Here is a 57,671-nt window from a genome sequence, read left to right as displayed (position 1 = left end):
GCAGGGGCTTGGTGCCCTGCACCATCTTGGCCAGCGCGGCCGCCAGCTCGAGGGGGTCGGCGCCGGTCTCGGCGACGTAGTCGCCGACGATGCCGCGGAAGACGTCGAGCGGGTCGCCGCCGGTGACGGTGCCCTCGAGCGTGCCGGTGATGCGCTCGGCGAAGCGACGCTTGCGTACCGCGTTCACCTCGTCGGTGCCCGGCACCGACATCTCCTCGGCCTTCTGCTTGGTGGCCGACTCGATCATGCGCATGGTGCGGATCTGGCCGCGGGTGACGAACGAGATCGCCTCGCCGCTGCGCCCGGCCCGCCCGGTGCGCCCGATGCGGTGCACGTAGGACTCGGAGTCCGGCGGCAGATCGTGGTTGACGACCAGCGAGATCCGGTCGACGTCGAGCCCGCGGGCGGCGACGTCGGTGGCCACGAGGACGTCGATCTCACCGCTGCGCAGACCGTTGATGGTCTTCTCGCGCTGCGGCTGCGACAGGTCGCCGGAGATCGCCACCGCCGAGAAGCCGCGCCGGTTGAGGGCGTCGGTGACGTCGGTGGTGTTCTGGCGGGTGCGCACGAAGACCAGCGCGGCGTCGAAGTCCTCGACCTGCAGGATGCGCGCGAGCGCGTCCGCCTTCTGCCGCTCGGGCAGCACGACGTAGCGCTGACGAGTGTTGATGCCCGTCTGCGTCTTCGACTTGATCGACACCTCGGCCGGCGAGTTCAGGTGCCGGCGCGAGACCTCGCGGATGGCGCCGGGCATGGTCGCCGAGAACAGCGCCACCTGACGGTCGGCGGGCAGCAGCTCGAAGATGGCCTCGACCTCTTCGAGGAAGCCCATCTGCAGCATCTCGTCGGCCTCGTCGAGCACGAAGTGCGCGACGCCGGACAGATCGAGGGTGCGCTTCTCGAGGTGGTCGGCGATGCGACCGGGGGTGCCGACGACGATCTGGCCGCCGCGCCGGAGCCCGTGCAGCTGCGGGCCGTAGGGCGCGCCGCCGTAGAGCTGGACCACGTTGAGCCCGGGGACGCCGGCGCCGAGGCGCTCGATGGCCTCGGCGACCTGGATCGCCAGCTCGCGGGTGGGCGTGAGGACGAGGGCCTGCACGCGCCGCTGCGCGGGGTCGATCGCCGAGAGCATCGGCAGCGCGAACGCGGCGGTCTTGCCGGTGCCGGTCTGCGCGAGGCCGAGCACGTCGCGGCCCGACAGCAGCAGCGGGATGGTCTCGGTCTGGATCGGGGTCGGGGTGTCGAACCCGGACTCGACCAGGGTGGGGAGCAGGCGCTCCGCGACACCGAGCGCGGCGAACCCGGTGGCGGGCTCGTCGGGGGTGGCGTCGACGGTGGCGTCGTCGTCTTCGGTGGTGTCTTCGGACGCGTCGACGGTCGGCTCCTCGGAGCCGGTGGCGTCGGGGGTCTCGGCGACGGGGGCGTCCTCGGCGGACGTCGCGTCCGCGGGGCTCTCGTCGGTGGAGTGGGAGATCACGTCGACGAGCTCGACGTCGTGATCGGACAGGACAGCAGCGTTGGTCACAGATCTCTTTCAGGAAGGGTGCGGCGGACACGTGAGCTGTCCGCGGACCCGGTGACACGCAGGGTCCTTCCCAGGCCGACAGCTCGGCGTTGACAACCAGTCTACGCGAGCGGTTGTTCCCCGCCGATCACCGGCGGCGCCCCACTACTTCTTCTTGGCCTTGTCCACCGCGTTCTGGTCGGTGGACAGGGCCGCGACGAAGGCCTCCTGCGGGACGTCGACACGGCCGATCGTCTTCATCCGCTTCTTGCCCTCCTTCTGCTTCTCGAGCAGCTTGCGCTTGCGGGTGATGTCCCCGCCGTAGCACTTGGAGAGCACGTCCTTGCGGATCGCGCGGATCGTCTCGCGCGCGATGATCTTCGCGCCGATGGCGGCCTGGATCGGCACCTCGAACTGCTGGCGCGGGATGAGCTCGCGCAGCTTCGTGGCCATCGAGTTGCCGTACGCGTAGGCGGCGTCGCGGTGCACGATCGCCGAGAACGCGTCGACCGGCTCGCCCTGCAGCAGGATGTCGACCTTCACGAGGTCGGCGGCCTGCTCGCCGGCGGGCTCGTAGTTCAGCGACGCGTAGCCGCGGGTGCGCGACTTCAGGATGTCGAAGAAGTCGAAGATGATCTCGGCGAGCGGCATCGTGTAGCGCAGCTCGACGCGGCTGTCGGACAGGTAGTCCATGCCCTCGAGCTGGCCGCGCCGCGACTGGCAGAGCTCCATGATCGGGCCGACGAAGTCCGACGGCGCCAGCACCGAGACCTTGGTGATCGGCTCGAAGATCGTCGCGACCTTGCCCTCGGGCCAGTCGGCGGGGTTGGTCACCTCGGCCTCGGAGCCGTCGTCCAGCTCGAGGCGGTAGACGGTGTTGGGCGCGGTGGAGATCAGCTCCAGCCCGTACTCGCGCTCGAGGCGGTCGCGGGTGATCTCCAGGTGCAGCAGGCCGAGGAAGCCGCAGCGGAAGCCGAAGCCCAGCGCCGCCGACGTCTCGGGCTCGTAGGACAGGGCGGCGTCGTTGAGGCGCAGGCGGTCGAGCGCGTCGCGCAGCAGCGGGTAGTCGGTGCCGTCGATGGGATAGAGCCCGGAGTAGACCATCGGCTGCGGGTCGCGGTAGCCGCCGAGCGGTTCCGTGGCGCCCTTGCGCTCCCACGTCACCGTGTCGCCGACACGGGACTGCCGGACGTCCTTCACGCCGGTCATGAGGTAGCCGACCTCGCCGACGCCCAGGCCCTGGCAGGGCTTCTGGTCCGGCGAGATGATCCCGACCTCGAGCAGCTCGTGCACGGCGTTGGTGGACATCATGCGGATGCGCTCGCGCGGGGTGATCTTGCCGTCGACGACGCGGATGTAGGTGACGACGCCGCGGTAGGTGTCGTAGACCGAGTCGAAGATCATTGCGCGGGCCGGCGCGTCGGCGTCGCCCACGGGCGCGGGCACCCGGTGGACTACCGAGTCGAGCACCGCGGGGACGCCGTCACCGGTCTTGGCGCTGATCCGCAGGATGCTGTCGGGGTCGCAGCCGATGAGGTGGGCGATCTCGGCGGCGTAGCGCTCGGGGTCGGCGGCCGGCAGGTCGATCTTGTTGAGCACGGGGATGATCTCGAGGTCGTGCTCCATGGCCAGGTAGAGGTTGGCCAGGGTCTGCGCCTCGATGCCCTGCGCGGCGTCGACCAGCAGGATCGCGCCCTCGCACGCGGCGAGCGAGCGGCTGACCTCGTAGGTGAAGTCGACGTGCCCCGGGGTGTCGATGAGGTGCAGCACGTGGTCGCGCACCTCGCCGTCCGGGCCGGCGGCGCACCAGGGCAGGCGCACGTTCTGCGCCTTGATCGTGATGCCGCGCTCGCGCTCGATGTCCATGCGGTCGAGGTACTGGGCGCGGTAGGCCCGGTCCCCCAGCACGCCGGTCATCTGCAGCATGCGGTCGGCCAGCGTCGACTTGCCGTGGTCGATGTGGGCGATGATGCAGAAGTTGCGGATACGGTCCGGCGGCGTGAACGTCTCGTCGGCGTAGCCCTTCGTGCCCGGCCGTCCGGGGTTGCTCGCGGACTGCTGGGTGGTCTGGGTCAACGGGATCCTCACGTCTCGCACGGTCGGGCTCACCCGCCATCGTCCCACGACGCCGCTCCGGGGCCGGTCGGCGGAGCGTCGAGGTGAGGTTGGTAATCTGGGCGGCACTGCGTGGTGCGGTCGAGCGCCCCCGCGCGCTCCCGTGCACAGAACTCCGACGGACGAAGGTTCGAACACCCCGTGGCGAACATCAAGCAGCAGGTCAAGCGCAACCGCAAGAACGAGGAAGCGCGCCAGAAGAACAAGGCGGTCAAGTCGCGCATCAAGACCGCGATCCGCCGCTACCGCGAGGCCACCGAGGCCGGCGACGTCGACCTCTCCGGCGAGCGCCGCCGCGAGGCCGGCCGGCTGCTCGACAAGGCCGTCAGCAAGGGCGTCATCCACAAGAACCAGGCGGCGAACAAGAAGTCGCGCATGGCCCACCGCGCCGAGCGCTTCACGGTGGACGCCAAGGCGGGCAAGACCCCGGCCTGAGCCACTCCAGCAATCACAACGGCCCGTCCCCGGTTCGCCGGGGACGGGCCCCCATCGGTGTGCTCCTCTTGACCTCGTGGGCGGGCGCGGCACGGGCCCGTGCAAGCCCTGCGTCCACGCTTGCACTGGGTGCCAGGAATGCCGCGTCGATCACGACCGCGCCGGCAGCTCAGCGCCGCGAGCTCCCGCGGGCCGCGAGGACCTGCTCGACGGCGTACTCCAGGGCGTAGGCCGGGTCGGCGGCGGCGCCCTTGACGTTCGCGTTGAGGTCGGCCACCACGCCCATCGCCCGCGTGAGCCCCTCGTCGGCCCAGCCCCGACCCTGGCCCTGGGCCTTGCGCACCTTCCACGGCGGCATCTTGAGCGACGACGCCATGGCGTACGGGTCGCCGCGGCCGGCGGCGTTGACCCGCGCCACGGTGCGCACGGCGTCGGCGAGGGCGTCGGCCAGCAGCACGTGCGGCACCCCGGTCTCCAGCGCCCAGCGCAGCGACTCGAGCGCCGCCGTCCGGTCCCCCGTGATCGCCCGCTCCGCGACCGCGAACCCCGTGACCTCGGCGCGGCCCCGGTGGAAGGCGCGCACGGCGTCGGCGTCGACCTGGCCGCCCGAGTCCGACACGAGCTGCGACGCGGCCGCGGCGAGCTCGCGCAGATCCGAGCCCACGGCGTCCATGAGCAGCCCGAGCGCCTCGCCGGTCATCCGCCCGCCGGCCTGGCGGACCTCGCTGCGCACGAAATCGGCGCGCTGGTCGTCGGAGAGCCCCGCCGCCGAGGCCTCCGTGGCCCCGGCGCTGCGTAGGCCCTCGAGCAGCGCGTCACCCTTCGCGCCGCCCCCCTTGCCGCCCTTGGCAGGCGGCTTGCGCGCCTTGCCCCCCTTGGGCGGGCCGCGGTGCACGACGACGAGCGTCACGCCGTCGCTCGGGGCGCGGGCGTAGTCGAGCAGCAGCGTGGTGACCTCGGCGCTCGCGTCGTGGGCGTTCTCGATCACGACCACCCGCGACTCGGCGAACAGCGACGGGCTGACGAGCTCGCCCAGCACGCCCGCGGTGATCTCGCCGACCGGGAGGTGCGCCACCTCGACCGCGGGATCGGTCTCGCGGGCCGCGGTGACAGCCCGCGCCACCGCCCGCTCGACCAGCAGCGACTCGTCGCCGACGACGAGGTGCAACGGCGCGGTGACCTCGGGCGCGCTCGTGGGGCTCACGGACCGATCGTGTCACGTGGGTCCGACGACCCCGGGGGGCGTGCTGACGTGAGGGGCGCCGTGAGCGACGTCTCGCCTCGGCGCGCTCGGTGGTCGAGGTGTGACCCGTGCCGTAATGTGCTCCGGCGGGCGTCCAGGGGGCGCTCGACAACCGAATACGGCTCATCCAGAGGGGTAGAGGGAACGGCCCGACGACACCCCGGCAACCGGCGCAGCGCGCTCCGCACGCAGCGATCACGGTGCCAATTCCGACCCGTTCGCGGGGAAGATGAGGAAGGATTTTCCTTTCATGACGCTCACCGCCCAGCCGACGACGACGTCGTTCGATCTCGGCCCGGCCACCGCTCTCGCCTGTCGCGCCTGCGGCCACCGCATGGACCTCGCCGCCGAGTTCGCCTGCCCGCAGTGCTTCGGGCCCCTCGAGATCGCCTACGACTTCGGCAGGGTCACCCGCGAGGACATCGAGCGCGGACCCCGCAGCATCTGGCGGTACAGGTCGCTGCTGCCGGTGCCCACCACCGTCGAGTCGCACCCGAACATGGACCCGGGCTGCACCCGCCTGCTGCGCGCCGACCGCCTCGGCGCCGAGCTCGGCATCCGCAACCTGTGGGTCAAGGACGACACCGGCAACCCGACGCACTCCTTCAAGGACCGCGTCGTCGCCGTCGCCCTCGCCGCCGCCCGCGAGCTGGGCTTCACCACGCTCGCGTGCCCGTCGACCGGCAACCTCGCGAACGCCACGGCCGCCGCCGCGGCGCGCGCCGGCTGGGACTCGGTCGTGCTGATCCCCGCGTCGCTCGAGCGCGCCAAGATCCTCATGACCGCGGTCTACGACACCAACCTGCTGGCCTGCGAGGGCACGTACGACGACGTCAACCGCCTGGCCACGGAGCTCGCCTTCGACCAGGAGGACTGGGCGTTCGTCAACGTCAACGTCCGGCCCTACTACGCGGAGGGCTCGAAGACCCTCGGCTACGAGGTCGCCGAGCAGCTGGGCTGGCGCATCCCGGCGCAGACGGTCATCCCGATCGCCTCGGGCTCGCAGCTGACCAAGGTCGACAAGGCCTACGGCGAGCTGATCGCGCTCGGACTCGTCGACGACGCCGAGTACAAGGTGTTCGGCGCCCAGGCCGCCGGCTGCTCGCCGGTGTCCACCGCCTTCCGCGAGGGCACCGACGTCGTCCGTCCGCAGAAGCCGGACACGATCGCCCGGTCGCTGGCCATCGGGAACCCCGCCGACGGGCCGTACGTGCTCGACGCGGTGCGCCGCTGCGGGGGCTCGATCTCCGACGTCACCGACGAGGAGGTCCGCGACGGCATCCGGCTGCTCGCCCGCACCGAGGGCGTGTTCGCCGAGACCGCCGGCGGCGTCACCGTGGCCAACGCCAAGAAGATGGTGGAGTCCGGCGAGCTCGACCCGGACGCCGACACCGTCCTGCTCATCACCGGCGACGGCCTCAAGACCCTCGACGCCATCGAGCACCAGGTGGGCCCGAAGGCGACGATCCCGGCGACGTCGAAGGCGGTCCGCGAGGCGCTGGGGCTGTAGCGGCCCGGCCGCCGAGGCCCTCCCGGGCAGGGCATGCTCCGCACCCTCCCGACGTGGCGGGCGTCCGCCGACGGATGACCCGACGGATGACTCCACGTGGTGGGCGACGCTTCGATTTCCGAAGCGTCACCGGAACCTCGACGCAGGTACCGGCCCTGCGTCGTCCCGCGCTCACCGTCGCCTCGGGTCCGGTCGCGGATCGCCGCGGGCGACGACGGCGGGGCCGGCGCGGGGGTCGGCGCCGACCACCACGGCCAGGTCGCCCGACTCGTCGGTGCGCCGGACGAGGGCGCCGCTGCCGGCGAGCAGGCCCACCACGCCCGGGTTCGGGTGCCCGTAGGTGTTGCCTCGTCCGACGCTGACCAGCGCCAACGAGGCCCGCGCCGCGGTGAGGAAGGTCGGCAGCGACGACCGCGAACCGTGGTGCGGCACCTTCAGGATCTCCGCGTGCAGGTCGCCTGCCGTCCCGAGCAGTGACGACTGGGCCGACCTCTCCGCGTCGCCGGGCAGGAGCACGCGACCGACGGGGGTGTGCGCCCGCAGCACCACCGACGTGTCGTTGACCGCGCTCCCGTCCTCGCCGTCGACGTGGGCGACGGTGCGGACGGGGCCGAGCACCTCGAGCACCAGGCCGGACCAGCGCAGGACGGTCCCGCGCCCGAGGCCGACCAGGGGCGCGCGGGCGATCGCGGTCCGGCGGGTGACCTGCGCCAGGGTGTCGGCGGGCTCGCGCGCCGGCCCGAGCGCGACCCCACCCACCGCCCGGCCCGCGAGCGCGCCGGCGAGGCCGCCGACGTGGTCGGCGTGCAGGTGCGTCAGCACCACGAGGGCCAGCGACCGGACGCCGAGGCGGGCGAGGCAGCCGTCGATCGCGCCCGCGTCGGGGCCGACGTCGACGAGGACCGCTCGGCCGGGCTCACCGGTGGCCAGCACCAGGGCGTCGCCCTGACCGACGTCGCACGCCACCAACGACCACCGCGCGGGCGGCCACCCCGGCGGCACGACCCGGGTCGGCACGAGCACCAGCAGCGCGCCGACCAGCACCGCTGCCACCACTGCCCGCAGCCGGCGCCACCGCAACGCCGCCCCGACGAGCAGCACCACGGCGGCGAGGGCGAGCGCGCCCGGCACCCCGCCCGGCCACGCCAGCGTCGCGCCCTGGACGGCCGCGCACCGCCGGGCCACCCACACCAACCACGACACTCCCGGCCCCGCGAGCCACACGAGCGCCTCGGCGCCCCCGGCCCACCACGGCGCGACCGCGGCGGCGAGCACGCCGAGCACCGTGACCGGCGCGATCACCGGCGCGGCGAGCAGGTTGGCGACGACCGCGACGAGGCTGACCTCGCCGGACAGGCCCGCGATCACCGGCGCGGTGACCACGTGCGCGGCGACGGGCACCGCGAGCGCCTCCGCGATCCCGGGCGGCACCCCGCGGGCCCGCCACCGCGCGACCATCCCCGGCGCGAGCAGCACGAGCGCCCCGGTGGCGAGCACCGACAGCGCGAACCCCGGATCGGTGGCGAGCCCCGGGTCGACGAGCAGCAGGACGATCACGGCCGCGCACAGGGCCGGCACCACCGACCGTCGCCGACCCACCGCGAGCGCGAGCACCGTGACCCCGCCCATCACCGCCGCCCGCAGGACGCTCGGGGACGGCCGGGCGAGGACGACGAAACCGACGAGCGCCAGGGCCGCCAGGGCGGCCGCGGTGCGCGGACCGGCCCGCGCGAGGCGTGCGAGCAACAGCACCGCGCCGCAGATGATCGCGACATTGGTCCCGGACACGGCCGTCAAATGGGTCAGGCCGGCGGTCCGGAAGTCGTCGGCGAGCCCCGGCGAGACGCCCGCCGTGTCGCCGACCACGAGGCCCGGGAGCAGGCCCGCCGGGTCCTCGGCGAGCACGGCGCGGGCGGCGTCGCGGAGCCCGCCCCGCAGGTCGCCCGCGACCCGTTGGACCAGCGGCACCGGCCCGACCTCCCCGGGCGGCCCGCGGACCTGCAGGACCGCGACGGTGAGGTCCGCGCGATCGGGCGGACCGAGCCGGCCCCGAGCGGCGACGACCTGGCCCGGCAGCAGCCCCGCCCAGTCCTCGGCGGGCGCGAGGAGCACCACCCGTCCCCCGGCCCGCCACGGCACGCCCGCCCCGACCTGCCCGCCCACCAGCTCGCCCCGCACCACCACCCGGCCGGGCCCCGGCACCGCCGACCGGACCGGGCGCGGGTCGGCGGTCACCACGACGTCGAGTCGCGCGGACACCCCGTTCCCGGTGGCCGGGCGCAGGGGATGGCTCGCGACGGCGAAGGCGCCGAGCCCGGCCACCAGGCCGACCGCCGCCGCGCACCCGCCGGTCGCGAGGACCACCGCACGCAGCCCGGGCCGGGACCCCGTGCCCGCGGGCCGACGCGCGGCGACCACCGCGGCCGTCGCGCCGGCGAGCACCAGCACCGCCGCGGCACCCCACCCGGCGGTCAGCGCGGCGATCGCGACGCCCCAGGACGCGAGCGCCGCGGGCACCAGGCGCAGGTCGGGCGGCGGCAGCTCCGGGTCCACGAGCGCCGGTGGTGGACGCCGGGCGCTCACACCGCGACCAGGTCGCGCAGGGTCGCGAAGCGGGCGTCGCCGATGCCGCTGACCTCCTGCAGCTGCTCGACGGCCGCGAACCGCCCGTTCTGCGTCCGCCACTCGAGGATCCGCTGGGCGGTGACCGGGCCGACGCCGGGCAGCTGGTCGAGCTGTTCGAGGGTGGCGGTGTTGAGGTCCACCCGCCCGCCGGGTGCGCCGCCCGCTCCCCCCGACCCGCCACCCGACCCCGGCGCGGCCCCGCCCGCGGCGGCTCCCGCCGGCGGCGTGACCGGCGTCGGGACACCGACGACCACCTGCTCGCCGTCGGTGACGCGCGCGGCGAGGTTGAGCCCGGTGAGGTCGGCGTCGGGCGTCGCACCTCCGGCGGCGTCCACGGCGTCGCCCACCCGGCTGCCGGGGGCGAGCCGCACCAGCCCGGGCCGGGCGACGCGCCCGGACACCGAGACCACGAGCGGCCCGGCGTCGGCGGGCGCCGCCACGGGCAGCACCGGACCCGCTGGTGGGGCTCCCGCGACCAGGGGCAACGACGGCACCGGCTCCGGCACCGGGCGCTCCGCCCACACGCCCACGGCGGCGACCACCGCCGCCACGGCCGCGACCGCCGCGAGGGCGAGCGCACCGGTCCGGCCCGGGTCCCAGCGCGCGCCGGCCCAGGAGGCGGGCAGCCACCGGGCCACCCATCGCTGCGCCCGCCGGCCACGCTCCGGCGGGTCCCACGCGCTGGCGCGCGCCGCCCGCGGCGGATCGTCGTCCTCGTCGTCCCACCACTCCGGCTCGGGGTCGGCGGCGGGCCGGGAGCCGCCGACCGGCACCTTGAGCCGCGCCGCTGGCGTCCCCGGCGGCGCGCCCGGCCAGCCGACCCGCACCGGCCCGTCATCGCCAGGACCGCCGGGGTCGGGCTCGCCGACCTCGACGTCCTCCGGCCCGCCCCACCCCGCCGCCGAGGAGGAGCGCCCACGGCCCTCGAGGGAGCGGAGCCGGGTGCGGGCGCCGCCGGTGGCGGGCGCGGACGGGTAGCGCATGCCCGGGACGCTAGGAACGCGCCGGCCACCCGGGACAGCACGCGGGAGCCGCCTGGGGACGACGGGACGGGATGGGGACGGACACCGGTCACGGCGGGCGCGCTCCGCACCCGCCCGGCCCACGGCGCTCGGCCCCTCGGACCGCGGCCCCCTCGCGCACAGGCCTCAGCCCCTGTCGGCCAGGGCCTTCTCCACCGTGCGGCCCACCGCGTCCCCCACGGCCGCGTGTGCCGCCCAGCCCCAGTGGATGCCGTCGGGGTTGCCGTGGCCACGCAGGACGTGGTCGGCCACCAGGGGCACCGGGTCGACGAGCGCGACCCCGCTCCGGGACGCCCACGCGGTGAGCGCGGCGACGTGCCGCTCCCGCCCGGCGTGCACGCCGCCGTAGGCCGGCGCCCGGTGCACCGCGGGCAGCATCCCAACGACGGGCAGGCCAGGGACCAGCGTCGTCACGGCGACGCGCAGGCGCTCGAGGTGCCGCACGGTCTCCCCCGGCGGCAGCGCCACCGGTCCGGCGGCGCCGAGCAGGCGCGCCGCCCGCGGCGTCAGCCACCCGTGCGCGTCGCGGACGGCCCGCCGTAGCGGGGCCGGGCGCAGCGCCGGGATCGTCTCGCGCAGCGCCGTCGGCACCGGCGACGGCAGCGTGTCCATGCCGCCGACGCCGAGGACCACCGCGTCCGCGTGCCGCAGCGACGCCCAGATCCGCGGGTCGCCGACCATCGCGCGCCACGCGTGTCGGGCGGTCCACCCGAGGCCGGCATGCAGCTCGGCCCGTCCGCCGACCACCGACGCGGCGACGTGCGGCCACAGCCGCGGCTCGTCGGCCGGCTCGGCCCGGCCGGGCCCGTGGAACGACAGCGAGTCGGCGATCACCACGAGCACCGGACCGGAGCTCACGTCGCCGCCAGGCCCCAGGCCCGCAGGCGCCACCGGTCGAACCGCTGCTCCAGCACGGCCCACGCGCAGTTGTGCAGCGGCTGCAACGAGTGCCACGCCTGCACCGGCCAGCCGAGCGTCGAGGCCGTCAGCGCGCTGATGGTGCCGCCGTGCGCCACCACCATCGCGGTCTGCCGCTCGTCGGTGTCGGCCAGCTCGTCGTTCAGTTCGGCCAGCACCGGGAGGGCCCGCTCGGCCACCTCGACCCGGGACTCCCCGCCGGGCGGCGCCCACTCCGGGTCGCTCCCCCACGACGCGAGCCCGCCGGGCCAGCCGGCCTCCACCTCGCCGCCGGTCAGACCTTCCCAGTCGCCCAGCGCCGTCTCGCGCAGCCGCCCGTCGGGACGCGGGACGAGGCCGGCCTCCTTGGCGATGGCGTCGGCCGTGCGCCAGGCCCGGACCTGGTCGGACGCCACGAGCAGCACCGGCTCGTACGTCGCGAGCACCGGCGCCGCGGCGAGGGCCTGGGCACGGCCGGTGTCGTCGAGGTCGGGGTCGAGACGACCCTGCATCCTGCTCTCGGCGTTCCAGGTGGTCCGACCGTGCCGGACCAGGACCAGCCGGTGCAGGCTCACTCGCCGGCGGCGGTCTGGTCGCGGGGCGGCCCGTACACCTCGTCCGGCAACGTCAGCGCCGGGCAGTCCTTCCACAGCCTCTCGAGGCCGTAGAACTCGCGCTCGTCGCCGTGGAACACGTGGACGACGACGTCGCCGAAGTCGAGGAGCACCCAGCGGGCCTCCTGCGTGCCCTCGCGGCGCACGGGCTTGGCGTCGAGCGCGCGCAGCTTCTCCTCGACGTTGTCGACCACGGCCTGCACCTGGCGCTCGTTGGGCGCCGAGGCGATGACGAAGCAGTCGGTGAGGGGAAGCCGCTCGGACACGTCGATGGCGACGACGTCGTGGGCGAGCTTGTCGGCAGCGGCGAGTGCGGCGGTCTCGGCCAGACGGCGCGCGCGATCGGTGGCGGGCACGAAACCCTTCGAGGTCAGGGAGCGGGGGCACACCGATCCTACTCGACGCCGCTCGAGGGCTCGTCGCCGTCGCGAGCCGCGCCCCGGCCGGGCTCCGCGCATACTGGGGCGATGCCGGATTTCGGGGACGGGCTGGCCCAGGGAGCCGATCTCGTGGCCGCCGCCGAGGACGCCGTCGCGCAGGCCACCGCTCCGCTGGGGGGTCGGCGACCCGACCTGCTCGCCGTCTTCGTCTGCCATCCCGACCCCGAGGAGATCGGGCGCGCCGGGGCCCGGGCGATGGAGGTGGCGGGCGCCCGCGTGGCCGTCGGCTGCAGCGCCGGTGGCGTGATCGGCGACGGCCGGGGCGTCGAGGCGCGGCCCGCCGTCGCCGTCTGGGCGGCCGCGCTGCCGGACGCGACGCTGACCCCGTTCCGCCTCGACGCGAGCCGCACCGAGACCGGCCTCGTCGTCGGCGGCATGCCCAAGAGCGCCGGCGCCGACGAGGTCGGCCTCCTGCTCGCCGACCCGTACACCTTCCCCATCCAGGGCTTCGTCGAGCAGTCGGCCGACGTCCTGGGCGGCCTGCCCCTCGTCGGCGGCCTCGCGTCCGGCCCTGGGGGTGCGGGCGGCACGCGCCTGTTCCTCGACGGCGTCGTGCACGAGCGCGGCGTCGTCGGCGTGACGATCGGTGGCGACGTGCGGGTCCGCACGCTGGTCAGCCAGGGCTGCCGGCCGATCGGGCCGACGATGACGGTCACCGCCGCCGAGGGCCCGCACCTGATGGGACTCGCGGGCACGCCGGCCTACACGAAGCTCGAGGAGATCGTCCGCGGCCTCGAGGAGGCCGATCAGCAGATGGTCGCGCGGGGCCTGCACCTCGGCATCGCGATGGACGAGTACGCCGACGACCACCGCCAGGGCGACTTCCTCATCCGCGGCGTCGTCGGCGCCGACCCGGAGCAGGGCTCCATCACCGTCGGCGACGTCGTCGAGGTGGGCCGCACCGTGCGGTTCCAGGTGCGCGACGCGACGAGCGCCGACGCCGATCTCGACTGGCTCATGAGCCGCTTCCGCGGCGAGGGCACGACGGCCGGCGCGCTGCTGTTCTCGTGCAACGGGCGGGGACGGGCGATGTTCCCGGACGCCGACCACGACGTCGACGCGGTGCGCCGCGGCCTCGGCCCCGAGGGCGTCGCGGGGTTCTTCGCCGCCGGCGAGATCGGGCCCGTCGCGTCCCGCAACCACCTCCACGCGTTCACCGCGTCGGTGCTCGCCTTCGGGGACTGACGGCGCGGAACCGGGGGCCGCTGCGACGCCGCGGCGGGGCTCTCCTACCGTGGTCGGGCCCGCCACCACCCGCCCGGAGGACCACGAGCGCCCGATGAGCCTCGCGCACCCGCAGGCCGAGCCCCTCCCGGAGGACGTCGTGTCCCTCCTGAGGGGCCCGAACCGTTGCGTGGTCGCGACGGTCATGCCCGACGGGTCGCCGGAGACCACGGAGACCTGGGTGGACACCGACGGCACCCACGTCGTGATCAATTCGGTCGAGGGCTTCCAGAAGGTGGCCAACGTGCGGCGCGACCCGCGCATCTCCGTCGCGGTGGCCGACGCGGGCCGCCCGCAGCGCTACGTCACGCTGCGCGGCCGGGTCGTCGAGGTGACGCCGCAGGGCGCGGCCGAGCACATCGAGGCGCTGTCGCGTCGCTACCTGGGCGGTCCGTACCACTGGAACGACGGCCCGGGGCACGCGCGACGCATCCTGCGCATCGCGCCCACGGCCGTGCACCGCCCGGGCTGAGCACGCCTAGCGGTGCACCGCGGTGCCCTCGCTGCCGCCGCTGCGGGCGAGCCACTTGGCGAAGCAGTCGTCGGCGCCGAAGCCCTGGCGGTCGCACCAGGAGTTGGCCCCGCCCGCCGAGGACGACGGCGTCGCGAGCACCGTGACCCAGTAGTCGTCGCTGCCGAAGACCGGCCAGTCGCCCGACCACAGCAGGCGCGCCCCGGGATGGCGGGCCCGGAGCTGCTCGTGCTCGGCGAGGATCGCCGCCGCGTCGTAGGTGCGTCCCGAGGCCACGGTGCCCGGCCGCTTGGACGACAGCTGCGGCACCCAGCCGTTCTCGACGGCCGCCAGCGCGACCGCGTCGGAGCGGGCGAGGCGTTCCAGCTCCGCCGAGGGGTCGGCGGGCGCGCTCGCGGCGGGCGCGATCTGCGGGGACGTCGTGCCGGTGCCGGGTGCCGCCTCCCCGGACGCCGCGAAGGGCGACCGGGCCGAGAGCCCGAAGAGCTCGGGGCGCACGAGCCCCACGCCGAGCCCGACGAGCAGGACGACGAGCACCGCGACCGCCGCGAGCATCCAGCCGCTCGATCTCCGGCGTTGCGGCGGCGGGCCCATCGAGGGCTCCGGCGGCCACGGACCCCACACCACCGGCGGCGCCGGCCGCGGCGGGAGGGCCGGGAGCGCCGCCTGCGGGACGGTCCGCGGGCCCTCGGCGCCCCACCGGGCGAAGCTCCCGGGAGCGTCGGCCCACTCCCGGCGCACCTCGGCCGGGAGCACGATCCCCGTCCGGGGCGTGATCGGGTCCCGCGCCGGGCCGATGATCGCTCCGGGTGCTCCGTCGAGCCCGCTGAGCGGGTCCGCAGGAGCAGTCGGGGCGATCACGGCTCGTCGGGGGGAGGTGACGATCGTGACCGAGTGCCGGGTGGGCGGGGTCTCTCCAGACGGCGACACCGGCTCCGACGCCGGCCGCTGGTGCGGGACGACGACCGCCGGCGGCAGGGTCAGCGGCCCGGTCGGGGGATCGACGGCGACGTCCGCCGGCGCCTCGTCCTCGGGCTGACGGTGGCGGCTCACGACGAGGTCGAGGTGAGCGTGCAGGCAGGGCTGCTCAGGGACGTCAGCGTCGTGGTCGAGGCGCTCGGCAGGTCGAACGTCGTGCTCCCCGCCGACGTCGTGAGGCTCAGGGTCCCCGCAATGGCGGTGTACGTCCCGGACACGGCGCCGGTGAGCTGACCACCCGAGCCGAAGGCGACGGTCCCCGGGCCGAAGGGGCACTCCGAGCCCGCCGTCCAGCTGGTGCCGGCGAGCGCCGTCCCGGCGCTGGAGGTCGACGGGGTCGTCGTGGTGGTCGACGACTCCGGGCTGGTGGACGTCCCGGGACCGGTCACCCCCGGCGCGACACCCGTCGCCCCCGCGCCCTCCCCGCCGGCGGCCGGAGCGACGACGTCCGGGGCCGGGCCGCCGTTCTCCGCGCCGTCCTGGGTGCCACCGCCGGCCGCCTGGTCGCTCTCCTGCTGCTCCCCGCCCCCGGTGAAGGCCTCGCGCACGTCCCGGTTCTCCCGGTCCCGCTCGCCGTCCGTACCCCGCGGGCGGTCGTGGCCGCGCCCGGTGTGGACGTCGATGATCGTGTAGTTGTTCGTCACGGTCGTCGTCTGGTGGTTGATGATCGTCACCGAGTTCGAGGTGAACGAGGACCAGCGCGGGCCGACGTATGCGACGGTGGTGAACGACTGCGGGGCGGTCAGCGGGTTGCCGCAGAAGCACCGGGTGACGGGGTTGCCGTACTGGTCGACGAGCACGGCCGTGCCGGCCTGGAGCACCGCGGGCCAGGACGTGACGCTGCCGTCGCTCCAGCCGTGGTTGGTGACGTAGGTGTCGGAGCGCAGGACCACCGACGTCAGCCCGTCGACGTAGCTCGAGATCGTCGACGACGACCCGTCGCGCAGGCCGAGGACCGAGGCCCAGCCGGCGGCGCGGTCGGGGTGCGCGCTCAGGTGTCGGGTGAGCTGGGAACGGTCGCACGACGAGTCGTCACCGGTGCCGCCGTAGAGGCCCGGGGTCGTGCCGGAGTGCCGTCCGCCGGTGTTCGCGACGGGCCGGACGTCGGGGACGTCGGTGCCGACGCTGTCCATGAACGGGTTGGCGCCCGCGGTGGCCACGGGCTCGAGGGCGACCTCGGACGGCGCGCTCATCTCGCGGGCGACGATCACGCCGCCGAGGGCGGCCACGAGCATCCCGAGGACGACGATGAGGGCGATCATCCCGCGGGACAGGCCCCGCGCCGGCGGCGGCGGAGCCTGCGGGACGACGGGTTGCGGCGGCGTCAGCACCGAGATCACTCTCCCCCGAGCGGCCGGGCCCCGGACTGGGCGCCGACGTTCGAAAGGATCTCGGAAAGCACACACAGCGCGTTAGTCGGCGCGCACCATCGTCACTCGTTCGAGTGGGATCGACCCCGATCGGCGCAGTCGGCCACTACTCGGAGGACACGTGCTCCGTCGGACCGAGCACCGACCCTTCACCTCGCCGGCGGTACAACCCGCGCTTCGCGATGTACTGCACGACGCCGTCGGGCACGAGGTACCAGACCGGCTCCCCGGCGGCGACGCGCTCGCGGCAGGCCGTCGACGAGATCGCCATGGCCGGCACCTCGAGCAGGCTCACCGAGCCGCTCGGGAGGTGGCCGTCGTCGAGGTCGAACCCGGGCCGCGTGACCCCCACGAAGTGCGCGAGCCGGAACATCTCCTCGGCGCGGTGCCACGACAGGATCTGCTCGAGCGCGTCGGCGCCGGTGATGAAGAAGAGCTCGTCGTCGGGGAAGATCGTCGCGAGGTCCTGGAGGGTGTCGACGGTGTAGGTCGGCCCGTCCCGGTCGACGTCGACGCGGCTGACGGTGAAGCGCGGGTTCGAGGCCGTGGCGACGACGGTCATGAGGTAGCGGTCCTCGGCGGCACTGACCGACTCGCCCTCCTTGCGGTAGGGCTGACCGGTCGGCACGAACACGACCTCGTCGAGCGCGAACCGGACCTGGGCCTCGCTGGCCGCCACCAGGTGCCCGTGGTGCACGGGGTCGAAGGTGCCGCCCATGACCCCGATCCGGCGTTGTCCCACCCGGTCAGCCTAGTGATCTCGACTAGACCGGCAGGAGCCCGCTGACGACCCCCGCGAGCTGGGCCGCCGTCCGGCACTCGTGCATCGGCACGACCTGGCCGTACCGGCGGGCCGCGGAGTCGCCGGTACCCCACTGCGCCTGCGGCTCGGGGTTGAGCCAGTGCACGTGACGGGACCGCTCGGCGAGGTCGCCCAGGACCGCGAGGTTCGGGTCGCGGTAGTTGGTGCGGCCGTCGCCCAGCAGCAGCAGCGACGTGCGCGGGCCGACCACGTCCGGCCAGCCCTCGCGGAAGCGCCCGAGCGCCGAGCCGTAGTCGCTGTGCCCGTCGAAGGCGATGAGGCCCGGGCGCGCGGTGATCTCGGCCATCACGCCGCCGAGGTCCGACCCCGGGCCGAACAGGTCGGTGACCTCGACGCACCCGTCGACGAAGCAGAAGATCCTGATGCGGGAGAACTGCTCGCGCAGGGCCTGGACCAGCATCATCGTGAAGTGGCTGAACCCCGCCACCGACCCCGAGACGTCGCAGAACAGCACCAGCTCGGGACGCCCCGGCCGCGGGCGCCGGTACGCCGGTCGCATCGGCACGCCGCCGGTGGACATCGAGCGGCGCAGGGTGCGGCGCAGGTCGATCGGGCCGCGACGGGCCCGCCGGCGCCGGGCGGCGAGCCGCGACGCGAGGTGCCGGGCGAGCGGGGCGACGCGGCGACGCAGGTCGGCGAGCTGCTCGGAGTTGGCGGTCAGGAAGTCGACGCGGTCGCCCTGCTTCGGGACGCCCGTGCGCGCGGCCGCCTCGCGTCCGCGGACCTCTGCGCCGCGGCGGCGGGCCTCGTCGGTGACCATGCGCCGGAACGACGCGATCCGGTCCCGCACCTCGCGGCGCGAGACCTCCTCGGCGAACGGGCTGTCCCACGCCGCGTCGGCCCCGCCGCGCAGGTCGGCCAGCACGCGCGCCAGCAGCGTCTCGGGCCGGACCGCGTTGAGCGCCTGGTACGCCGACCACGTCGAGGGCTGTCCCCCACCTCCCTGGCCGCGGTCGCCGCCCCCGCCACCCCGGCCCTGCCCCTGACCGCCCTGGCCCTTGCCCACCGCGCCCAGCCCGTCGACGATCGCGCGCGCCAGCTCGGCCATCGCCGCGGTGTCGCCGTCGCGCAACAGCCCGGCGAGCAGGTCGCGCAGCGCCTCGACGTCCACCGACCCGTCCTCGGCGTAGGGCAGCGCGACCTCGCCGAGCGCCGCGCCCTGCCCGAGCGGGAACCACAGGTCGAAGAGCGCATCGAACACCGCGCGCTGCCCCGAGCGACGCAGCATCGCCGCCGCGAGGCCCTCGCGCAGCTGTTCGCGGCGCAGCAGGTCCAGCTCGGAGACCACCGCCGCGGCGTCCACCGACTCCCCCGGCCCCACCGCGATCCCCGCTCGCCGCAGCGCGCCGACGAAGTCGACCAGGTGGGCGGGCAGGCCGCCGTGCACGACGGGAGAGGCCATCAGTTCGACCCCATCAGTTCAGACGGAGCTCGGCGACGGCGCGCTCGGTGTCGGACTGGTGCTTGAGGACGACGCCGAGCGTCGCGCGCACCGTGGCGTCGTCGACCGTGTCGAGCCCGAGGGCCAGCAGCGTGCGCCCCCAGTCGATCGTCTCGGACACCGACGGCGCCTTCCGGAGCTGGATGCCGCGCAGCACCCCGACGATGCGGACGAGCTCCTCGGCGAGCGCCTCGGGCAGCTGCGGCACGCGGGTGAGCACGATGCGCCGCTCGAGCTCGGCGTCGGGGAAGTCGAGGTGCAGGTAGAGGCAGCGGCGCTTGAGGGCCTCGGAGAGCTCGCGGGTGGCGTTCGAGGTCAGGAGGGTGAACGGGCGCTGCGCAGCCACCACGGTGCCGAGCTCGGGGACGGTGACCTGGAAGTCGCCGAGCACCTCCAGCAGCAGCCCCTCGACCTCGACGTCGGCCTTGTCGGTCTCGTCCACGAGCAGGACGGTCGGATCGGTGCGCCGGATCGCGGTGAGCAGCGGGCGCGGGAGCAGGAACTCCTCGGAGAACACGTCGTCGCGCGTGTCGTCCCACGCCTCGCCCTGGCTCGCGGTGATGCGCAGCAGCTGCTTGGCGTGGTTCCACTCGTAGAGCGCGCGGGCCTCGTCGATGCCCTCGTAGCACTGCAGGCGCACCAGGCCGCTGCCCGTCGCCTCGGCCACCGCGCGCGCCAGCTCCGTCTTGCCCACGCCCGCGGGGCCCTCGACGAGCAGCGGCTTGCCCAGGCGGTCGGCGAGGAAGACGGTGGTCGCGACGGCGGTGGAGGCGATGTAGCCGACGTCGGCGAGCCGGGTGGCGACGTCGTCGACGGAGTCGAACAGGGCCTTCTGGGCCTTCTGGCCGACCGGCTCGGTGCTCACGCCCCGGCATCCTGCCCGGTGACCGGGCGCTTGTCCCGGCGTGGTGACGCGATGGCCATCGGCCGTCGTGGACGGGACCCAGGGTCGCCGGGCGTGGGTATCCTCGACGTCCGAAACCGTCCCGTTCCCCACGCGGCGCCCACGTCCCGGTCCGCGAGGGCAGCACGGGCGACGGCCGGTCGGTCATCGACGACGCGCCCGGTAGCCGGCATCGTGCTGCTCCCCGAGGAGGACCGGGCCCCATGGCCGACGTGACGACCACCCGCCCGTCCCCGTGGCGAGGCGTGCTCGACCGCATCGAGGCCGCCCGTCGCGGCGACTCGAGCGAGTCGCTGGCCGCCGTCTTCGTCCTGGCGGCGACCGTGATCGCGCTGGTCTGGGCCAACTCCCCCTGGGGCTGGACCTACGACGCGTTCTGGAACATCCAGCTCGCGATCACGGTCGGCGACGCGGGCATCGACCTCGACCTGCAGCACTGGGTCAACGACGGCCTGATGGCGCTCTTCTTCTTCGTCATCGGGCTCGAGGTCAAGCGCGAGTTCGCGATGGGCGAGCTGCGCGACCGGTCGAAGGCGGCGGTCCCGCTCGCGGCGGCCGTCGCGGGCCTCGTCCTCCCGGCGCTGCTGTACCTGCTGCTCAACCCGTCGGGGCCGGCCGCGTCCGCGTGGGGCGTCGTGATCTCCACCGACACCGCGTTCCTGCTCGGCGCGCTCGCCGTGGTCGGGCCCGGGCGGGCCGAGCGCCTGCGGATCTTCCTGCTGACCCTCGCCGTGGCGGACGACGTGGGCGCGCTGGCGGTCATCGCCGTCGTCTACACCGACGAGCTGTCGCTCGTGCCGCTGGCGGTGGGTGTGCTCGGACTGCTCGCGATCTGGCAGCTCCGGCGGTTGCGGGTATGGCGTGGCGGCGGCTACCTGATCGTCTCGCTCATCACCTGGGTGGCCTTCTACGAGTCCGGCGTGCACGCCACCCTCGCCGGGGTCCTCATCGCCCTGCTGCTGCCCGTCTACCCGCCCAAGCGCGCGCTGGTCGAACGGGCCGCCGCGCTCACGAGGGCCTTCCGGCAGTCGCCGAACCCCGAGTACGCGCGCTCCGCGCGGCTCGGGCTGGAGCGGGCCGTGTCGGTCAACGAACGGCTCATGCGGCTCTACCAGCCCTACACCGCGTTCATCATCGTGCCGGTCTTCGCGCTGGCCAACGCCGGCGTGCCTCTCACCGCCGAGACGCTCCGGGCGTCCCTGACCTCCCCGTTGACCTGGGGCGTCGTGCTCGGCCTCGTCCTCGGCAAGTTCGTGGGCATCACCGGGGCCACGGCCCTGTTCGCCCGGCTCCGCCCCGGCAGCCTCGCTCCCGGGCTCCGGATCCCGCAGGTCGCCGGCGGCGCGGCGCTGTCGGGGATCGGGTTCACGATCTCGCTGTTCATCGTCGACCTCGCGCTCGACGACGAGCCCCTGCTCGCCGACGAGGCGCGCGTGGGCGTGCTGGCGGCGTCGGTGATCGCACTCGTGCTGAGCGCCGGCGTGTTCCGCGTCGGCGCGCGGCTCGGGCTGGAGCCCGAGGAGCCGTCCATGGAACTGCTCCGGCCGGTCGACCCGAAGCGCGACCACGTCCGCGGGCCGGTCGACGCGCCGCTGACGGTCGTCGAGTACGGCGACTTCCAGTGCCCGTTCTGCAGCAAGGCCACCGGCAGCATCCGGCAGGTCCGGGCGCACTTCGGCGACGACGTGCGCTACGTGTTCCGGCACATGCCGCTCGACGACGTCCACCCGCGGGCCCGGGACGCCGCCGAGGTCTCCGAGGCCGCGGCCGAGCAGGGCCGGTTCTGGGACGTCCACGACGCCTTCTTCATCCACAACGACGCGCTCGAGCGTGAGGACCTGCTGCGCTACTGCTCGGATCTCGGCCTCGACGTCGACCGCATCGAGGACGACCTGCGCGACGGAGGCGCGCAGAACCGCGTCGCCGACGACGAGATCGACGCCCGCACCAGCGAGCTGCCGGGGACCCCGACCTTCTACCTCGGCGCGAACGGCTCGCCGCCGGTGCGCCACCTCGGCCCCTACGACGCCGACACCCTGATCGCCGAGCTGACGCGTCAGCGCGAGGCCGCGCCGGACCCGGTGTGAGGGGGCCGGGGCCTAGTAGGGGTTCCTCCGCGCGTCGACGGCCGGGGCGGCGTCGATCGCCGCGGCGGGCACGTGCGTGCCGGACGACGACGGCGAGTCCCTCACTCCGCGCGGGCCGACGGCACCACCCGGCCTGTCGGACCCGTCGTCCACCATGGAGCCATGACCGTTGCGACCGAGTCCGATCTGCGCGCCGACGCCGAGGCCACGCTCCAGCGCCTGGCCGGTCCCGACGCCGCGCTGCGCGAGGACCAGTGGTCGGCGATCCACGCGCTGGTGGCCGAGGGCCGGCGGGCGCTGGTGGTGCAGCGCACCGGGTGGGGCAAGTCGGCGGTCTACTTCGTGGCCACCGCGCTGCTCCGGGCCCGCGGGAAGGGCCCGACGGTGATCGTCAGCCCGCTGCTCGCGCTCATGCGCAACCAGATCGAGGCGGCGGGCCGCGCCGGCATCCACGCGGTCACGGTCAACTCCGCCAACACCGACGACTGGTCGCTGGTCTACGGCCAGGTCCAGTCGGGCGAGGTCGACGTCCTGCTCGTGAGCCCCGAGCGCCTGAACAACCCCGAGTTCCGCGACCAGGTGCTGCCCGAGCTCTCGCGCACCGCCGGGATGCTCGTCGTCGACGAGGCGCACTGCATCTCCGACTGGGGGCACGACTTCCGGCCCGACTACCGGCGGCTGCGCACGCTGATCGCCGAGCTCCCCGACGGCGTGCCGGTGCTGGCGACGACGGCCACGGCCAACGACCGGGTCACGACGGATGTGGCCGATCAGTTGGGCGTGTCGAAGAGCAACGACGAGGCGCTGGTGCTGCGCGGCGAGCTCGACCGGGAGTCGCTGCGCCTCGGGGTGCTCCCGCTGCCCAAGGGCGCCGATCGGTTCGCCTGGCTCGCCCAGCACCTCGACGACCTGCCGGGCTCGGGCATCGTCTACACGCTGACGGTCTCGGCCGCCGACGAGCTGGCCGCGTTCCTGCGCGAACGCGGGCACCCCGTCGCCGCCTACACCGGCAAGACCGACCCGGCCGAGCGCGAGCGCGCCGAGGACGACCTGCTGGCCAACCGCGTCAAGGCGCTGGTGGCGACGTCGGCGCTGGGGATGGGCTTCGACAAGCCCGACCTCGGGTTCGTCGTCCACCTCGGGGCGCCGCAGTCCCCCGTCGCCTACTACCAGCAGATCGGCCGCGCAGGCCGTGGCGTCGAGCGCGCCGAGGTGCTGCTGCTCCCCGGCCCCGAGGACCGCGACATCTGGGCCTACTTCGCCTCGCTCGCCTTCCCGGCCGAGCCGCAGGTGCGGGTGGCCCTCTCGGTGCTGGGTGACGCCGGGCGCCCGATGTCCACCGCCGCGCTCGAGCCGCGCGTGGAGCTCTCCCGCGGCCGGCTGGAGATGATGCTCAAGGTCCTCGACACCGACGGCGCCGTCCGCCGCGTGAAGGGCGGCTGGGAGGCCACCGGGCAGCCGTGGGAGTACGACGGCGCCCGCTACACCGGTCTCGCGAAGGCCCGCCGCGCCGAGCAGCAGGCGATGCTCGACTACATCGCCACCGACGGCTGCCGCATGGAGTTCCTCCGGCGCCAGCTCGACGACCCCGGCGCGACACCGTGCGGGCGGTGCGACAACTGCACCGGCCGGCACGCCGACCCCGCGATCGGCGAGGACGTCCGCGTGCAGGCGCAGGCGACGCTCGACCGGCCCGGGGTCCCGCTGGCGCCGCGCAAGCAGTGGCCCAGCGGCATGGACGCCCTCGACGTCCCGCTCAAGGGCAAGATCAAGCCCGAGGAGGCGGCCGAGGACGGGCGCGCGATCGGGCGGCTCACCGACGTCGGGTGGGGCCCGCGCCTGCGGCCGCTGCTGCAAGGGGACGACCTCGTGCCCGACGCGCTGGTCGACGCGGCCGTGGAGGTCCTCAAGGGCTGGGACTGGGCGCAGCGGCCGGCCGGGATCGTGTGGCTGCCCAGCCGCGGGCGTCCGGCCCTCGTCGAGAGCTTCGCCCAGCGCATCGCCTCGATCGGCCGGCTGCCGCTCCTGGGCGCGCTGGCCGACAGCGCCCCGCCGCGCTACTCCGATCCCGAGGACGACAGCGAGCCCGAGCCGCCGAACTCCGCGCAGCGCCTGGCCGAGGTGTACGGGCGGCTCTCCGTGCCGGCCGGCCTCGACCTCGGCGCGGGCCCCGTCCTGCTGATCGACGACGTCGCGGACTCGGGGTGGACGCTCACCGTCGCCTCGATGCTCCTGCGCCGGGCCGGGGCGCCCGCCGTGCTCCCGTTCGTGCTGGCCACCACCGGCTGAGCCTGTCGGTGCCGGGCTCGAGGAGGGGTCTGGCACCCTGCCCGGGACACGGGTCGCACCGCGCACGAGGGGGACGATGACCGCCGGGACGACGGTCGGTGAGCACACCGAGCACCCCGTCGAGGGAGACCTGCGCCCCGAGGGCCCACCCCGGGAGCCGGTCGTCGGCCGCGGGATCCGGCTGCTGCTCGCCGTCGGGGTCGCGCTGCTCGTGGGCGCGGGGCTGCTCGCCCGGCTGGGCCTGGTGGGCGGGGACGCCATCGGCGCCGCGGACAACGGCGACGCCATCCGCCTGTACTGCGTCGCCGATCTCGTGCCCGACACCTCCGACCGCGCCGCCCCGGGCCACGGGGTCGCCGTTACCGAGTACCGCACCGGCGGGCCCGACTGCCCCCGCGAGGCGCCCACCACCTCCGCCGGGCTGGTGCTGCAGGCGACCGTCGCGGTCACCACCGCGCTCGACGCCACACCGCCGGCCCCGGACGGCTCGGACCGCTTCTCGCTGGAGTGGCTGGCCGCGGTCTACGTCGGCCTCCTCGCCGCCGGCGCGGGGGTCGCCACCCTCGCCGCCACGTCCGCCCCTTCCCTGGCTGGTCGGCGCGTCCGACGAGTCGCCCCGGTCCTGCTCGCGGTGGTCGTGCCACCCCTGCTCCCGCTGCTCGCCGTCCCGTGGTGGTCCCGCTTCCTGGTCTCCTCCTTCAGCGAGTCGGCCGGCCTGCTCGGCGCCGCCTGGATGGCGTGGGGCCTGCTCACGGTCGCCGTCACCCGCCCCACCGACCGGGGCGCGCGGGCGGCGGCCCTCGGCCTGATCGCGCTGGGCGGCGTCGTCGCCGCCACGGGCAAGCCGGGGTTCCTGCCCGTCGGGCTCGTGGCGGTCGGGGTCTGCGCGGTCGTCACGGTCGGCACCCGGCGGTGGTGGCGCCGGACGCCGGGGCTCGCCGTCGCCCTGCTCGCCGTCGCCGTCGCCGCGCCGGCGGTCCTCTCCGGGATCGCGGCCCAGGACGCGGCCTACGACAAGGTCAACGCCCACAACCTCGCGTTCACCGCCGTGCTCCCCGAGTCGGGGCCTGCGGCGACGGCTGCACTCGGACTGCGCCCCGAGGCGTTCCGGCAGGCCGGCCAGCACTTCTACCTCGACGGCGGGCGCAGCGTGCCGGGCTGGGCGGAGACGGTGGGCGCGCGGCCCGACGAGCTGCGCTCCGCGGCGCGCCTGTGGGTGGCGCAGCACCCGCTCGTGCTGGCCCGCATGGTGCACCGGGGCCTCGTCGCCACCCTGCGACCCCACATCCCCTACCTCGCGAGCGAGACGGGCGGGCCGCGCACCGTCAGCGGCGAGATCCCCCGGCCCGCGTTCCCCGAGGGCTCGCAGCTGATGGGCCCGACGTTCGTCTACTTCGACGGGCTGCCGGGGCGCTGGGTGCCGCCGACGGTCGTCGTCCTGGCCCTCCTGGCCGCGGCGCTGGCGCTGATCGCCTCCCGGGTCCCTCGCCTGTCGGCCGCGACCACCCGCACGGGCAGGGGGCTCGCGCTCACCGCGGGCACGCTCGCCGTCACCGCGCTCGGGATCGTGCTCGTCGCGGTGCTCGGCGACGGGTACTGCGAGGTCGCCAAGCACGTGTGGCTCGGCTCGTACCTGCTCGTCGTCACGGCCGCGACGCTGGTCGCGAGCGGTGTGGCCGCCGGCGCCGTGTGGTTCCGCGGCCGAGGGGATCGCGGAGACCGGACAGACGATCGGACAGACCCGACCGCGCGGCCGGTTCCCGACGGCGCCGCCGGATGGTAACCACTCGGGTGTGACCATCGCCGCTCTGTACCGCTACCCCGTCAAGTCGATGCTCGGAGAGTCCCTGTCGCGCGCCACGTTCGACGAGCGGGGGGTGCTGGGCGACCGCGCCTACGCCGTCCTCGACGTCGAGACCGGCATCGTCGCCAGCGCCAAGGTCCCGAAGCGCTGGGCGAAGCTGCTCGAGTTCTCGGCGGCGTTCGCCGGCGAGCCCGTGGCCGGGGAGGCGGCCCCGCCCGTGGTCATCACGTTCCCCGACGGGTCCACGCGCCGCAGCGACGACGCCGACATCGACCAGGCGCTCTCCGACGTGCTCGGCCGCGAGGTCAAGCTGATCACGACGCCGCCGGACGGCGTGGCGTTCGAGGAGCTCTGGGTGGACATCGACGGCCTCGAGCGCGCCGAGCTGGGCCCGGAGCACATCATCGAGGCGACCACCAAGCGCCAGGAGGACACCGGCGAGGCGATCAGCCACTTCGACGTCGCCGCCTTCGCCCCGCCCGGCCGCTTCTACGACCTCGCGGCGCTGCACGTCGTCACCGAGTCGACCCTCGCGCGGCTGCGGGAGCTGGCGCCGGACAGCGAGTTCGACGTGCGCCGCTATCGGCCGAACGTCGTCCTCGCCGACACCCCGCCCGGCTTCGTCGAGAACGACTGGCCCGGGCAGGAGATGACGCTCGGCGACGACGTGCGGGTCGCGTACACCTTCCAGACCATGCGCTGCGTCATGACCACGATGGCCCAGGGCGACCTCCCCGAGGACCGCAACACCCTGCGCACGGTCGCGAAGAACAACCGCATCCAGATCGACAAGCCCGAGGTCGCCGGGAAGTGGGCGTGCGCCGGCGTCTACGCCGACGTCGCCGCGGGCGGCGAGGTCGCCGTCGGCGACGCCCACGCCTGACCGCCCGCGCCGTCGAGGAGGACACACCCCGTGGATCCCCGCTCGAGCACGGTCGACGGGGTGCTGGCGCGCAGCGCGCGCCGCACCCCCGACCGTGTCGCCCTGCACTTCGCCGACCGGACGTGGACCTACCGGAAGCTCGACGACGCCGTCACCCGCGCCGCGGGCTACCTCGGCGAGCTGGGAGTGTCCGCCGGCGACCGCGTCGCCGCCTACGGGCGCAACTCCGACGCCTACCTGCTCGCGTTCCTCGGGTGCGCCCGGCTCGGCGCGGTCCACGTGCCGATCAACTACGCGCTCACGGGCGAGGAGCTCGGCTACCTGGTCGAGCAGTCGGGCAGCCGCCTGCTGCTCATCGACCCGGCGCTCGCCGGCCCCGTCGACGCGCTGGACAGCCAGCCGAAGCAGGTGGTCCCGCTGCGCGACGCGGCGGGCTCCCTGCTGGAGCGCGCCGGCACCGGTGAGCTCCCGGAGCTGACCAGCACCGTCGCCGACACCGACCTCGTCCAGCTGCTCTACACGTCGGGCACCACGTCGCGACCCAAGGGCGCGATGATGACCCACCGCGCGCTGGTGCACGAGTACGTCTCGTGCGTGCACGCGATGGGGATGGGCGACGGGGACGACCCGCTGCACCCGATGCCGCTGTACCACTCGGCGGGCATGCACTGCTTCCTCATGCCCTACCTGATGGTCGGCGCGGTCAACCACCTCATGGAGGCGCCCGACATCCCGGAGATCCTGCGCCGGGTCGAGGACGACCGGCTGGGCGCGCTGTTCCTCGCCCCAACGGTGTGGGTGCCGCTGGCGAACCACGCGGACTTCGGCACGCGCGACCTCTCGAGCCTGCGCAAGGCGTTCTACGGCGCGTCGATCATGCCCGGGCCGGTGCTCGCCCGGCTGCGCGAGCACCTGCCGGGACTCGCGGTCTACAACTGCTTCGGGCAGTCGGAGATCGGCCCGCTCGCCACCGTGCTGCAGCCCGAGGAGCACGAGGAGCGCCCGGAGTCGTGCGGGCGCCCGGTGCTGTTCGTCGAGCTCCGGGTGATCGACGACCAGGGCGACGACGTCGAGCCCGGCGGCACCGGCGAGGTCGTCTACCGCTCGCCCCAGCTCTGCGAGGGCTACTGGGACAAGCCCGAGGAGACCGCCGAGGCCTTCCGCGACGGCTGGTTCCACTCCGGCGACCTCGTGCGGATCGACGAGCAGGGCTACATCACCGTCGTCGACCGCATCAAGGACGTGATCAACACCGGTGGTGTGCTCGTCGCGTCCCGCGAGGTCGAGGACGCGCTCTACACCCACGAGGCCGTCGCCGAGGCCGCGGTGATCGGGGTGCCCGACGAGCGCTGGATCGAGGCGGTGGCGGCGTTCGTGGTGCTCAAGGGCGAGGTGTCGTCCGAGGAGCTGATCGCGCACGCCCGCGGGCGGCTCGCGGGCTACAAGACGCCGAAGAGCATCCACGTCGTGGACGAGCTGCCCCGCAACCAGTCGGGGAAGCTGCTCAAGCGCGTCCTGCGCGACCAGGTGCCGTCCTGAGCGGCCCGCGGGTGGCCGGCCCGCCCACCGGGAACTGGTTCACCCGCGGCGGCTGGTGGTTCTTCGTCCACCTGCTCGGCGCCGGGCTCCTGCTCCCGGTGCCGCTGGCCTCCGCCGCCGTCCGCACCCGGCGGCCGTGGCACGTGGTCGCCGCGGTCGCGTCGCTCATCCTCGTGGTCGCGACCTTCGTGTTCGTCGGCGCGGCGGACCGCGGACCCGACGGCTCCACGACCGGCCTTTTCGCGACCCTCTCCTCGATGAGCATCCTGACGCTCCTCGTCGGCGGGCTGGCCACGCTGATCGTGGTGCGGCACCAGGTGTTCGGTCCCCGGGCCCGGCCCACCGGCTGGGACCGCCCGCTGCCGGACCCGGCCGTCACCGCCGCGCTCGCGGCGCGCGGTCGTCGCGACGAGGCCCGCCGTCTCGCCGCGCAGGACCCCCTGCTGGCCCACGAGCTGCGCGTCGGGCGCCCGGACCTGCCGCGCTCCTACGACGACGGCGGTCTCGTCGACCTCAACGCCGCGCCGGCCCAGGCCATCGCCCGGGTCTGCGGGATCGCGCCGGAGCACGCCGAGCGCATCGTCGCGTGCCGCTCCGCGGCGGGCCGGTTCGCCACCGTCGAGGACGTGTTCGTCTGGGCGGACCTGCCCTACGACATCTGGGACCAGGTGCGCGACCGAGCCGTGGTGCTCGGCCGTTGATCGTGTGTGGGACGGTGCGGCGCAGCCGAACCGGACCGAGGAGTGGGCGATGCAGGACGCGGTGACCGAGCACATCCGGGCGTCGCCGGAGACGGTGTGGGAGCTGGTCTCGGACGTCGCGCAGACGCACCGCTACAGCGAGGAGACCTTCGAGGCCGAGTGGCTCGACGGCGCGACCGGGCCGGCGGTCGGCACGCGCTTCCGCGGGCACGTGCACCGCAACGGCCGGGGCCCGACCTACTGGTCGACCTGCCGGATCACCGCGTGCAAGCCGGGCCGCGAGTTCGGGTTCGAGGTGCTGGTGGGCGGGCGCTCGATCAACAACTGGCACTACCGGTTCCAGCCCGAGGACGACGGCACCGACGTCACCGAGTCGTTCCGCCTCACCCCGAGCATCGGGACGCGGCTGTACTGGACGCTGGCCGGCTGGGCGCGCGGGCGGACCAACCGGGCGAACATGCGCGCGACGCTGCAGAAGATCAAGGCGATCGCCGAGTCCGGCGGCTGATCAGGCTCCTCGAGCACGCCCCGTATCTCCCGCATGCCCGGCGCGTTCTCCCTGTGGACGACCGATCGGGGGGATCGTGGGCCGAAGGACGCGGGCTGCAGGGCGTTGGGTGGGTGCGGGGCTCGTGGCCCCGCTCGCGGCGGTGCTGGTGGCGACGGGGGTGCCGGCGTCGGCCGCCCCGTCGATCGGCATGGCGCCACCGTCGGGCGAGACGGAGGACGTCGAGCCCGCCCGGCTCCCGTCCGCGGCGGCGACGCCGGCGCAGGTGGAGGACGAGCGCCTCACCACGCCGAGCCCCTCCCCCGACTCGGGCGGCGCACGCCAGGCCACGAGCCCCGATCCGCTCAAGCTCGTCGCGGTGACCTGGACCGGGGCGACACCGCAGCTCATCGAGCTGCGCAGCCGGCTCGCCACCGGGCTGTTCGGGCCGTGGACGCGGGTCGACCCGGTCGACACCGAGCGCGACGGGCGGCGCGCCGCCTCGACCGGCACCGAGCCGGTCTGGGTGGCCGACAGCAAGGAGGTGCAGGTCCGGGCGAGCACCGACGGGCAGCCGGTGACCCAGCGGGTGGCGCTCACCTCGATCGACCCGGGGACCGGCAGCAACGACGCCCGGATCGCGGCGGCCGCCGTCACCCCCGGCGGGGCGACGGGCAGCCCGAGCAGCCCGGCCGTCGTGACCCGCGCGCAGTGGGGCGCCGACGAGCGCCTGATGACGTGGACACCGGAGTACACGCCCACCGTGCGGGCGGTGACGATCCACCACACGGCGGGCACGAACGCCTACTCGGCCGCCGAGTCCGCGGCCATCGTCCGGGGGATCTACACCTACCACGCCCGCACGCAGGGCTGGGGCGACATCGGCTACAACGTCCTCGTCGACCGGTACGGGACGGTGTTCGAAGGCCGGGCCGGGGGCCTGGCCCGCTCCGTGATCGCCGCGCACGCCGGCGGGTTCAACCGCGAGACCTTCGGCATCGGGATGATGGGCGACTTCACCTCGGTCGCCCCGCCGGCCGCCACCGTCGAGGCGACCGCGCAGCTCGCGGCGTACAAGCTGGGCGGGCTCTACCGCGACCCGAACGCCACGGTCACGCTGACCAGCGGCGGGGGCGGCACGTCGCGCTACCCGAAGGGCCGCGCGGTGACGCTGCCGACCGTGTTCGCGCACCGCGACGTGGGCGCCACCGAGTGCCCCGGCAACACCGGCATCCGCTCCATGCCGACCATCCGCTCGCGCACCGCGGCGCTGGTCGGCAACCTCGCGACCTACCCGATCCGGCAGAAGTGGCTGGCGCAGCGCAGCGTGCTCGCCGAGCCGTCGGTGGTCGAGAGCCCGACGTCGAGGTCGGCGCGCATGACCCGGTTCTCCGGGAGCAACGGCGCGGTCTACTGGTCGAGCGCCACCGGGGCCTGGTCGGTGCAGGGCGTGATCAACTCCCGCTACGACGCCCTCGGCGCCGCGGGCTCGGTGCTCGGTCTGCCGCGGACCGACGAGAAGGCGACCCCCGACCGGCGCGGGCGCTACAACCAGTTCCAGTCCGGCGTCGTCTACTGGACCTCGGCGACGGGGGCCTGGCCCGTGCGGGGCCCGATCCTCACGCGCTGGGCCCAGCTGGGCTCCGAGCGGTCGAGCCTCGGCTACCCGAAGGGCGACCAGTTCGCGGTCACCGGCGGGGTGCGCCAGAACTTCGAGCGCGGCTACCTGCGCCTCAACACGAGCTCCGGGGCCGTGACGACGAACGCCTGAGCTACTCGGGGTGCCCGATCGCCGTCGACGCGGGGACCACGACGTACTGGCGCAGGCAGAGATCGGTGAAGACCACGGGGCCGCGGGGGCCCGGGACGTGGTCGACGTTGATGCCGGTCTCCGGGACGCGGCGCAGCTTGACGCCGTCGAGCAGGCGGGTTGTGGCGTTCCAGAAGGCGCCGGTGCCGGCGTAGGTGTCGAGGAACTCCCGTGCCGAGGCCTCGTCGGAGGTCACGATCGTCGCCGCGAGCCCCGACGTCTCACGGTTGGCCGTGGTGGCCGCGTCGGCCGGGCCGTCCACGGGCGCCAGGGTCACCGTCGCCTCGTTCCCGTCGTCGAGCGCCCACTCGTGCCCGAGGGCGTGCTCGTGCGGGGGCAGCGACGCGCGCAGGCCGTGCCCCTCGAGGAGCGCGACCAGGTCCGGGACCAGCTCGTCCCAGCGGTGCTCGTCGACGAGCAGGAGGTTGAGGCGGTTGCAGACGCCGAGCCGGTCGATCGACGAGGTCACGAGCGTGTGCGCGAGCTCGAGGGGCGCGGCACGGTCGACGTAGAGCACGCCCCCGCCGTCGGCGTGGGCGAGCGTGCGCACCCCGTGCTGGGCCGCCTCGAGACCGAGCGAGCGCGTCGTGTCGCCGGAGCCGCGCAGGATGACCAGCGGGATCAGGCCCGGGCGGCGCACCAGCTCGACGGCGCACTCGCGGCGCGGGTCGGTGACCAGCACGACGGAGTCGGGGTCCAGTCCCGCGCCGGCGAGCGCGGGGGCGACGACGGCCTCCATCAGCGCGGTGGCCGAGGCGAGCGCCGCGCCGCCGGTGCGCAGGACGCCCGCGTTGCGGGACTTCAGCAGCTGGGAGGCGACGTCGACCACGACATTGGGACGCGCCTCGAAGTTCGCGCCGATCACGCCGACGGGCCGGCGACGCTCGATCAGGCGCAGCCCGTCCGGGCGCTCCTCGAGGACGGTGTCGATCTCCGGCGTCGGGATGTCGGCGAGCTCGACCAGCGACTGGGCCATGCCTTCGAGGCGCGCCCGGTCGAGGCGCAGGCGGTCGACGAGCGCCGAGGTGGTCCCCGTGCTCTCGGCGGCCTCGACGTCCGCGGTGTTGGCCTCGAGCACGGTGTCGGCGGCCTCGACGAGCAGCGTCGCCATCCCGCGCAGGGCGGTCGCGACCTCGTGGTCGGTCGCCGCCGCCATCCGCGGGGCGGCCGCAGCGGCGCGGCGGCCGCAGTCGGTGACGATCTCGGTGGGCGTGCGCTGCGTGGTCGGGGTGGTCGCGGTCGGGCTCGGCACGCCCGCCATTGTGCCCACCCCACGCGCTCCGGGGACCCCGGGCTCTCGAGCAGGGAATCGTGACCGTTCCGTGACCTCGCGGGGGTCCTGGGAGCCACTTTTTTCGGCCGTCGCTGTCGGGGGTCGCCCCTAACGTCGTTCCCGTGAGCATCGACCAGGACGTCCGGTGCGGCCTCGCGGCCGAGCTGGACGCGCTCGCGCCGGGCGCGGGGCTGGTCGACGCCCTGGAGCGGCTGTCGCCGGCGGCGCTGACCGGTGAGGACCTGGCGTCCTACGTCCGGGCCTGCGCACGGGCCCAGAGCCAGGCCGCGGCGGGCTTCCTGGAGGCCATCCACCACCTGGGTCGCGCGCAGGCCGGCCGCACCGATCGGCGCCCGGAGCTCGACGAGTTCTCCGGCGACGAGATCGCCGCCATCCTGGGATGGTCGCCCACGATGTCCGGCCGCAAGCTCGACCTGGCCGACGATCTGTTCGGTCGGTTGCCCGAGGTCGGCGACGCGCTCCGGAGCGGGTGGCTGGACGAGCCCAAGGCGCAGCGGTTCTGCGAGTGGACGCGCGACCTCGCCGACGACCACGCCCGCCTCGTCTGCTCCGAACTCCTGCCCGAGGCTCCCGAGCTGCCGGTGGGCGAGCTGATACGCCGTATCGAGGAGACCGCGGCCGCGCTCGATCCGGAGTGGGCCAAGCGACGCCAGAAGCGCGCCGAGAAGAACGCCCGGGTGATCCTCTCGCCCAACCCGTCGGGCACGGCCACCCTGTCGATCTGCGACGTCAACGCCGTCGACGGCCTGTCCATGCGCGACCGGGTCGACGCCCTCGCCGCCGCGGTGCGCGGGCTGGGGGTGCTGATCCCGATCGGTGCCGTGCGTGCCGCGGTCGCCGCGCGGTTGCTCGACGGCTCCGTGGCGGGCCTCGACGACCGGCACGTGGCTCTCACGCTGGCCGCGGAGTACCGCGACCCGCCGCCCTCCGGGCCCGACGACGGTTCAGGCTCGCCCGACGACTCCGGACCGAACGACTCCGGACCCGACGGCTCCGGGCCCGACGGCGGATCGGGCCCGCCGGACGACCCCACTCCGGACGACCACCCCTCCGACGACCGCGGTCCCGACGCCGCGGGGGCCACCGCCGGCGAGGCGCCGACGCAGGGCGTCCTCGACCTCCGGGACCTTCCCGAGCAGGACCTCCCGCCGATGCTCGACGGGCCCGAGCCCGGCCCGGGTCGCGTTCGCAGCGGGACCTCCGAGCTCCGCCTGCGACTTTCGACGGCCCTCGGACTCGACCAGCTCCCGGGCACGGTCCCCGGCTACGGGACCGTGCTCGCCGGCGACGCCCGGGCCGTGCTCCTCCGGCATCACCGCGGCGAGTGGCGGGTGGTGCTCACCGACGACGACGGCCGCCTCCAGCACGTTCTCCTCGCCCGCCGACGACCCCACCCCTGCGGCCCAGGCCCACCACGGCGCCCCGGGGACGAGCCGTGCACCGCCATCGTCGAGCTCCAGGTCCCGACGACGCTGCTGGCCGCCCTGAGTCCTCACGAGCAGGAGCCTGGGCTCCGCTGCTCGCCGAGCTCCAGCAGCGGCTCCGCGAGGTCACCTCGGGCCTCGGTCGCCCGCCGCGGGAGCAGGCCGGCGATCCCGCACGTCGGCGCCCGCGCGCCGAGATCGACCGCTGGGTCCGGGTCCGCGACCGGCACTGCGTCGCGCCCGGCTGCCGGCGCCCCGCCCACAAGGCCGACCTCGACCACACGGTCGACCACGCCCTGGGCGGTCCGACCTCACCCTGGAACCTGGGCGTCTGGGACCGCCACCACCACCGCGCGAAGCACCACGGCGGCTGGCGGGTCCGGCAACCGGCCCCGGGCCGCTTCGAGATCCGCACCCGCGCCGGCGTCCGCCACACGACCCTGCCCAAGAGAATCCTCGAGCCGCTCCCGCCGCCCCGACCGTCCACGCGGCCTCGGCCCCTGCCGGACGAGGGCTGGAGCGAGGACGATCCCGGCTGGCGGCAGCGGTTCCTCCGGAGGGCGGGCTTGGGCACCATCACCCACACACCCGCGATCCCGCCCGCGGTGCACGCCGCGGACGACCCGCCGCCCTTCTGACGCGGCGCGGCCGCCCGACCGCTCCGGGAGCGCGTCAGCTCGAGGGGCTGGTGGTCGCGGGATCGGTGGCCGGGACCGGCGAACCGACCGGCACGAGATCGTCCGCGTGCACGACCTCGCGGCGGTGCTCCGGCGCCAGGTCCTCGCTGGACCGCCCGGAGATCTCCGGAAGCTCCTCGGCGTCGAACGCGACGACCCCGCGGGCGACGACGTCCCCCCGCGGGTCGACGAGGTCGACGACGTCGCCGGCCTCGAAGTCACCGTCCGAACCCACGATCCCGGCCGCGAGCAGGGAGCGCCGGCGCCCGACCACGGCCTTCACCGCGCCGGCGTCGAGGTGCAGCCGCCCGCGCGTGCCGGCCATGTGCCGCAGCCAGAAGCGGCGGGCCGACAGCCGCGGGCCGTGGGGCGCGAACACCGTCCCGACCTCGGCGCCGTCGAGCGCCGCGGGGGCGTCGGCGGCCGCGGCCACGAGGACGGGCACGCCGGCGCCGCTGGCGAGGTCCGCCGCGGCGAGCTTGGATGCCATCCCGCCGGTGCCCAGCGAGGACGTCTTGCCGACGCGCACCCCGGCGAGGTCGGCGCCGCCCGTGACCTCCCGGACCAGCGTGGCCCCGGGATCGCGCGGGTCGGCGTCGTAGACCCCGGCGACGTCGCTGAGCAGCACCAACGCGTCGGCCGAGATCACGTGGGCGACGAGCGCGGCCAGCCGGTCGTTGTCCCCGAACCGGATCTCGTCGGTGGCCACGGTGTCGTTCTCGTTGACCACCGGGACGACACCGAGCCCGAGCAGGCGCTCGAAGGTGCGCTGGGCGTTGCGGTAGGGCTGGCGCCGCACGACGTCGTGGGAGGTGAGCAGGACCTGCCCCACGGTGCGGCCGTGGCGGGCGAAGGCCTCGGCGTAGGCGCGGGTCAGGTGCAGCTGCCCGACACCCGCGGCGGCCTGCTGCGTCGCGAGGTCCCGGGGCCGGCGCGGCAGCCCCAGCGGACGCAGGCCCGCCGCGATCGCCCCGGACGACACGAGCACCACCTGGGTGCCCGCCGCGCGGGCGGCCACGGCGTCGACCAGCGCGTCGAGGCGCCCCACGTCGAGCCCCCCGTCGACCGACGTGAGCGACGTCGACCCGATCTTCACCACCAGCCGCCGCGCCCCGGCGACGGCCTCGCGGGCAGTCATCGATCGTCGCCGCGGAGTTCGGCGGGCACGTCCTCGTACTCCTCGTGCCACGGCGCGATGCCGAGCTCGTCGTCGTCGCGGTGGCGGCGGCGCTCGTCGCGGGCCGCTCGGCGCTCGGCCGCGGACGCCCGGTCGACGTTGTCGATGCCCTCGAGGCGGGGGTCGGTGCCGCGGTTGCCCCGCATCGCCGCCACGCCGGCCGGTGTCGAGGGCTCCCAGTCGAAGGTGTTGATGCCGATCGTCACCATGTCGCCCGGCACTGCCCCCGCCTCGGCGAGGGCCTCCTCGACCCCGAGGCGGGCGAGCCGGTCGGCGAGGTAGCCGACGGCCTCGTCGTTGGTGAAGTCGGTCTGCCGGACCCAGCGCTCGGGCTTCTCGCCCTGGACCAGCCAGGATTGCTTTTCTCGGCCATCCTCGGGGTCGCGGCCGACGGTGAAGCCGGTGTCGTCGACGGCGGTGGGGCGCAAGACGACGCGCGGGGCGGTCGAGGGGGCCGCGGTGGCCCGGGCCTCGTCGACGGCCGCGGCCATCTTGTAGGCCAGCTCCTGCAAGCCGGCGTGGCTCGCGGTGGAGATCTCCACGACCGGCCACCCGAACTCGGCCACCTCCGCGCGCACCATCTCCGCGAGGTCGGCGGCGTCCGGCACGTCGATCTTGTTGAGCGCGACGATCCGGGGGCGCGCGGCGAGGTCGGTGCCCAACGCCGGGGTGTAGGCGGCGAGCTCGGCCTCGAGCGCGCGGATGTCGGACACCGGGTCGCGCTCGGGCTCGAACGTCGCACAGTCCACGACGTGCACGAGCACCGAGCAGCGCTCGATGTGGCGCAGGAAGTCCAGCCCCAGGCCCTTGCCCTCGCTGGCGCCGGGGATGAGGCCCGGGACGTCGGCCACCGTGTAGGAGCTGCCGCCCGCCGAGACCACCCCGAGATTGGGCGCCAGCGTGGTGAACGGGTAGTCGGCGATCTTCGGCTTGGCCGCGCTGATGGCGCTGACCAGCGACGACTTGCCCGCGCTCGGGTACCCGACCAGCCCGACGTCGGCCATCGAGCGCAGCTCGAGCACGAGGTCGCGTGACTCCCCCGGCTCGCCGAGCAGCGCGAAGCCCGGGGCCTTGCGCGACGGCCCGGCCAGGGCGGCGTTGCCGAGCCCCCCGCGACCGCCGCGGACCGCGACGAGCCGGGTGCCGATGCCGGTGAGGTCGCCGACGACCTCGCCGTCGGTGTCGAGCACGACCGTCCCCTCGGGCACGGCGAGCTCGATGTCCTCGGCGTTCGCGCCGTGGCGGAAGCTCCCCATGCCCGGCTTCCCGTTGCCGGCCACCGCGTGGGGCCGGTGGTGGAAGTCGAGCAGCGTGTGGACGCCGGGATCGACCACCAGCACCACGTCCCCGCCGCGCCCGCCGTTCCCACCGTCCGGTCCGCCGAGGGGCACGAACTTCTCCCGGCGGATCGACGCGCACCCGTGGCCGCCGCTCCCCGCCGTGACGTGCAGCGTCACGTGGTCGACGAACCGGGCCATCGGGTGTGCGGTGTCCTTCCGAGAACGGGGGTGGAGACGAACGAAAGGGGCGGGTCCGAGAGTCCCGGACCCACCCCTGACGGTACTGCTGCTACACGGTGCTCAGGCGGAGACGGTCTCTTCCACCGGCACGATGTTGACGTTCTTGCGTCCGCGCTTCGTCCCGAAGGTGACGGCGCCCGGGATGAGGGCGAACAGCGTGTCGTCGCCGCCGCGGCCGACACCGACGCCCGGGTGGAACTTGGTGCCGCGCTGGCGGACGAGGATCTCGCCGGCCTTGACGACCTGGCCGCCGTAACGCTTGACGCCGAGCATCTGGGCGTTCGAGTCGCGACCGTTGCGGGAGCTGGACGCACCCTTCTTGTGAGCCATTCCTGCTCCCCTTACTTCGAGATGTCGGTGACCTCGAGGCGGCTGTAGCGCTGGCGATGGCCGACGCGCCGCTTGTACCCGGTCTTGTTCTTGTACTTCAGAATCTTGATCTTCGGGCCCTTGTGCTCCCCGACGATGCTGCCGGAGATGCTGACCTTCTCGAGGTCGGACGCCGAGCTGAGGACGGTGCTGCCGTCGACGAGCAGGACCGGCTGGAGGTCCACGGTGTCACCGTCGAGGAGCTCCACGTCGATGACGTCGCCGACCGCGACCTTGTACTGCTTGCCGCCGGTCTTCACGATCGCGTACATCTTCCGCGTGGACTCCTGTCTGGCGTGGGGTTCCGGTCCCGGCGCGCGTCCCGTACGGGGCGGGCGCGGCGCGCCGGTGCCGCGGGCAGCGACCCGGCGGGCACCGATCTCCTAGGGTACCCGCCCGGCCTCCGCGGGCCGGACCCCGGGTGGGCCCGACCGTCCGCGGGTGGTGATCAGTCGCTCGATCCGCCGGCCGGCGGACCGGCCGGACGGGACGCCGCCCGTCGACGACGCGGTCGCGCCGAGCCGCTCCCGGTGGGGACCACCGCGGGCTCGGGCGTCGCCTCGTCCTCGGGCTCCGCCGGGCTCCCGGCCGGGGTGATGACGGTGTCGCCCCCGTGGCCGTTGCCGTTCCCGGTCGCGGCCCCGATGGCGCCCGTGACGCGCGGCGCGGACGAGGTGGCGGGCTCCGGGGTCGTCCCGTTGCCCCCCGGCACGTGCTCGGCGAGGTCGGCCTCGAGGGCGACCTCGGCCTCGACGGCCTCGTGGATCGCCTCCTCGACGTCCTCGGTCTCGGCCGCCGCCGGGAGGTCCGCCTCGGCGGGCGCCTCGTCGGTCTCCTCGACGCTGCCCGCGCCCGGGCTCGCCTCGGCCAGCCCGGCCTCGAGGGCCACCTCGGTCTCGTCGGCGCCCTCCACGGGCACCGCGGCCGTCTCGGGGCTCTCGGCCGTCCCCGAGTCGGAGGTGTCCACGGTGTCGACGGTCTCGACGACGTCGGTGGCCGTCTCGTCGGCGCCGATCTCCTCGGAGACTGCGTCGTCGTCGTCCCGGCCGGCGGTGAGACCGCTGGCCGCCGCGACGACCGACGGCGAGGCGCCCTCGGAACGCTCGGCCCGGCGCCCGCGACGACCCCGGCGCGAGGACGAGCCCCCGCCGGTACCGCTCGCGACCTTCTCGCCGGAGCCGTTCTTGTCTCCCGAGCCGTTCTTCTCCGCCGAGCCGGCCTTCTCGCCGCCGTTGCTCCCGCCCTGCTCGTTCGCCATGACCGGCTCGGACGAGACGATGACGCCCCGGCCCCGGCAGTGCTCACAGGTGGTCGAGAACTCGTCGAGCAGGCCCTGCCCGACGCGCTTGCGGGTCATCTGCACCAGGCCCAGCGAGGTGACCTCGGAGACCTGGTGGCGGGTGCGGTCGCGGCCCAGGCACTCGGTGAGGCGCCGCAGCACGAGGTCGCGGTTCGACTCCAGCACCATGTCGATGAAGTCGATGACGATCATGCCGCCGATGTCGCGCAGCCGGAGCTGGCGCACGATCTCCTCGGCGGCCTCGAGGTTGTTGCGGGTCACCGTCTCCTCGAGGTTGCCCCCGGAGCCGGTGAACTTGCCGGTGTTGACGTCGACGACCGTCATCGCCTCGGTGCGGTCGATGACCAGCGTGCCGCCCGAGGGCAGCCACACCTTGCGGTCGAGCGCCTTGATCAGCTGCTCGTCGATCCGGTACGCGGCGAACACGTCCTCAGGTCCAACGTGACGCGACAGGCGCCCCGCGAGTTCCGGGGCCACGTGCGACACGTAGCCCTCCAGCGTCTCCCACGCCCGCTCGCCGGAGACGACGAGCGAGGAGAAGTCCTCGTTGAACATGTCGCGCACGACACGGATGAGGAGGTCGGGCTCCTCGTAGACGAGGGTCGGGCCCTTCGAGTTCTTGTTGCCCGCCTCGGAGGCCGACTTGTCGATGGCCTCCCACTGGGCGGTCAGACGCCGGACATCGCGCTCGAGGTCCTCCTCGCTGACGCCCTCGGCCGCCGTGCGGATGATCACGCCCGACTCGTCGGGGACGATCCGCTTGAGGATCTCCTTGAGGCGCTTGCGCTCGGTGTCGGGCAGCTTCCGGCTGATCCCGGTCGCGCCGCCGGCGGGCACGTACACCAGGAAGCGGCCGGGCAGGCTGATCTGGGTGGTCAGGCGTGCGCCCTTGTGACCCACCGGGTCCTTGGTGACCTGGACGAGCACCTGGTCGCCCGAGGACAGCGCCTGCTCGATCTTGCGCTGCTTGCCCTCGAGGCCGGAGGCGTCCCAGTTGACCTCGCCGGCGTACAGGACGGCGTTGCGCCCGCGGCCGATGTCGACGAACGCGGCCTCCATCGACGGGAGCACGTTCTGCACCCGGCCGAGGTAGACGTTGCCGACCATCGAGTTCTGGCCGTCGCCCGCGACGAAGTGCTCGACGAGCACCCCGTCCTCGAGCACCCCGATCTGGCTGCGGCCGGCGTGCTGGCGCACGACCATGGTGCGCTCGACGGCCTCGCGCCGGGCGAGGAACTCGGACTCGGACAGGATCGACGGCCGCCGGCGACCGGACTCGCGCCCGTCGCGGCGCCGCTGGCGCTTGGCCTCGAGGCGCGTCGAGCCCTTGACCCCGCGGATCTCGTCGTTCGAGGACTTGCCGCCCTCGGGACGCTCGACGCGGTCGCGGACGTGGGTGACGGTGTTCGGCGGGTCCTCGACCTCGCCGTCGCCGTCGCCCTCCGAGGACCGGCGACGCCGCCGGCGCCGGCGGCGCGAGCCGCCCGACGAGCCGTCGGAGTCCTCGGACTCGCCGGAATCGGTGTCCTCCTCGTCGTCGTCGCCCTCCCCGGACCCGGACTCCGACTCCGACTTCTCGGAGGAGTCCGTGCCCGCCTCGCCGTCGCCGTCGGCAGAGCCGTCGCCGGACTCGGCGTCGTCGGCACCACCCCGACCGCGGCCGCGGCCGCGGCGCCCGCGACGACGGCGCCGGCGGCTGCCGTCCTCGTCGTCGTCGTCGGAGTCGGAGGAATCAGCGGAATCCGAGGAGTCCGAGGACTCGGAGGAGTCCGACGGGTCCGTGGCGTCGGGCGTCTCGGAGGTGTCGGAGGCCTCCGCGGACTCGTCGGCCCCCGAACGACGGCGGCGGCGTCGCGAGGGTCCGCCCGTGTCGGCTGCGGTCTCTCCGGAGTCCTCCGCCGCAGCGGCGGGGGTCTCCTCCTCGGCCGAGGCCGGGGTGTGGTCCCCCGTGATCTCGGTCTCGGTGGACTCCCCGGGGGTCACGACGCCGGTGGAGCGGCTGCCGCGACGGCGCCGAGCGCGCGTCGGGACGGCCTCCTCGGACGTCGAGTCGGGCGCCAGGAACATCGGTGCCGCGAAGGCCGGGGCACTGGCCGGCCCGCCTGCCGTCGGGGTGCCGGCGCTCAGGGTGAGCGGCGCCTCCGGCTCGCTCGCCTCCTCGTCGGGCGAGGGGGTGAGGGCCGCGGTGGCCTCGGCGACGGGGTCGGCGACCGGGCCGCCGGGCGGCGGGAACAGGTCGTCCATCACCTGCGCCACGACGCCGCGGTCGACGCTGGACTGCGCGCTGCGCGCCCCCACGCCGATCCGGGCGAGCACGGCGAGGAGCTCGCGGCTCGAGGTGCCCACCACACGGGCCAGGGCGTGCACGCGGACCTTGTCCGGGAGCGCGGCCAGGGCCTGCTCGTCGGGGCGTCCGGGTGCGACGGAATCCCCCGCGGCGGTGCTACCGCCGGACGGGGTGTCGGTGTCGGTCATCCATCTCCTTCGCCCCCGGGCGCGACCCGGGGGTCGCGGCCACACGGGGACCTCGCGTGGGCTCGCCGTGGCGGCCGCAGGGGACGGCCACCGACTGCGGCACGATTCGGCGGGTCGAGCCGGTGGGCCCGGGTGCCGTCGATCCGTGCGGTTCGGCGATGTGTGTGCACCGCGGCCGACCGGGGACCTTTCGCGGGGCTACGCGGTGGGTGCCGCGCGGTCCGTCGCGAACGGGTCGATCAGCTCCCCGCGCTCGTCGAGCCGACCCTGAGCCCTCCGGGTGGCCCTGACGGGTTCCGGGAACTCGAGGCCGGCGACGGCGCGGAGGGCACCGCACACGTCGTCGGGTCGTGCGGCCGGCGTGGTGTGCCGTACGACCGCCGTCAGTCTCCCACACGTCGCCGCTCGTGCACGGTCCTCCCGCTCCGGCGCCTCCGGTTCGTCCGTACGGGTGAGCGTCAGCCGCAGTTCGGCGACGGCCGTTCGCACGTCCAGCGGCTTCGGACCGTTCTTGGTGAGGCGCTCCACGATGACCTCGTCGGCGGCGTGGAACGCCGCGAGGGCCGGGGCGAGCAGCTCGTCGGAGACGCCCGGGGTCTCGATCTCCCAGTGGCTCGCGTCGATCCGGTCGGCGAGCGCCCCGGGCGAGGCGGGCACGACCTCGATCACCGAGAGCCCCTCGGGCAGCACGGCGTCCACCTCGTGGGCGACCACGAGCGGGTCGAGGTACTCCGTCACGCCGATCTCGACGTACTCGGCGTCGCTCGCCGCGCCGGTGGGCGCCGCGCCGATCCAGGAGAGCCTCGGGTGCGGGCTGAAGCCGTGCGACAGGGCCACCGGAACCCCGGCGCGCCGCAGGGTCCACTCCATGGTGCGGGCGATGTCGCGGTGCGAGCTGAACCGCGCGCGGCCCCGCTTCGCGTAGCGCATCCGGAGCTTCTCCACGATCGGCGCCGAGGGGTGTGCCGCCTCGCCTGCCTTCGTCGTGCGGGTCGCCATCAGGCCGTCCCTCCGGTCGGTCCGTGTCCCCCGGTCGGGAGGACCACGATCTCGTCACCGGCCGGGCTGAACCCGGCCGCACGGTAGAAGGCCGCCCCCGCGGGGGACGGCCGCAGCACGAGCCGCGCGAGCCCGCGGTCGCGGGCGTGCGCCACGGCGGCGCCCAGGAGCCGGCGCGGCACCCCGCGCGGCGCGGCGCCCAGGGCGACGAGGCTGCCCACGTAGCCCCAGCGCTCCCCCGGCCGCCCGGGCGCGGGCATGGCGGCGACCTCGGCGACGTCGAGGGATCCGACGACGTCCCACGCACTGCCGGACGGGACCTCCGCCACCCACACCGCGTGGTGCGAGAGCTCCGCGCGCCACCACGTCGCGAACCCGTGCTCGAAGCCCGGGTCGGCGCCCGGCCGGACGCGGCCCCGCTGCTCGACCCAGGCCCGGCGCAGGGCGGCGACGGCGTCGCCGTCCGGGGCTCCCGCCCGGCGTACGCGCACCTCCGGTCCGTCGCTCACCGGTGTCCTGCCACGCGGTCAGACCCCGCGGTCGGCCGCGAGGGCGGGGTTGCGCACCGGCGTCGACCTGCGCTGCTCGACGGGCGTGATCGGCAGCGACGGTCGCCCCGGGGGCGCCATCTGGATCTCGGTGCCCATCGTCGGGCAGACGCCGCAGTCGAAGCACGGCGTCCAGCGGCAGTCGTCCTGCTCCTCGGAGTTGAGCGCGTCCTGCCAGTCGTCCCACAGCCAGCCCCGGTCGAGCCCGGAGTCGAGGTGGTCCCAGGGCAGGATCTCGTCGGCGCCGCGCTCGCGGGTGGTGAACCAGTGGAGGTCGACGCCCTCGAGCGCCGCCTCGGCCGCGGTGACCCAGCGCTCGAACGAGAAGTGCTCGCTCCAGCCGTCGAACTGCTGGCCGTCGCGCCACGCCCGCTCGATGACCCGCCCGATCCGCCGGTCACCCCGGCTGAGCAGGCCTTCGATGAGGCTGGGCTGGCCGTCGTGGTAACGCAGCCCGATGTTGCGGCCCAGCGAGCGGTCGCTGTTGATCGCCTCGCGCAGCTTGCGCAGACGGTTGTCGACGACGTCGGGTGCGGTCTGGGCGGCCCACTGGAACGGCGTGTGCGGCTTCGGCACGAACGCGCCGATCGACACCGTCGCGCGGACGTCGCCCCGGCCCGCGGCCTTGCGCCCGGCCCGGATGACCTCGTGGGCCATCGACGCGATCTGCAGGACGTCCTCGTCGGTCTCGGTGGGCAGACCGCACATGAAGTACAGCTTCACCTGCCGCCAGCCGTGCTCGTAGGCGGTGGAGACCGTGGCGATGAGCTCCTCCTCGGAGACCATCTTGTTGATCACCTTGCGCAGGCGCTCGGAGCCGCCCTCGGGCGCGAACGTCAGGCCGGACCGGCGGCCGCTGCGGGTGAGCTCCTCGGCGAGCGTCACGTTGAACGCGTCGACGCGCGTGCTCGGGAGCGAGAGGCCCGTGCCGGTGCCCTCGTAGCGGTCGGCGAGGTCCTTGGCGATCGTGCCGATGCCGGAGTGGTCGGCGCTGGAGAGCGAGAGCAGGCCGACCTCGTGATAGCCCGAGTTCTGCAGCCCCTGCTCCACCATCTCGCCGACGCCCTGCGGCGAGCGCTCCCGGACGGGCCGCGTGATCATGCCGGCCTGGCAGAAGCGGCAGCCGCGGGTGCAGCCGCGGAAGATCTCGACGCTCATCCGCTCGTGGACGGTCTCGGCCATCGGGACGAGCGGGGCCTTCGGGTACGGCCAGTCGTCGAGGTCACTGGTGGTGCGCTTGTGGACGCGCTCGGGGGCGTGCGGGCTGGTCGGGGTGACCGCGGCGATCGCGCCGTCGTCGCCGTAGCGGACCTCGTAGAGGCCGGGCACGTAGACGCCCGGGACCGCGGCGAGGCGCTCGAGGGTCGTGCGGCGGGACAGGCCGTCGACCTTGGCCGCCTTGACGACGTCCGTGATCTCGCCGACGACCTCCTCGCCGTCGCCCAGCGCCACGATGTCGACGAAGTCGGCGATCGGCTCCGGGTTGAACGCCGCGTGCCCGCCGGCGAGCACGATCGGGTGGCTCGCGTCCCGGTCGGCGGCGTGCAGCGGGATCCCGGCGAGGTCGAGGACCGAGAGCATGTTCGTGTAGCCGAGCTCGGTGGCGAAGCTGATGCCCAGCACGTCGAACGCACCCACGGGGCGGTGCCCGTCGACGGTGAACTGCGGGACCCCGTGCTCGCGCATCAGCGCGGCGAGGTCCGGCCACACGGCGTAGGTGCGCTCGGCGAGGGCGTCGTCCCGCTCGTTGAGCACCTCGTAGAGGATCATGAGGCCCTGGTTGGGCAGCCCCACCTCGTAGGCGTCGGGGTAGCACAGCGCCCAGTGGACCGGCACCGCGTCCCACGGCTTGGTCCCCGCGTTGCGCTCGCCGCCGACGTACTGCACCGGCTTCTTCACCCGGGGCAGCAGCGGTTCCAGGCTCTCGAACACGGATTCGGCCACGGACCCAGGGTAACGAGACCCGCGCCGGGCCCCGACCACCCGCCGTTCGGCCGCCGAGTGTGCTCCCATCATGATCAATAGGCCTTATCGATCACGATGCGCGCACGCTCGGCGCCCAGCCCCGGGCGAGCAGCGCCTCACGCCGATCCAGGGGGCGTCCGCGGCGATCGTCGACGGCGTGGTCCCGGCCGTCGTACACGAGGGCGACCCGGAACTCGACCCACGCCATGTCGAGGCGGGCGATGAACCGGTACTCGTCGAACACCTCGTGCTGGAGCCCCGGGGTCGGCAGGCCGCCCAGCACGACGACGAGACGCGTGCTGGTCTCCATCGGCGAGAGGAGACCCCTCCGCGGTTCCCTCGAACGCCGACCGTGCGCCCATCATGGTCGACAAGGCTCGTCGATCACGATGGGCTCACGCTCGGCGAACCGACCCTCCCGCTACCCGAACCAGAGCTTGATCTCGCGCTCGGCGGACTCGGGCGAGTCCGAGCCGTGCACGATGTTCGATCCGGTCTCCAGGGCGAGGTCACCACGGATCGAGCCGGGGGCGGCCTTCTCGACGGGGTCGGTGCCGCCGGCGATCTGGCGGAACGCCGCGATCGCGCGCGGGCCCTCGACGACCAGGGCGGCGACGGGCGCCGAGGTGATGAAGGAGATCAGCTCCTCGTAGAAGCCCTTGCCCTCGTGCTCGGCGTAGTGCTGCTCGGCGAGGCCGCGGTCGACGGTCTTCAGCTCCAGCGACACGAGGCGCAGGCCCTTGCGCTCGATGCGCGACACGACCTCCCCGACCAGGCCACGCTCCACGCCGTCGGGCTTGACCAGCACCAGGGTGCGCTCGCTCACTGCGGATCCTCTCTCGTGGACACCTGTCGGTGCGCGAGCGTAACGAGCCGCCCTCAGGCCTCCCGGTCGGCCCAGAGCGCGTGGCGGCGCAGCACCTCGTGCCGCATCCACAGCATCCCGGCCCACACGAGGCAGAACACGAGGCCGAGGGCCCCGAGCGACGGCGAGACGATCCAGCCCAGCGCCATCAGCACCTGCAGGCCCAGGGCCAGCGGCAGCCCCCACGGGCGCGAGAACCGGGCGATCGCGACGATCATCCCGACGGTCAGCACGACGACCCAGGCGATCTTCACGGGCGTCAGGCCGCCCTCGACCTTGTCCATCACCAGCAGGGCGAGCGGCACGATGACGATCTCGAGGCTCAGGGCCGCGCTGGCCGGGCCGCGGAAGGCCTTCCTCGCGGCCTCGCCCGGGGCGAGCTCGGTCATGCCGGCTCCCGCCCCAGCAGCGTCCGGGCCTCGCCCGCGGCGACCACCGACCCGACGACCAGCACCCCCGCGCCCGCCATCGGGGCCTCGTCGTCGTCGGTCTCCTCCGCGAGCCCGATCGCGGTCTCCAGCGCGGCGTCCATCCGGGTCTCGACGACGACGCGGTCGGCGCCGAAGAACCCGACCGCCAGGCTCCCGAGCTCGTCGGCATCCATGGCCCGCGGCGACGCCACCTGGGTGACGACGACCTCGTCGAGCACCGGCTCCAGCGCCGTGAGGATGCCCTCGGCGTCCTTGTCGCCCATCACGGCGACGACCCCGATGAGCCGGCGGAACGAGAACTCCTCGCGCACCGCCTTCGCCGACGCCCGCGCCCCGTGCGGGTTGTGGGCGGCGTCGACCACGACGGTGGGCGCCGAGCGCAGGCGCTCCATCCGCCCCGGCACGCGCACCGAGGCGAAGGCCTCGCGCACTGCGGTGATGTCGAGCTTGCGCGAGGCGCCGGCCCCGAAGAACGCCTCCACCGACGCGAGCGCCAGCGACGCGTTCGCCGCCTGGTGCTCGCCGAAGAGCGGCAGGTAGATGTCGTCGTACTCGCCGCCGAGACCCTGCAGGCGCAGCTGCTGCCCGCCGACGGCGATCTCGCGCGCCAGCACGCCGAACTCCATCCCGGAGCGTGCGACCTCGGCCTCGACCTCCACCGCCCGCTCGAGCAGCACCTTGGCGGCCTCGGGGGTCTGCTGGGCCATCAGCGCGACGGCGCCCGGCTTGATGACGCCGGCCTTCTCGGCGGCGATCCCGGCGATGTCCGAGCCGAGGTAGGCGACGTGGTCGACGTCCACCGGGGTGATCGCGGCGACCACGGCGTCGGCGACGTTGGTGGCGTCCCAGCTCCCGCCGAGCCCGACCTCGAGCACGGCGACGTCCACCGGGGCATCGGCGAAGGCCGCGAACGCCATCCCGGTGAGCACCTCGAACTTCGAGAGCCGCGGGCCGTCGCCCTGTGTCGATCTCTCCTGCGCCCGGTCGACGATGCCGAGGAACGGCGCGATCTCCCGGTAGATCTCGACGTAGCGGCGCGCGCTGATCGGGGCGCCGTCGATCGCGATCCGCTCGGTGGCCCGCTGCAGGTGGGGGCTCGTGTAGCGCCCGGTGCGCGGACCGATGCGGGTGAGCAGCGCGTCGATCATCCGCGTGACCGAGCTCTTGCCGTTGGTGCCGGCGACGTGGATCGCCGGGTAGGAGCGCTGCGGGTCGCCCAGCACCTCGACGAGCGCCCGGATCCGGTCGAGGGACGGGGCGATCCTCGTCTCGGGCCAGCGCTCGTCGAGCTCGGCCTCGACGGCGCGCAGCGCGGCGAGCGACTCGGCGTCGTCGGGTTCGTGGCCGGGCGTGTCGCCGGTCGGCCCGGTGGTGACGCCCTGGCTCAGAGCGTCGGCGAGCGCGCCGCCGCCCGGGCCGGAGCCGGAGTCGTCCGCACCACCGGCCATGGCGAGGATCTGGGCGAGCTCGTCGGCGTCGCCGTCACCGGCGGCATCCTGGTCCTGCCACTGGGTCGAGCTCCGCTTCGCTTCGTCTCCCGGGGAGACTCCGCCCCATCGGTCGTCGCTGGTCATCACCCACGATGCTACGACTGGTCGTCGCCGCGGGCGCGCGCCGCCAGCCGGTCGGCGAAGCCCTGGGCGAGCTCCTGCTCCCCGGGACCCGACCCCGCCGCCCGCCCGACCGCGAGGCCGAGCAGGTAGGCGGAGATCGGGGCGGCGGGGCGCGCGACGCCGTGGGCGACGTCCTTGGTCATGTCGAGCACGAGGGGCTGGACGTTCTCGGGATCGACCAGCTCCCCGAGCTCGTCGATACCGAGCTCGCGGACGACCTCGTCGATCCAGTCGGAGAGGGTGCTCATGCACCCGAGTCTCCTAGAAGAGCGCGCCCACGTTCTCCAGGAGCGACCACACGCCGTACAGGAACGGGATCACGACCCAGGCCCATACGACGACGGTGAGCACGGTGCGTCCGGCGGTCATCGGGACACCTCCTGGTTGCGGTCGGACCCGGGCCCGGACACCGCGGCGTCCTCGACGCCGCCGCGCTCGGAGTCGGCCACGAAGTACTTCGGGTCGACGGGACGGATGAGCTCGTTGGCGACGAAGCCGATGGCCAGCAGCACGATCATGATCGTGAAGGACACCGTGTACTTCGACGGGCCCGCGACGTCGCCCTGGGCCTCGACGACGGCGTTGACGATCAGCGGGCCGAGCACGCCCGCCGCCGACCACGCGGTCAGCAGGCGACCGTGGATGGCGCCGACCTGGTAGGTGCCGAAGAGGTCCTTGAGGTACGCGGGCACCGTGGCGAACCCGGCGCCGTAGAACGACAGGATCAGCATCGAGGCGATCAGGAAGATCACCTTGTTGCCCTCGCCGAACAGCAGGATCACGAGGTAGAGCAGGGCGCCCACCCCGAGGTACATCCGGTAGATGTTCTTGCGCCCGACCACGTCCGAGGCCGACGACCAGATGAACCGGCCGAGCATGTTGGACAGCGAGAGGATCGACACGAACGCCCCGGCCGCCGCGGCGATGACCGGCGCCGGGCCGGAGGTGGCGAAGAAGTCCTGGTAGATCGGCTGGGCCTTCTCCAGGATGCCGATGCCCGCGGTGACGTTGAAGCACAGCACGACCCACAGGAACCAGAACTGCGGGAGCTTGATCGCCTGCGCGGCCGAGACGGCGGGGCCGGAGCCGGTGGCGCCGGGCGAGGCCTGCGGCGGGTTCGGGGGCTGCCAGTCGTCGGCCGGGACGCGCACGAGCAGCCAGCCGACCGACATGAAGATCGCGTAGCCGATCCCCATGACGAGGAACGTCTGCGACAGGCCCATCTGGGTCGTGCCGAACGCCGCGAGGAGCGCCTTCTCGATCGGCTGCGCGATCAGCGCGCCGCCGCCGAAGCCCATGATCGCGATGCCGGTGGCCATGCCCGGCCGGTCGGCGAACCACTTGATCAGCGTCGAGACCGGCGAGATGTAGCCGATGCCCAGCCCGATGCCGCCGACGAAGCCGTAGCCCACGACGACCAGCCAGAACTGGCCGATCGCGATGCCGCCCGCGGAGATCAGGAAGCCCGCGGAGAAGCACACGGTGGACACGAACATCGCCCAGCGGGGCCCGCGCCGCTCGACCATCGTGCCGCCGAACGCCGCCGAGAGACCGAGCATCACGATCGCGAGCTGGAAGGGCAGCGCCGTGGCGGTGCCCGAGAGGCCCAGCCCGGTACCCAGCCCCGCCTTGAGCACGCTCCACGCGTACGCCTGCCCGATCGCGAGGTGGACCGCGAGGGCGGCAGGGGGAACGAGCCAGCGACTCCATCCCGGTGGTGCGACGATGGAGGAGCGGTCGAAGAATCCGCCGGCCATGTGTTGGCTCCTTTTCAACGACACCATCCGGTAGAGGGCCGGTACCCGATCGGGCGATCAGTCACACACCGAACACACACAGCGACGAAGTGGGAGGATCCGGGCATGGGACGCGTGACGGTGCGACGCCCGGTGATGCGGATCGTGGACGGGGAGACCCGTCGCCGTCCTGACGTGCTGGCCGCCGAGGAACCGCTCGAGATCCGGGTCGACGGGCAGTCGCTGGCGGTGACCATGCGGACCCCGGGCCACGACGTCGAGCTCGCCCACGGCTTCCTGCTCACCGAGGGCGTGATCGGCGCTCGCGAGGACATCTCGATCGCCCGCTACTGCGACTCGGTGGACGACAGCGGCCGCAACACCTACAACGTCCTCGACATGGCGCTCGCCCCCGGCGTGCCGCCGCCCGACGACTCGGTGGAGCGGCGCTTCTACACCACGTCCTCCTGCGGGGTGTGCGGTAAGGCCTCGCTGGACGCCGTGCGCACCCGCACCCGCTTCGCGCCCGCCGACGACACGCTGCGCCTCAGCACCGAGGTCCTCGCCGGTCTCCCGGACACCCTGCGCGCCGCCCAGGCCGTCTTCGACAGCACCGGCGGGCTGCACGCCGCGGGCCTCTTCCGTGCCGACGGGACGCTGCTGGTGGCCCGCGAGGACGTCGGGCGCCACAACGCCGTCGACAAGGTCGTCGGGCACATGCTGCTCGAGGGCGGGGTGCCCGCGCGCGGCACCGTCCTCATGGTCTCCGGGCGCGCGTCGTTCGAGCTGACCCAGAAGGCCGTCATGGCCGGCATCCCCGCCCTCGCCGCCGTGTCGGCCCCGTCGTCCCTGGCCGTCGAGATGGCCCGCGAGTCCGGGATGACGCTCGTGGGCTTCCTGCGCGGCACCTCGATGAACGTCTACGCCGGCACCGAACGGATCGTCACGCCGGACGCCTCGCCCGTGCCGGGCTGACGCTCCCACCCTCCCCCGGCACCGGCCCGTACCGTGGCTCTGCGCAGCCACCGCCGAGTCCCGCTGAGCCGCGCCGAGGGGAGAACGCCCGACATGCCGACCCGACGGCAGTTCCTCGTCGGCGCCGCGGGAGCCGCCGGGGTCGCCGGCGCCGTCGGACTGGGCGGGCTGCTCGTCAACCAGGACAGCCCGGCCCCGCCGCCCCAGCGCATCCCGAACCCACCGCGCCTGCCTGCGCCGACCGACGCCGTCGCCACCGTCGACTGGGTCTTCTCCCCCGCCCGCGGGCGGAGGGTCCGGCTGGTCACCGTCCTCCCGCCGGGGGCCGACACGGTGGGCCTGCCGATCTGCGTGGGGCTGCACGGGCTCCGGGGCAACGCGCTGTGGTGGTCCGAGCCCGGCAACCGCGGCCTGCTCGGCGACGCCTGGGCGCGCGGGGTGCCGACGTTCGGGCTGGTCGGCGTCGACGGCGGCGACAACTACTGGCACGCCTACGACGACGACGACGACCCCCTGCGCATGCTGCTCGAGGAGCTCCCGCGCTGGCTGCGGCAACGGGGGCTGGCCACCCGGCCCGCACCCGGCGACCTGCCCGGTGAGCCGGCGCTGGTCACGGGCATCTCGATGGGCGGGGCCGGTGCGTTCGTCTACGCCCGCGAGCGGATGCGCCTGCTCCGGCCGGTGCGCGCGGTGTCGGCGGTCAGCCCCGGCCTGTTCACCGACTGGCGCGTCGCCTCGCGGCGCCCGTTCGCGGGACGGCGCGACTGGGAGGCCCACGACCCGCTGCGCTTCTTCCCCGAGCTCGCGGGCGTGCCCACCGGCGTGTGGTGCGGCGACCGCGACCCGTTCGTCGACGCCACCCGCCGCTACATCGCGCTCGCCCGGCCCGAGGTCGGGGCGGTGAGCCCGGGCCGCCACGACGGCGTCTACTACGCCCGCGTGCTGCCGGACATGGCGACGTTCCTGGGCCGCCACGCCCGCGACAGGGTCGCCGGCGCGGCCGACCGCGGCGTGGGCTGAGGGCCGTCGGGCCGGTCAGGCCGACTTGTCGCGGCGCTCCCGGCGCGAGGGCTGGCGCGGGACGATCGTGGGGTTCACGTTCTCCTTGACCGTCTGCTCGGTCACCACGACCTTGGCGACGTCGTCACGACCCGGGATGTCGTACATGACCGGGTTGAGGACCTCTTCCATGATCGCGCGGAGCCCGCGGGCACCCGTGCCGCGCAGGATCGCGAGATCGGCGATGGCCTCGAGCGCCTCGGGGGCGAACTCGAGCTCGACGCCGTCCATCTCGAAGAGCTTCTGGTACTGCTTCACCAGCGCGTTGCGCGGCTCGGTGAGGATCTGGACCAGGCTCGGCTGGTCGAGGTTCGACACCGACGCCACGATCGGCACGCGGCCGATGAACTCGGGGATGAGCCCGAACTTGATGAGGTCCTCGGGCAGCGTGTCGCCGAAGGACTCCGCCGACTCCATCTCGGCCTTCGAGCGGATGTCGGCGCCGAAGCCGAGCCCGCCCTTGCCGACGCGCTCGGCGATGATCTTCTCGAGACCCGCGAACGCGCCCGCCACGATGAACAGCACGTTCGTCGTGTCGATCTGGATGAACTCCTGGTGCGGGTGCTTGCGCCCGCCCTGCGGCGGCACCGAGGCGGTGGTGCCCTCGAGGATCTTCAGCAGGGCCTGCTGGACGCCCTCGCCGGAGACGTCGCGCGTGATCGACGGGTTCTCCGACTTCCGCGCGATCTTGTCGACCTCGTCGATGTAGATGATGCCGGTCTCGGCGCGCTTCACGTCGTAGTCGGCGGCCTGGATCAGCTTGAGGAGGATGTTCTCGACGTCCTCGCCGACGTAGCCGGCCTCCGTCAGCGCGGTGGCGTCGGCGATGGCGAACGGGACGTTCAGCAGCTTCGCCAGCGTCTGCGCGAGGTAGGTCTTGCCGCAGCCGGTGGGGCCGAGCATGAGGATGTTCGACTTCGCGAGCTCGACGACGTCCTCGTTGCGGGAGCCCTCACGGTTCTTCTCGCCGGCCTGCACGCGCTTGTAGTGGTTGTAGACCGCGACGGAGAGCGTCTTCTTGGTGTCGTCCTGGCCGATCACGTACTGATCGAGGAACTCGTGGATCTCGGTCGGCTTCGGCAGCTCGTCGAGCTTGACCTCACCGGCCTCGGCGAGCTCCTCCTCGATGATCTCGTTGCAGAGGTCGATGCACTCATCGCAGATGTACACACCGGGGCCGGCGATGAGCTTCTTGACCTGCTTCTGGCTCTTCCCGCAGAAGGAGCACTTCAGCAGGTCCCCGCCGTCACCGATGCGTGCCATCGCAGCAGACCTGTTCCCTCCGGCACACCCGGTCGGTGCGCTCCGTCGTGGTTGACCGTACCTGCCCGCCCGGTCGGACGGGGAGGTTCGGGCCCGGTGGATCGTGCTGGTCGCGGGCCCGGAACCCGGTCCGCGGCTCGCGCCACGCGACGCTCCCGCGACGGGCGGTCGGCCCGCTGCGCTCGCGTGCGTCGACGGCCGCCGGACCGCCCCGGACGCCCCGCCGCCGGGGCGGCGGGACGGGCCCGGGAGGTGCGTCGTGTCGGCGGCCTACGAACGGGTCGCGGAGAGCTTCCGGCTCGCGACGACGTCGTCGATGAGCCCGTAGTCCTTGGCCTCGGGGGCCGTGAGGATCTTGTCGCGCTCGACGTCGGTGCGGACCTGCTCGGCACTCCGGTTGGTGTGCCGGGCCAGCGTCTCCTCCATGAGGCGACGCATCCGGGAGATCTCGTTGGCCTGGATCTCGAGGTCAGACACCTGGCCGTAGAAGCCCTCGGTGGCCGGCTGGTGGATCATCACCCGCGCGTTCGGCACCGCGAGGCGCTTGCCCGGCGCGCCGGCGGCGAGGATGACCGCCGCCGCCGAGGCGGCCTGGCCGAGGCACACCGTCTGGATGTCGGGACGCACGTACTGCATCGTGTCGTAGATCGCCATCAGCGCGGTGAACGAGCCACCGGGCGAGTTGATGTACATCGTGATGTCGCGGTCCGGGTCGTTCGACTCCAGGAACAGCAGCTGCGCCATCACGTCGTTCGCCGACGCGTCGTCGATCTGCACACCGAGGAAGATGATCCTTTCCTCGAAGAGCTTGTTGTAGGGGTTCGACTCCTTGACGCCGTAGCTCGTGCGCTCGACGAAGGAGGGGAGGATGTAGCGCGCCTGCGGCGAGGCCGGAGCCGTACCGCCGGGCACGTGGAGCTCACTCATCTGCGTCTCCTTCAGGACTGACCGTTGCCGTTGGTGCTCGGCTGGTCTGCCGACCGGGTCACCACGTGGTCGATGAAGCCGTACTCGAGGGCCTCGGCCGCGGAGAACCAGCGGTCGCGGTCGGAGTCCTCGGTGATGCGCTCGAAGGTCTGTCCGGTGTGCTCGGCGATCAGCTCCGCCATCTCGCGCTTGAGCTTGCGCATCGACTCCGCGCGGATCGTGATGTCCGATTCCGTGCCGCCGAGGCCGCCGGAGGGCTGGTGCATCATGATCTGCGCGTGCGGCAGCGCGAGGCGCTTGCCGCGCTGGCCGGCCGAGAGCAGGAACTGCCCCATCGACGCGGCGAGGCCCATCGCGACCGTCGACACGTCGGGCTCGATCCACTGCATCGTGTCGAAGATCGCCATCCCCGCGGACACCGACCCGCCGGGCGAGTTGATGTACAGCGTGATGTCGGACTTCGGGTCCTCGGCCGAGAGCAGCAGGAGCTGCGCCGAGATCTGGTTGGCGATCGTGTCGTTGACTTCCTGACCCAGGACGACGATGCGCTCCCGCAGGAGGCGCTCGTAGACCGAGTCGTTCAGCGTCATCGACCCGCCGGCGGAACGCATGACCGCCCCGGCCGGGTCGGAGAGGTGCTGGCTCACCTGTGTCCCTGCTTTCTCGTACTGAGGTATCGGTCTGGCGTCGGTCGGGCCCACCGACCTCGACAGTAACCATCGCGACCGGCCGGACAGTCCGTCGAAGGCCCGTGTTCGCTCCTGGCCGATCGATGGCCCGGGCGGCGGATGCGGATCAGGCCCGCGTGGTGGAGTCGGGCGCGCCGACGACCTCGGTGTCGGCGTCCGCGTCGGCCTCCACCTGCGAGGACGGCGACGCGGGGTCGCTGGCGTCGCTGTCGGCGCCGGCCACCTGGCCGGCGTCGTCGGTCGGGCCGGCGGCGGCGTCGGCACCCTCGGCCTCCGGGGCCTCCTCGTCGCCGGCGCCGCCGGTGCCGAAGAGCTCGGAGAGGTCGACCGGGTCGCCGTCGGGGCCGGTGATCGTGGCCGCCTGGACGACCGTGGCGAGCGCCTTGCCGCGACGGACGTCGGCGAAGACCGCCCCGAGCTGGTTGGCCTGCTGCGCCTGCTGGATGTACTCCTCGGGGCTCACCCCGAAGCGCTGGGCCTGCATCATGATGCGTTCCATGAGCTCGTTCTGCTCCACCTGGACGTTCGCCTCGTCGGCGATCTTGTCCAGGAGCAGCTGCGTCTTCACCGCCTGCTCGGCGTTGGTGCGCAGCTCGGTGTCGAACTCCTCGCGGGTCTGACCCTGCGACTCGACGTACGAGTTGAGGCGCGCCTCGTCGTGGTCGAACTCGTGCACGGCCTCGTGGGCGCGGACGTCGACCTCGGACTGCACGACCGACTCGGGCAGCGGCACGTCGGCCTGCTCGAGGAGGGCCTCGAGCACGCGGTCGCGCGCCTGGCTCCCCTGCTCCATCTTCTTCACCCGCGCGAAGCGGGTGCGCAGGTCGTCCTTGAGCTCGTCGAGCGTGTCGAACTCGCTGGCGAGCTGGGCGAACTCGTCGTCGGCCTCGGGGAGCTGGCGCTCCTTGACCTGCGAGACGGTGACCGTGACCTCGGACTCCTTGCCGGCGTGCTCACCGGCCACGAGCGTCGTCGTGAACTGCTTCGTGTCGCCGGAGCTCATGCCCTCGAGCGCCTCGTCGAGGCCCTCGATGAGCTGGCCGGAGCCGACCTCGTGGGACATGCCCGTGGTCTGCGCCTCCTCGACGGGCTCGCCGTCGACGGTGGCGGAGAGGTCGATGACGACGAAGTCGCCGCTCTTCGCGGGCCGCTCGACGCCGGTGAGCGTGCCGAAGCGCGCCTGCAGGCCCGTCAGCTGCTCGTCGACGTCGTCGTCGGTGACCTCGGCCGCGTCGACCGACACGGAGATGGACGAGTAGTCCGGCACCGTGATCTCGGGACGGATGTCGACCTCGGCCGTGAAGGCGAGCTTGTCGCCGTCCCCGATCTCGGTGACCTCGATGTCGGGCTGGCCCAGCGGCTGGACCTCGGCCTCCTCGACGGCCTCGCCGTACTTGGCGGGCACGGCCTCGTTGACGACCTCTTCGAGCACGACCCCACGACCGAGGCGCTGGTCGAGGATGCGGGCGGGCGCCTTCCCGGGCCGGAAGCCCGGGATGCGCACCTGCTGCGCGATCTTCTTGTAGGCCCGGTCGAAGTTGGGCTTGAGCTCGTCGAAGGGCACCTCGACGGCGAGTTTGACGCGCGTCGGCGACAGGTGCTCGACGGTGGACTTCACTGGTCGGTCTCCTCGGGGCAGGGCATCGTGCTGGTGTCCGGCCCGTACGGCAGTCGTACGGACCGGTCGGGTCCGTGGCGTGACGCGGGCAGCCGCCCTCACCGCTCACGGTCGAGGAGCACCGGAGAACCGGAGCCTGTACCTGCTTTGCGCGCCCGCCCGGGCGTGGCGGCGAGTCTAGACGTGACCCCCGACCGCGCGCCGTGGCGCCCGGTCCGCGGCGTGTGGCGGAGCACGTCCACCGCCGATCTCCGCGCGGCGACCGCCGATCTCACGATCCCGCACCGGCGTCCCCGTCGGCTCCGCGACGCGCGGACCGCCCGTCTCCCGCACCCGCCGACGCGTCGCTCGTCCGGAGGGCGACACGCCCGGAGATACCACCGTTCGGACCACGACGGCCCTGCCCGACGCAGCGTCCGGCCCCCGCGGTCCGGGCTGGCACGGTGGTGGAGCAAGCCCCCGCCGGGGCCCACCACGAGGAGGAGCAGTGAGCCGGATGAAGAAGATCCGCGGCAGCATCGAGCGCGCGCTCGAGACCTTCGAGGTGCTCGCCGGCTACGGCACCAAGCGCCGCAAGCGCACCCGGCGCTGACGGTGTGAGCGGCGCGGCCGCGGGGCCTGCCCCGACGTCGCCCGGTCCGGGGTCGGCCCCGAGGTCGGCGGACTGCTCCCGGTGCCTCGCGCTGTGCTGCGTCGGGCCCGCGTTCGCCGCCTCGGCCGACTTCGCGATCGACAAGCCGGCGGGCACGCCCTGCCCGCACCTGCGTCGTACCCAGGGGTCGAGCTCCGCTTCGCTTCGTCTCCCGGACCACGCGTGCGGCATCCACGCGCAGCTGCACGAACGCGGCTTCCCGGGGTGCGTGACGTTCGACTGCTTCGGCGCCGGGCAGCAGGTCGTCGAGGTGACGTTCGGCGGCGCGTCCCGGCGCGAGCCCGCGATGTTCGCCGCGCTCGAGGTGCTGCGCCCGCTGCACGAGGTGCTCGCCCTGCTCGACGAGGCCGTCGCCTCCCCCGCCCACGGTCCCGTGGCCGCCGATCTGCGCGCCCGTGTCGAGGAGATGGTCACCCGGGACGCCGACGCGCTCGCCGCCGTCGACGTGGGCGCCGTGCGGCGCGAGGCGGGCGCGGTGTTCGACGGAGTGGTGGCCGAGGCCCACGCGGGACTCGAGGGTCGCGACCTGCGCGGCGCCGACCTCGTCGGGCAGGACCTGCGTCGGCGCGACCTGCGCGCCGCCCGGCTGCGCGGCGCCCTGCTGCTCGGCGCCGACCTGCGCGGCGTCGACCTCGACCGCGCCGAGCTGCTCGGCGCCGATCTCCGCGGCGCCGACGTCCGGGGCGCGCGGCTCGCCGGCGCGCTGCTGCTCACCGACCCCCAGCTCGCCGCGGCCCGGGGCGACGCCGCGACGACCGTCCCGGGGCACCTGCGACGTCCGCCGCACTGGATACCGTCCGCGCCGTGACGCTCCGGTCGATCGGGCTCTTCCTGCTCGCGGCGGTCCTCGAGATCGGCGGGGCCTGGCTCGTCTGGCA

General features: G+C 74.2%; 51 protein-coding genes, 1 pseudogene and 1 riboswitch (2 of these 53 cut by a window edge). Of the genes and pseudogenes, 18 read left to right on the top strand and 34 right to left on the bottom strand.

What is annotated here, in order from left to right:
* Window positions 1–1,525, bottom strand: partial view of a DEAD/DEAH box helicase gene (locus OG774_RS00505; RefSeq protein WP_328305994.1) — the 5' portion only. Its footprint begins 404 nt before the window's first position; only the first 1,525 of its 1,929 coding nucleotides appear in the window; its start codon is at window positions 1,523–1,525; the stop codon falls past the left edge of the window.
* A 144-nt stretch (window positions 1,526–1,669) separates the two neighbouring features.
* Entirely contained in the window at window positions 1,670–3,580 is a 1,911-nt protein-coding gene (gene lepA, locus OG774_RS00500) for a translation elongation factor 4 (protein ID WP_328310695.1), read from the bottom strand.
* Between the two features lie 180 nt (window positions 3,581–3,760).
* Between lepA and rpsT the strand changes: the two genes are divergently transcribed.
* Window positions 3,761–4,054: a 30S ribosomal protein S20 gene (gene rpsT / locus OG774_RS00495; protein WP_328305993.1), complete on the top strand. Its 294-nt coding sequence runs from the start codon at window positions 3,761–3,763 to the stop codon at window positions 4,052–4,054.
* A 169-nt stretch (window positions 4,055–4,223) separates the two neighbouring features.
* On the opposite strand, the gene holA is transcribed toward rpsT, so the two are convergent.
* Entirely contained in the window at window positions 4,224–5,258 is a 1,035-nt protein-coding gene (holA, locus tag OG774_RS00490) for a DNA polymerase III subunit delta (protein ID WP_328305992.1), read from the bottom strand.
* Window positions 5,259–5,417: 159 nt separating this feature from the next.
* Window positions 5,418–5,533: riboswitch (SAM riboswitch) on the top strand.
* Between the two features lie 14 nt (window positions 5,534–5,547).
* On the opposite strand from holA, the gene thrC reads away from it, so the two are divergent.
* Window positions 5,548–6,807 carry a threonine synthase gene (thrC, locus tag OG774_RS00485; protein WP_328305991.1) on the top strand — a complete coding sequence of 420 codons (1,260 nt, stop codon included), beginning with the start codon at window positions 5,548–5,550 and terminating at the stop codon, window positions 6,805–6,807.
* Between the two features lie 171 nt (window positions 6,808–6,978).
* On the opposite strand, the gene OG774_RS00480 is transcribed toward thrC, so the two are convergent.
* The 5 genes from OG774_RS00480 to rsfS all read right to left on the bottom strand — a co-directional run bounded on the left by OG774_RS00480 (window position 6,979) and on the right by rsfS (window position 12,321).
* Entirely contained in the window at window positions 6,979–9,360 is a 2,382-nt protein-coding gene (locus tag OG774_RS00480) for a ComEC/Rec2 family competence protein (protein ID WP_328305990.1), read from the bottom strand.
* Window positions 9,361–9,386: 26 nt separating this feature from the next.
* Window positions 9,387–10,415 (bottom strand): ComEA family DNA-binding protein, encoded by a 1,029-nt coding sequence (locus OG774_RS00475; RefSeq protein WP_328305989.1) that lies wholly within the window; start codon window positions 10,413–10,415, stop codon window positions 9,387–9,389.
* Window positions 10,416–10,580: 165 nt separating this feature from the next.
* Entirely contained in the window at window positions 10,581–11,312 is a 732-nt protein-coding gene (gene octT / locus OG774_RS00470) for a diglucosylglycerate octanoyltransferase (protein ID WP_328305988.1), read from the bottom strand.
* A complete protein-coding gene (locus OG774_RS00465) occupies window positions 11,309–11,926 on the bottom strand; it encodes a histidine phosphatase family protein (RefSeq protein ID WP_328305987.1) in 618 nt (205 codons plus the stop codon). Before OG774_RS00465 ends, octT begins: the two co-directional genes overlap by 4 nt.
* On the bottom strand, window positions 11,923–12,321 hold the full coding sequence (gene rsfS / locus OG774_RS00460) for a ribosome silencing factor (RefSeq protein WP_328305986.1): 399 nt from the start codon (window positions 12,319–12,321) through the stop codon (window positions 11,923–11,925). The genes OG774_RS00465 and rsfS overlap by 4 nt, the downstream gene beginning before the upstream one ends.
* Window positions 12,322–12,432: 111 nt before the next feature.
* Between rsfS and OG774_RS00455 the strand changes: the two genes are divergently transcribed.
* Window positions 12,433–13,590 (top strand): FIST signal transduction protein, encoded by a 1,158-nt coding sequence (locus OG774_RS00455; RefSeq protein WP_328305985.1) that lies wholly within the window; start codon window positions 12,433–12,435, stop codon window positions 13,588–13,590.
* A 94-nt stretch (window positions 13,591–13,684) separates the two neighbouring features.
* Window positions 13,685–14,101, top strand: a complete 417-nt coding sequence (locus OG774_RS00450; protein WP_328305984.1) for a TIGR03618 family F420-dependent PPOX class oxidoreductase — start codon at window positions 13,685–13,687, stop codon at window positions 14,099–14,101.
* 6 nt (window positions 14,102–14,107) lie between these two features.
* On the opposite strand, the gene OG774_RS00445 is transcribed toward OG774_RS00450, so the two are convergent.
* The 5 genes from OG774_RS00445 to OG774_RS00425 form a co-directional block, all read right to left on the bottom strand.
* Entirely contained in the window at window positions 14,108–15,154 is a 1,047-nt protein-coding gene (locus tag OG774_RS00445; protein ID WP_328305983.1) for a hypothetical protein, read from the bottom strand.
* Entirely contained in the window at window positions 15,151–16,410 is a 1,260-nt protein-coding gene (locus tag OG774_RS00440; protein WP_328305982.1) for a DUF6777 domain-containing protein, read from the bottom strand. Before OG774_RS00440 ends, OG774_RS00445 begins: the two co-directional genes overlap by 4 nt.
* Before the next feature lie 145 nt (window positions 16,411–16,555).
* A complete protein-coding gene (nadD, locus tag OG774_RS00435; protein ID WP_328305981.1) occupies window positions 16,556–17,191 on the bottom strand; it encodes a nicotinate-nucleotide adenylyltransferase in 636 nt (211 codons plus the stop codon).
* A 22-nt stretch (window positions 17,192–17,213) separates the two neighbouring features.
* On the bottom strand, window positions 17,214–18,674 hold the full coding sequence (locus tag OG774_RS00430) for a vWA domain-containing protein (protein ID WP_328305980.1): 1,461 nt from the start codon (window positions 18,672–18,674) through the stop codon (window positions 17,214–17,216).
* 13 nt (window positions 18,675–18,687) lie between these two features.
* Window positions 18,688–19,578: an AAA family ATPase gene (locus OG774_RS00425; RefSeq protein ID WP_328305979.1), complete on the bottom strand. Its 891-nt coding sequence runs from the start codon at window positions 19,576–19,578 to the stop codon at window positions 18,688–18,690.
* A gap of 242 nt (window positions 19,579–19,820) precedes the next feature.
* Between OG774_RS00425 and nhaA the strand changes: the two genes are divergently transcribed.
* The 8 genes from nhaA (at window position 19,821) to OG774_RS00385 (ending at window position 31,178) form a co-directional block, all read left to right on the top strand.
* Window positions 19,821–21,704, top strand: coding sequence for a Na+/H+ antiporter NhaA (gene nhaA, locus OG774_RS00420; protein ID WP_328305978.1), 1,884 nt, complete (start codon window positions 19,821–19,823; stop codon window positions 21,702–21,704).
* A gap of 162 nt (window positions 21,705–21,866) precedes the next feature.
* A complete protein-coding gene (locus OG774_RS00415; RefSeq protein WP_328305977.1) occupies window positions 21,867–23,993 on the top strand; it encodes a RecQ family ATP-dependent DNA helicase in 2,127 nt (708 codons plus the stop codon).
* 76 nt (window positions 23,994–24,069) lie between these two features.
* Window positions 24,070–25,776: a glycan biosynthesis hexose transferase WsfD gene (gene wsfD / locus OG774_RS00410; RefSeq protein WP_328305976.1), complete on the top strand. Its 1,707-nt coding sequence runs from the start codon at window positions 24,070–24,072 to the stop codon at window positions 25,774–25,776.
* A gap of 10 nt (window positions 25,777–25,786) precedes the next feature.
* Window positions 25,787–26,680 carry an MOSC domain-containing protein gene (locus tag OG774_RS00405; protein WP_328305975.1) on the top strand — a complete coding sequence of 298 codons (894 nt, stop codon included), beginning with the start codon at window positions 25,787–25,789 and terminating at the stop codon, window positions 26,678–26,680.
* 30 nt (window positions 26,681–26,710) lie between these two features.
* Complete coding sequence (locus OG774_RS00400; RefSeq protein WP_328305974.1) at window positions 26,711–28,219, top strand: acyl-CoA synthetase; 1,509 nt, start codon at window positions 26,711–26,713, stop codon at window positions 28,217–28,219.
* 11 nt (window positions 28,220–28,230) lie between these two features.
* Entirely contained in the window at window positions 28,231–28,920 is a 690-nt protein-coding gene (locus tag OG774_RS00395; RefSeq protein WP_328305973.1) for a ComEA family DNA-binding protein, read from the top strand.
* Window positions 28,921–28,969: 49 nt separating this feature from the next.
* Window positions 28,970–29,428 (top strand): SRPBCC family protein, encoded by a 459-nt coding sequence (locus OG774_RS00390; protein ID WP_328305972.1) that lies wholly within the window; start codon window positions 28,970–28,972, stop codon window positions 29,426–29,428.
* A gap of 124 nt (window positions 29,429–29,552) precedes the next feature.
* A complete protein-coding gene (locus tag OG774_RS00385; RefSeq protein ID WP_328305971.1) occupies window positions 29,553–31,178 on the top strand; it encodes an N-acetylmuramoyl-L-alanine amidase in 1,626 nt (541 codons plus the stop codon).
* Between the two features lies 1 nt (window position 31,179).
* On the opposite strand, the gene OG774_RS00380 is transcribed toward OG774_RS00385, so the two are convergent.
* The gene (locus OG774_RS00380) at window positions 31,180–32,478 is read right to left on the bottom strand and encodes an aldehyde dehydrogenase family protein (protein ID WP_442873925.1); all 1,299 of its coding nucleotides are present in this window, start codon (window positions 32,476–32,478) and stop codon (window positions 31,180–31,182) included.
* A gap of 134 nt (window positions 32,479–32,612) precedes the next feature.
* Between OG774_RS00380 and OG774_RS29760 the strand changes: the two are divergent.
* Window positions 32,613–33,287 (top strand): annotated as a pseudogene (locus OG774_RS29760) (DUF222 domain-containing protein); the annotation flags it as partial.
* A 168-nt stretch (window positions 33,288–33,455) separates the two neighbouring features.
* Here OG774_RS29760 and OG774_RS00375 read toward each other — a convergent pair.
* The gene (locus tag OG774_RS00375) at window positions 33,456–33,878 is read right to left on the bottom strand and encodes a hypothetical protein (protein WP_328305969.1); all 423 of its coding nucleotides are present in this window, start codon (window positions 33,876–33,878) and stop codon (window positions 33,456–33,458) included.
* Between the two features lie 68 nt (window positions 33,879–33,946).
* On the opposite strand from OG774_RS00375, the gene OG774_RS00370 reads away from it, so the two are divergent.
* Window positions 33,947–34,573: an HNH endonuclease signature motif containing protein gene (locus OG774_RS00370; RefSeq protein ID WP_328305968.1), complete on the top strand. Its 627-nt coding sequence runs from the start codon at window positions 33,947–33,949 to the stop codon at window positions 34,571–34,573.
* Window positions 34,574–34,607: 34 nt separating this feature from the next.
* Here the strand turns inward: OG774_RS00370 and proB are convergent, their stop codons facing one another.
* The 15 genes from proB to OG774_RS00300 form a co-directional block, all read right to left on the bottom strand.
* Window positions 34,608–35,750 carry a glutamate 5-kinase gene (gene proB, locus OG774_RS00365; protein WP_328305967.1) on the bottom strand — a complete coding sequence of 381 codons (1,143 nt, stop codon included), beginning with the start codon at window positions 35,748–35,750 and terminating at the stop codon, window positions 34,608–34,610.
* Window positions 35,747–37,267, bottom strand: coding sequence for a GTPase ObgE (gene obgE, locus OG774_RS00360; protein WP_328305966.1), 1,521 nt, complete (start codon window positions 37,265–37,267; stop codon window positions 35,747–35,749). Before obgE ends, proB begins: the two co-directional genes overlap by 4 nt.
* Before the next feature lie 102 nt (window positions 37,268–37,369).
* Window positions 37,370–37,639 (bottom strand): 50S ribosomal protein L27, encoded by a 270-nt coding sequence (rpmA, locus tag OG774_RS00355; protein WP_274195774.1) that lies wholly within the window; start codon window positions 37,637–37,639, stop codon window positions 37,370–37,372.
* 11 nt (window positions 37,640–37,650) lie between these two features.
* Window positions 37,651–37,950 carry a 50S ribosomal protein L21 gene (gene rplU, locus OG774_RS00350; protein WP_274195775.1) on the bottom strand — a complete coding sequence of 100 codons (300 nt, stop codon included), beginning with the start codon at window positions 37,948–37,950 and terminating at the stop codon, window positions 37,651–37,653.
* A gap of 176 nt (window positions 37,951–38,126) precedes the next feature.
* The gene (locus OG774_RS00345) at window positions 38,127–41,453 is read right to left on the bottom strand and encodes an Rne/Rng family ribonuclease (protein WP_328305965.1); all 3,327 of its coding nucleotides are present in this window, start codon (window positions 41,451–41,453) and stop codon (window positions 38,127–38,129) included.
* A gap of 198 nt (window positions 41,454–41,651) precedes the next feature.
* Window positions 41,652–42,452, bottom strand: coding sequence for a TIGR03936 family radical SAM-associated protein (locus OG774_RS00340; protein ID WP_328305964.1), 801 nt, complete (start codon window positions 42,450–42,452; stop codon window positions 41,652–41,654).
* Window positions 42,452–42,961, bottom strand: coding sequence for a GNAT family N-acetyltransferase (locus OG774_RS00335; RefSeq protein WP_328305963.1), 510 nt, complete (start codon window positions 42,959–42,961; stop codon window positions 42,452–42,454). The genes OG774_RS00340 and OG774_RS00335 overlap by 1 nt, the downstream gene beginning before the upstream one ends.
* An 18-nt stretch (window positions 42,962–42,979) precedes the next feature.
* The gene (locus OG774_RS00330; protein WP_328310693.1) at window positions 42,980–45,013 is read right to left on the bottom strand and encodes a TIGR03960 family B12-binding radical SAM protein; all 2,034 of its coding nucleotides are present in this window, start codon (window positions 45,011–45,013) and stop codon (window positions 42,980–42,982) included.
* Window positions 45,014–45,035: 22 nt separating this feature from the next.
* Complete coding sequence (locus OG774_RS00325; RefSeq protein ID WP_328305962.1) at window positions 45,036–45,275, bottom strand: hypothetical protein; 240 nt, start codon at window positions 45,273–45,275, stop codon at window positions 45,036–45,038.
* Between the two features lie 111 nt (window positions 45,276–45,386).
* Window positions 45,387–45,791: a nucleoside-diphosphate kinase gene (gene ndk, locus OG774_RS00320; RefSeq protein ID WP_274187654.1), complete on the bottom strand. Its 405-nt coding sequence runs from the start codon at window positions 45,789–45,791 to the stop codon at window positions 45,387–45,389.
* 53 nt (window positions 45,792–45,844) lie between these two features.
* Window positions 45,845–46,219: a DUF4233 domain-containing protein gene (locus OG774_RS00315; protein WP_328305961.1), complete on the bottom strand. Its 375-nt coding sequence runs from the start codon at window positions 46,217–46,219 to the stop codon at window positions 45,845–45,847.
* Entirely contained in the window at window positions 46,216–47,709 is a 1,494-nt protein-coding gene (gene folC / locus OG774_RS00310; protein WP_328310692.1) for a bifunctional tetrahydrofolate synthase/dihydrofolate synthase, read from the bottom strand. Before folC ends, OG774_RS00315 begins: the two co-directional genes overlap by 4 nt.
* 137 nt (window positions 47,710–47,846) lie before the next feature.
* Window positions 47,847–48,122, bottom strand: a complete 276-nt coding sequence (locus tag OG774_RS00305; protein WP_328305960.1) for a DUF6457 domain-containing protein — start codon at window positions 48,120–48,122, stop codon at window positions 47,847–47,849.
* Between the two features lie 13 nt (window positions 48,123–48,135).
* A complete protein-coding gene (locus OG774_RS29755) occupies window positions 48,136–48,243 on the bottom strand; it encodes an MFS transporter small subunit (protein WP_442873924.1) in 108 nt (35 codons plus the stop codon).
* Entirely contained in the window at window positions 48,240–49,631 is a 1,392-nt protein-coding gene (locus OG774_RS00300; RefSeq protein ID WP_328305959.1) for an OFA family MFS transporter, read from the bottom strand. The genes OG774_RS29755 and OG774_RS00300 overlap by 4 nt, the downstream gene beginning before the upstream one ends.
* A gap of 105 nt (window positions 49,632–49,736) precedes the next feature.
* On the opposite strand from OG774_RS00300, the gene fdhD reads away from it, so the two are divergent.
* Together fdhD and OG774_RS00290 are read left to right on the top strand one after the other, a co-directional pair.
* The gene (fdhD, locus tag OG774_RS00295; protein WP_328305958.1) at window positions 49,737–50,585 is read left to right on the top strand and encodes a formate dehydrogenase accessory sulfurtransferase FdhD; all 849 of its coding nucleotides are present in this window, start codon (window positions 49,737–49,739) and stop codon (window positions 50,583–50,585) included.
* Between the two features lie 93 nt (window positions 50,586–50,678).
* A complete protein-coding gene (locus OG774_RS00290) occupies window positions 50,679–51,605 on the top strand; it encodes an alpha/beta hydrolase (protein WP_328305957.1) in 927 nt (308 codons plus the stop codon).
* A 15-nt stretch (window positions 51,606–51,620) separates the two neighbouring features.
* Here OG774_RS00290 and clpX read toward each other — a convergent pair whose 3' ends face one another.
* The 4 genes from clpX to tig form a co-directional block, all read right to left on the bottom strand.
* Window positions 51,621–52,907, bottom strand: a complete 1,287-nt coding sequence (gene clpX, locus OG774_RS00285) for an ATP-dependent Clp protease ATP-binding subunit ClpX (RefSeq protein ID WP_133828291.1) — start codon at window positions 52,905–52,907, stop codon at window positions 51,621–51,623.
* A 270-nt stretch (window positions 52,908–53,177) separates the two neighbouring features.
* Window positions 53,178–53,834, bottom strand: a complete 657-nt coding sequence (locus tag OG774_RS00280; protein ID WP_274195786.1) for an ATP-dependent Clp protease proteolytic subunit — start codon at window positions 53,832–53,834, stop codon at window positions 53,178–53,180.
* Window positions 53,835–53,845: 11 nt separating this feature from the next.
* The gene (locus OG774_RS00275) at window positions 53,846–54,445 is read right to left on the bottom strand and encodes an ATP-dependent Clp protease proteolytic subunit (protein ID WP_274188001.1); all 600 of its coding nucleotides are present in this window, start codon (window positions 54,443–54,445) and stop codon (window positions 53,846–53,848) included.
* A 184-nt stretch (window positions 54,446–54,629) separates the two neighbouring features.
* Window positions 54,630–56,141: a trigger factor gene (gene tig, locus OG774_RS00270; RefSeq protein ID WP_328305955.1), complete on the bottom strand. Its 1,512-nt coding sequence runs from the start codon at window positions 56,139–56,141 to the stop codon at window positions 54,630–54,632.
* An 860-nt stretch (window positions 56,142–57,001) separates the two neighbouring features.
* Between tig and OG774_RS00265 the strand changes: the two genes are divergently transcribed.
* Window positions 57,002–57,601: a pentapeptide repeat-containing protein gene (locus OG774_RS00265; RefSeq protein ID WP_328305954.1), complete on the top strand. Its 600-nt coding sequence runs from the start codon at window positions 57,002–57,004 to the stop codon at window positions 57,599–57,601.
* On the top strand, window positions 57,598–57,671 hold the 5' end (the start) of the coding sequence (locus OG774_RS00260; RefSeq protein WP_274195789.1) for a YnfA family protein. It continues 253 nt past the right edge of the window; 74 of the gene's 327 nt are visible here — the first part of the coding sequence; its start codon is at window positions 57,598–57,600; the stop codon falls past the right edge of the window. Before OG774_RS00265 ends, OG774_RS00260 begins: the two co-directional genes overlap by 4 nt.

The sequence above is a fragment of the Actinomycetospora sp. NBC_00405 genome, assembly GCF_036044095.1.
Lineage (GTDB): Bacteria > Actinomycetota > Actinomycetes > Mycobacteriales > Pseudonocardiaceae > Actinomycetospora > Actinomycetospora callitridis.
The sequence above is the reverse complement of the archived record's forward strand: the minus strand, read 5'-3'. Positions and strand labels throughout refer to the sequence as shown.

Excerpts from the sequence above, each read along its gene's own strand:
- thrC (WP_328305991.1), top strand. The coding sequence starts at position 5,548 with ATGACGCTCACCGCCCAGCCGACGACGACGTCGTTCGATCTCGGCCCG.
- OG774_RS00475 (WP_328305989.1), bottom strand. The coding sequence starts at position 10,415 with ATGCGCTACCCGTCCGCGCCCGCCACCGGCGGCGCCCGCACCCGGCTC.
- OG774_RS00455 (WP_328305985.1), top strand. The coding sequence starts at position 12,433 with ATGCCGGATTTCGGGGACGGGCTGGCCCAGGGAGCCGATCTCGTGGCC.
- OG774_RS00450 (WP_328305984.1), top strand. The coding sequence starts at position 13,685 with ATGAGCCTCGCGCACCCGCAGGCCGAGCCCCTCCCGGAGGACGTCGTG.
- OG774_RS00430 (WP_328305980.1), bottom strand. The coding sequence starts at position 18,674 with ATGGCCTCTCCCGTCGTGCACGGCGGCCTGCCCGCCCACCTGGTCGAC.
- nhaA (WP_328305978.1), top strand. The coding sequence starts at position 19,821 with ATGGCCGACGTGACGACCACCCGCCCGTCCCCGTGGCGAGGCGTGCTC.
- OG774_RS00415 (WP_328305977.1), top strand. The coding sequence starts at position 21,867 with ATGACCGTTGCGACCGAGTCCGATCTGCGCGCCGACGCCGAGGCCACG.
- wsfD (WP_328305976.1), top strand. The coding sequence starts at position 24,070 with ATGACCGCCGGGACGACGGTCGGTGAGCACACCGAGCACCCCGTCGAG.
- OG774_RS00390 (WP_328305972.1), top strand. The coding sequence starts at position 28,970 with ATGCAGGACGCGGTGACCGAGCACATCCGGGCGTCGCCGGAGACGGTG.
- OG774_RS00380 (WP_442873925.1), bottom strand. The coding sequence starts at position 32,478 with ATGGCGGGCGTGCCGAGCCCGACCGCGACCACCCCGACCACGCAGCGC.
- proB (WP_328305967.1), bottom strand. The coding sequence starts at position 35,750 with ATGACTGCCCGCGAGGCCGTCGCCGGGGCGCGGCGGCTGGTGGTGAAG.
- obgE (WP_328305966.1), bottom strand. The coding sequence starts at position 37,267 with ATGGCCCGGTTCGTCGACCACGTGACGCTGCACGTCACGGCGGGGAGC.
- rpmA (WP_274195774.1), bottom strand. The coding sequence starts at position 37,639 with ATGGCTCACAAGAAGGGTGCGTCCAGCTCCCGCAACGGTCGCGACTCG.
- rplU (WP_274195775.1), bottom strand. The coding sequence starts at position 37,950 with ATGTACGCGATCGTGAAGACCGGCGGCAAGCAGTACAAGGTCGCGGTC.
- OG774_RS00345 (WP_328305965.1), bottom strand. The coding sequence starts at position 41,453 with ATGACCGACACCGACACCCCGTCCGGCGGTAGCACCGCCGCGGGGGAT.
- OG774_RS00340 (WP_328305964.1), bottom strand. The coding sequence starts at position 42,452 with ATGGCGACCCGCACGACGAAGGCAGGCGAGGCGGCACACCCCTCGGCG.
- OG774_RS00330 (WP_328310693.1), bottom strand. The coding sequence starts at position 45,013 with ATGGGAGCACACTCGGCGGCCGAACGGCGGGTGGTCGGGGCCCGGCGC.
- OG774_RS00325 (WP_328305962.1), bottom strand. The coding sequence starts at position 45,275 with ATGGAGACCAGCACGCGTCTCGTCGTCGTGCTGGGCGGCCTGCCGACC.
- OG774_RS00315 (WP_328305961.1), bottom strand. The coding sequence starts at position 46,219 with ATGACCGAGCTCGCCCCGGGCGAGGCCGCGAGGAAGGCCTTCCGCGGC.
- folC (WP_328310692.1), bottom strand. The coding sequence starts at position 47,709 with ATGGCCGGTGGTGCGGACGACTCCGGCTCCGGCCCGGGCGGCGGCGCG.
- OG774_RS00305 (WP_328305960.1), bottom strand. The coding sequence starts at position 48,122 with ATGAGCACCCTCTCCGACTGGATCGACGAGGTCGTCCGCGAGCTCGGT.
- OG774_RS29755 (WP_442873924.1), bottom strand. The coding sequence starts at position 48,243 with ATGACCGCCGGACGCACCGTGCTCACCGTCGTCGTATGGGCCTGGGTC.
- OG774_RS00300 (WP_328305959.1), bottom strand. The coding sequence starts at position 49,631 with ATGGCCGGCGGATTCTTCGACCGCTCCTCCATCGTCGCACCACCGGGA.
- fdhD (WP_328305958.1), top strand. The coding sequence starts at position 49,737 with ATGGGACGCGTGACGGTGCGACGCCCGGTGATGCGGATCGTGGACGGG.
- OG774_RS00290 (WP_328305957.1), top strand. The coding sequence starts at position 50,679 with ATGCCGACCCGACGGCAGTTCCTCGTCGGCGCCGCGGGAGCCGCCGGG.
- clpX (WP_133828291.1), bottom strand. The coding sequence starts at position 52,907 with ATGGCACGCATCGGTGACGGCGGGGACCTGCTGAAGTGCTCCTTCTGC.
- OG774_RS00280 (WP_274195786.1), bottom strand. The coding sequence starts at position 53,834 with ATGAGTGAGCTCCACGTGCCCGGCGGTACGGCTCCGGCCTCGCCGCAG.
- OG774_RS00275 (WP_274188001.1), bottom strand. The coding sequence starts at position 54,445 with ATGCGTTCCGCCGGCGGGTCGATGACGCTGAACGACTCGGTCTACGAG.